Source organism: Paeniglutamicibacter sp. ORCA_105, from assembly GCF_045798545.1.
GTDB classification, from domain to species: Bacteria; Actinomycetota; Actinomycetes; order Actinomycetales; family Micrococcaceae; genus Paeniglutamicibacter; species Paeniglutamicibacter sulfureus.
In genome coordinates, this window is sequence record NZ_JBIXLM010000005.1 from 1 (window position 1) to 57,671 (window position 57,671).

The window sequence follows — 57,671 nt, forward strand, 5'->3', positions numbered from 1 at the left end:
GGGCGTTTGTCACATTGGACGAGGGGCCCTTAGATGCTGTTCGTGGCCATGTCGATGTCCAGGCGCGGCAGGCGGTCGAACCAAGCGTTTTCGCCCGGGGTGCCCACGTTGACGATCAGGAAGGCGTGGTTGGCGGTTTCGGCGTTGATGACGGTGTCCACTCCTGCGGCGTTGAAGCCACCCATGGGTCCGGCATGCAGGCCGGCAGCACGGACGGCCATGATGAAGTAGCCCGCTTGCATCCAGGCGTTGTTCTTGGCGACCTCGGCACGCATGGCGGCATCGTCGTCAAACATTGCCTTCCGTTCCGCCGCGTGGGGGAAGAAGACGGGGAACTGCTCGTGCCAGTTGGCATCGTAGCTCAACACAGCCAGCGCCGGGGCGGCCAGGGACTTGGGCCGGTTTGCTTCCATCATCTGGGCAACAACTGCCTCGCGGGCCTCTGCACTCTTGACCCAAGTGATGCGCAACGGCTGGTTGTTCATCATTGTCGGACCCATTTTGGTGAGCTCGTAGATGGCTTCCAGGGTCTGATCGGAGACGGCGTCGTCGGAGAAGGTGTTGGCAGTTCGCGCTTCAAGGAAAAGCTTGTCAGCGGTATCTGCATCGATCGACAGCTGTTCGTACACGGTCGCGGCGGTTTCAACGCTCATGTGGGGGTGTGCTCCTTGCGGTTCAGCGGTAGTTTCCTACTAAAGCAGAACCACCACTGTTGACCGCCACATTCCACTGGCGTCCGTGATTCACGTCACCCGGAACGGCCAAAGGCTCGAGAACGGGACACTTTCGTGGTTAAACATCAGCACGCCCGACGACGCCGATGGTGGCTACTCTTGGGGTAGTAGCGACCGGGAACCATGTTTATCAAATGCTCCTTGGGGGAAAGCATTTGACGCGGCTCCCGATGCGGACCAACTTGGGGGCTTGGTCTGCGGGGCTGGCGTCGTCTGGCGTGCTGGAAATGAGTTCTCGAAGCGCCACTCGCAAAACGCTCTTCGTACTCATCAATCGGCTATACGGCCGATGTAGTACCTACTGTATCCAGCGCGGCAACCACAGCACATTAGACTTTTGACCATACTTAGTGAGGAAACCTCACTAAGTATCTTGGACCCCGGGGAGTTCCTCGGGCACCCGGTGGGCTCCATCAATAATGTCGGCCGGCAGCTCGGCCCGCACCACCCAGTCACCTCGGACGCGCTGGGCCGAAAGAGTCCCGCCGAAGGCTGCCATGCGGTCGACCATGCCCACGATGCCGGAGCTAGGACCACCACTGTCAAAACCCTGGTCGATCACGCGGCCAGGCAGCTTGTTGGCGACTTCAAGCCAAACCCTGTCGCCGACAATGAGGGCCTCAATTCGGCACGGCGCATCACGCTCGGCATGCTTGACGATGTTCGTCGTGGATTCCTGCAACACCCGATATAACGCGGCTTGGGCCGACTGGGGCAGCCCGGCAAGCTTTGGGTCGGCCATGGTCTTCGTCGGGTGGCCGAGGTCAACCAATCGCTCGGCAAAGATCTCGACACCAATCAGTATTTCCAGGCTGCTGGCCGCGTTCCCCGCCTTGTCTACAATCGATCCGTCCACACGCGTTGCTCGGCCGTCGGATCGAAGCACGTTGAGCAGGACGCGCAGGTCCTGGAGCGCCTCCTTAGACGTAGCACCAATAACCTTGAGCGCGGCCTGGGCAACCGCCGGATCACCGGAAAAGCCTGCAGCCTTGGCTTGCATGGAAATCACGGTGATGTCGTGGGCGACGATATCGTGAAGGTCCCTCGCAATGGCCTTGCGCTCCGCTTCAACAGCTTCCCGTTGCTTGCGCCGCAATTCTTCGATACGTTTCCTGTCAGCCTCGCGCTGCTCCTGGAACTTCCGTACAAATATGGCAATGAAGTACGCAGCGGCAACCAACGGGATGATGATAAACAGGAAGCCCAGATCGTATGACCTGAAAACGATGATTAGCAATGGCCACAAGCCAATAACGCACAAATATCTGAACGAATATTTGCGCGTCTCCGTCAGGGTAACCAGACCAACCAACAGAGGAACAATTAGGAGAGCAAACAAATACGCGCCAGTGAATGCCGTTAATGACATGGCCACGATCGACACGATGACCGCATATCGTGTGCGGACCCACAGAAATCCGAGAGCAAGCGCAAAGGACGCGTTGACAATCGCTTCGATCGCACGAATTCGAAACCTCGCCGGGTCAGACTCGCTGACCAGGCTCACAATGTCGGTAACCAGCAACAATGCCACAACACCGCTCGCAACTAGAAGAATCTTCCTCCCCAAAGAGGAGGAAGATTGCTCACTAGTTGCATCGGAGACAAAAACGAATCGGTTCACCGCTCCATTCTCGCTCAAAGCTGGACCCATTCGCATGAGCCCGGCTCACTACCTAGGGCAAGATGCGCCGAAGTAGCGGCACAGCCAGTCGTTAAAAGCATCGGAGGCCCCCGCGGGCGAAGCGACTGGCAATGAGCTACCACCGGAAAGGGAACCGGGGACGACCGCGGCCTGAGCAGGAATGGCGGCCGGAAGCAACAATGCTGCGGACATGGCGACCGCAGCGAGGATACGAGTTTTATGAGTCATGTTGATCATTCTTGCACCTAATTCATTAAGTCAACAGCTCCTTTCCCAAAATCTTTTGTTGCTCATCAGCGCGGCGCCCTTTCCACCAATGACCACTAGACTCGTAAAGGTGACCGACATTCAAGTTCTTGTGGTTGATAACGAACCACTCATGCGCCAAGCCCTCAAAATCATTCTTGAAGCTGCACCAGGATTCAGTTGGATGGGTGAAGCGACAAACGGTATTGAGGCCGTAGCTTTTTGCGCGGGCAACAGTCCGAATGTAATCCTCATGGACATGCAGATGCCGCGCATGGACGGTGTTGAGGCCACCGAAATCATCATCACGAACTATCCGGACATCGGCGTGCTCGCCATAACCGCATTCTCCTCTGAGGAGTACCTGGTTCCTGCCCTACGCGCGGGTGCCGCTGGGTACCTGGTCAAGGACGCTGAGCCCACGGAAATCCTCGGTGCAATTCGGGCCGTGCACGACGGAAGTGCCGCTATTTCGGCGTCACTATCTCAGGATCTCATCCGCGCGGTTCGCGACGCTCATGACATCAAACCAAGTAGTACGAGCAGACAAAGCCCCATGCCTCTGTCCGAGCGGGAGCTTGAAGTCCTGCAGTTGCTGGCTCATGGCCGCAACAATCCAGAGATGGCTGCGGAGTTGCACATTTCCGAAGCCACCGTCAAAGCGCATCTAAGCCGTGTCATGGCAAAATTCGGTGTCCGGGACAGGGTCCAAACCTTGATCCGGGCTGCACAATTCGGTCTTGTCGAGCTGCACATGGACTAGGCAATGGCCCACGGTTGTTGGTCGGCACATGGTGTTACGCCAACCCGGCGTCTTTGCCTCCAACGGATCGGGACGGGCACCAGTTTTGAACGCTTGATAGGTGCCCATCCGGCCGCCGACGTCGGGCAGCGGGACCGGACCCAAATAAAACTTGTACATTTCACTAATAAGATCTCCATTTCATGGATCGACATTCATTTGCAAATTAGGTGGCAATAACCACCTTTCTTGCTTGGGGCCCCCCTGCATCACCTAGGCTCGAAAAATGACAACTGAACTGACGAAGGAGCGCGCCCAACCACGCGTACACCGATGGGTTTTCTGGCCCGCTGCCATCATCATCATTGTTTTTGCCACGTTTGCCATGACCATGCCAAGCACTGCCGAGGCACTCTTCGCGTCCGTCCAGTCGCAGATCATCGGCTACTTCAATTGGTACTACGTCCTTATCGCCACGGGATTTGTGGTGTTCAGCCTGTGGCTGGGATTCGGCAAATTTGGCGAAATCAAGCTCGGCAAGGACGAAGACGAACCGGAGTTCTCCCTCGGTTCGTGGTTCTCGCTGCTCTTCGCCGCCGGCATGGGCATCGGCCTGGTCTTCTATGGCGTCTCAGAGCCGCTGAGCCACTTTGCCTCTCCCAAGCCCGGCGCCTCGGGATCGCCTGGCGAGCTTGCCCAACAGGCGCAGGCGCAAACCTTCCTTCATTGGGGGGTGCATGCCTGGTCGATCTACGTAGTTATCGGGTTGGCCCTCGCCTACGCCATTCACCGACGTGGCCGGCCCATATCGATTCGGTGGACACTCGAGCCACTGCTGGGGCGCAAGGTCCATGGCGGACTTGGAAACCTCATCGACGTTGTTGCGTTGGTTGGCACGATCTTTGGTGTGGCGACCTCTTTGGGATTGGGCGTCTTGCAAATCAGTGCAGGACTGGAAAGCGCCGGACTGGTTCAGGCTTCCCAATTCATCGATCTCGTCATCATTGCAGTCGTCACCGCGTTGGTGCTCTTCTCCGTTCTTTCGGGCGTCGGCAAGGGCATGAAGTGGCTCTCGAACACCAACTTGATCCTGGCAGGCGTGATGGTCGTCTTCCTCTTGATTGTTGGCCCCACGCAATTCCTGCTCAGAAACTTCGTACAGTCCGTCGGCAATTACCTGCAGAACTTCCTTGCAATGTCGTTCAACGTCAGTGCCTTCACCGGGGCCGAGGGCGAGGTCTGGCAGGGCACTTGGACCACGTTCTACTGGGGCTGGTGGATTTCGTGGGCGCCGTTCGTGGGAATCTTCATTGCCCGGATTTCTCGCGGTCGCACGGTACGCCAATTCGTTGCAGGTGTCATTTTGGTTCCCACCATTGTCACGATGATTTGGTTCTCGGTCCTGGGTGGAATCGCCTTGCACGGACAGCTGGAGGGAACGGGCAACCTCATCGCCCCGGACCGCTCGATTGACACCGAGGGCGCCTTGTTTGCCATGCTCGACCAATTGCCTGCCGGCTCTGTACTAACGGTGGGTGCGATCATCATGATTGTCATCTTCTTCGTTACATCGGCTGACTCGGGCGCGCTGGTCATGGGCATGATTGCCACCGGCGGGGACGTGGAGCCCAAGAACTGGATCCGAATCTTCTTCACGCTGGCAACTTCGATCCTGGCCGCTTCCCTGTTGCTCTCGGGCGGCCTTGAGGCACTCAAGACAGCGGCGATCATCATTGCCCTGCCGTTCAGCATCGTCCTGATCTTGATCTGTTGGTCGACGTATCGGGCATTTTCACGTGAAGTGAAGGTATATGAAAAGGCACGGCGCATGGCGTTCGTCGACCACATCGGCGATTTCTATGGTCTGGAAGTCGAAGCCCCGAACCAGGATTCGCAGTTGATCAATCTCCAGAACTTCACTGCACGGTTGCGGCGGTCAGTTCCGCTGGCACGCCGAGGCCATGTGCCGGCGGCTACGGGCAGGGTTCGCTTGGAGGCTGACAACCATCGAGACGCACCTGAAACCGAAGGCAGCCACTCCGGCCAGCCACCGCAGGCCACGAGCTAGCCGAATCTACATCGCAAAATCGAGGTGTTGGGTTCCCGTCCATGTACGGGAACCCAACACCTCGAATGCGTTTCAACCAATGTTTCCGACAGGCGTGGGCAAATAGCTGCCGGACTCAACGGCGGTATTCTGCTGCCCGGTTGGCGGTCACCGACTCGGATCCAAGTCGTAGAAGACCACGACGTGCGGCGCCATCCGCGTTCCGCATGTGGTGGTCAGTCGGAACCTTGTTCCCAGGCTGGACGATCCATGGTCCACGTTGTATCAGTCAGCCCCGAAGCGCAGGCGAATGGCACGGTAGGCCAGGCCCACGGCGAACATCGCCAGTCCGCCGATGACGGCGCTGGGTGGCAGCGTGGCAACAAGCACGGCGCACCCAATGGCACCTGCGACTCCCAACCACGCGGGGCTCAGGCGCTCGTCCCGCGGCTGTTTGAACGCCGCGATGTTGGCGATTAGGTAGTAGACGAGCACGCCGAACGACGAGAACCCGATGGCGGTCCGCAGGTCGAAGAACATGATCAGCAAGACCACCGCCACGCCAACCGTCAACTCGGCGCGGTGCGGCGTTGAAAAGCGCGGGTGGATGGCGGCCAAGGGATGGGGAAGGTCGTGTTCCCGTGCCATGGCCATGGCCGTGCGTCCAATGCCTGCAATCAAAGCAAGGAGCGCCCCAAGGGATGCCAGGGCCGCGGCTATCTGCACCAGCGGCAATGCCCAGGAATCCCCCAGTGCGGTGACCAAAGGCTTGGCGCTTTGGGCAATGCCTCCGGCACCCAAAACATTCAGGAGCACCACCGCGACCACCGCGTAGAGAACTACGACGATGCCCAGGCCAATCCCAATGGCACGGGGAATGCTCTTGGTCGGGTTTCGTACTTCCTCGCCCAGGGTCGCGATGCGTGCATATCCAGCGAAGGCAAAGAACAGTAGACCGGCCCCCTGCAAGATACCCAGAGCGCCGGTATTCTCCCCTGCCGCGTGGACCGGCGGCGCATGGGTGCCGGTAAGGATCGCGACCAGAACCACGGCAAGGAGCGCCAATACCGCGATGACGATAATGCGTGCTGCGGCCGCTGTTCGTGTGACTCCCAGATAGTTGACGCCGACCAGCAACGCCACCGCCAGAACAGCGACGGGCTTCACCCAGGCTTCGGGAACCGTGTAAGTTGCGAAGGTCAGTGCCATTGCCGCTGCCGAAGCCGTCTTGCCGACCACGAAGCCCCATCCGGCGATAAAGCCCGGCCACGGGCCAAGCACCTCACGCCCATAAGCATAAGTACCTCCGGACGTCGGGTACCGAGCCGCGAGTTGGGCGCTGGAGCGTGCATTTGCATACGCCAACGCGGCCGCCAAAAACAGGGACACCAGAAGTGCGGAACCGGCAGCGGACGCCGCAGGTGTGAACGCGGAAAAAATTCCGGCGCCAATCATGGCACCCAAACCGATCATCACTGCCGCTTGGGTACCCAATTGACGTTTAAGGCCAGGGCCCACTTCTTCTCCGCTCAAGCTTCGCATTCTCAACAGCTACTACATTGAGATTAACGTTTGGTGGCGCACCAACATCGAGGGACGCGCCCTCAGTCGCCTTTTCACTTCGCGCATGCGCTCCCACGCCATAACCCCACAGACCGACATTGGTCTGGGAACGACCTTTGCAGGTTCGCCTAAGCTCAAAGAGGATTGCTGGATACGCGCAAGAATCGGGGACTCGCATGACACTGGGACATTTCGCAGTCATTGATACGGAAACCACGGGACTTTTCCCGGGAAACCACGACCGCATCGCAGAAATTGCCATCATTACCATGGACCGTTCGGGAGCGGTACTGGATCGATGGGAAACGTTGATCAATCCAGAGCGTGATTTGGGCAAGCAATCGATCCATGGCATCCGGGCAAAGGACATCCTCGACGCGCCACGCTTCAGCGACGTCGCAGACGAACTTGATTGGCGCCTGTCCGGAACCATTGTTGTTGCGCATAATCTCGGGTTCGACTCGCGTTTCCTCAGGGCCGAATTTCATCGTGCGGGACTCGAACTTCCCGATTTCTATTTACCACGCGGTTTGTGCACCATGCAGATGGCGCACAAGTATCTGCCTGGGGCGGGGCGCTCCCTGCAGGACTGCTGTGATTCATTCAGCATCGAACTGCGGCATGCTCACAGCGCCGGGGATGACGCCGAGGCAGCGGCGGTCCTTCTATCCCGATATATGGAGCTCGATCCCGATCTGGGAGACTGGGACTTTCTTCTGACAGAGGCGGCGGCAACATCCTGGCGACAAACACCGCTTACGCCCCTTCGCGAACCCGCGCACCGATCATCGGCGGATTCTTTGGAGACGCACTTCGTTGACCGGATTGTGGTCCGGCTGCCAGAAATATCCGGGCCAGCGGAACACCATGAGTATCTGGCACTCCTTGACCGTGCACTGCTTGACCGGCATCTCTCCGCTCACGAAAAATCCGCACTGGTTGCCACCGCCGATGATCTGGGAATCGGCCAAACCACCGTTCGGGAACTGCACGGGAAGTATTTCGCTTCAGTGTCAGCTGTCGCTTGGGCAGATGGCTCGCTCACCGGAGATGAACTAAACGAACTGACAACCATCGCGAGGCTGCTCGGCATCTCTGCCCAACAGCTCGAGGCCGCTTCCCGAGCAACACAGGAAACGGTCCCGCCGGTCCCTGATACGGCTACTTTGACCTCCTCGTTCCTGGTACCCGGCGATCTCGTCGTACTGACCGGGGACATGAGCAGGCCGCGCAACGCCATCGAAGCCGAGTTGGAAGACGCCGGCTTCACGCCTCACGGGGCTGTGACAAAAAAGGTCAAGCTTCTCGTGGCCGCCGATCCGGACAGCCTCTCTGGCAAAGCGCGAAAGGCAAGATCCTACGGCATCCCGGTGGTCGGGGAGGATTACCTGTGGAACCGTCTCCTTGGATCGCCGGGCAACTGACGTCGCTTCAGAATTTTTTGACAACGGTACAATCGATCCCGGCTCACTAGTATGCTCAAGTCATCAGCGGCGGCGCCGGGGTTGTAAGCGCTGCCAAGAGGACCAAACTGTGCGGAAAAAGATGTCTCCCAAAGATCCGAAATCAGCCAACAAGGTCGAATCGCCACCACGCGGCGCAGCCGATCCCTCCGTAGTAAGCATCGACGAGCTTCGGATTCGCCGCGAACTACCTCGCGTCCTCCCCGCTTTCGATGAATGGTGCTCGGAACGTCGATTCGATATCCGCGGTTCGGATCTCCGCGCGAGAATCGTTGCTTTTCTGGAGCACTATGCGCGCGTGAACAGCAGTCGCGAAATCACCTTCCTGAACCTTCCGGCCTTCGCTGCGACGCTCGATGACCTGATGTTTGGCAAGAAAACCAACGACTTCCTGGAAACGACACACGTCCTGGGGGCCTACCTTGAGTTTCTACACACCACGGGAACATGGAGCGGCACCCATGAGGAATTTCAGCGCCTCGAATCTTTTTTCAAATGCTTCGATTTCCCCCGGTTCGAACCGGAATATTCCGCCATTCCCGAACTTCAAAGCGTAATGATCAGGGTTCCGAAACTATCCCACGAAGAAGTCCTTGAAGGGATAGCGGAGTTGGCCGTTACCCGCCGACTGCTGTCGTTTTTGCGTTGGTTCGGCACGAAGCGCGAAATCACTAGCTCGAAGATCTTGAACCGCAAGCATGTACAAGAGGCAGCCGCCGCCCTCGAAGTACCTGCCGTTTACGACGGCTCGCCCACACCCGTCGGCGGACCGCCGAAGAACGGTCCGGTCCGGTTCAAGTCCGCCAAGAATGTGGCTCGCCTGAACTTGTACTGGGATGCGTCGGTGGCCGCCGGACTCGTGGAATTGAGCGCCACCCGCGCCTACCCAAGCAAGGAGGCCATTGGCTTGCTTGAGGATCCCTCCGCCAATCTCGTCAACGTGGTCCGTAGCGTGGCGCAGCAAATGTACCGTGCAGTGTCCGTGGAGGTAGAAGGACTCCGCCAAGTTCCGGAGATGGGTTACCTAACCCGTTATTTCTTGCTGGAGGCGGCCGTCGAGCCGATCAGCGTCGAAGTTCTCAAACACCCGGTCCGGGGCTTGAGCGACTTCGATCCGCGGGGAACCCCGGACACCATTGAAGTAGCTTGGCATTACCTGGAACGGTGGCATGCGGAAGGACTCGTGACCATCAACGCACGGCTTTCCATCCCGCCGGTCTTGTGCAAGCCACTGGTCCTAGAACTCGCGGATGCTTCCGAGGTCGCGTACACCTTCTCGGATCCCAACGACGAGGTCCCCAGCTTCACCGGTCATCCGTTGCTGTGAACCTTGCGATTTCAGGAACGAATACTAGAAAATTCAGGGACTCGGTTGGCGGTCTCTTTGTCCGGCGTTCCCCGTGAAATCTTCTCCTACTTCGACGCGTTGGGTGGAGCACCCACATACCTGACGCGGGATGCGGCGCCTACTGGATGAGCGGGGTTCCAAGCGTTTCCCCGTTGACGCTTCGCACCATCCACAGGCCATCAACGTTGTCCGTAAGCGAGACGGATCCATTGAGAATGCTGTCAAATTGGTTTCCTGCGAGCGCGGAGAGGGTGTAGCGGATGATCGTTCCGTGGCACACCACCGCAACGTTCTTCTCCGGGAAGTCCGCGGCGATCAGCTCGATGGCGGCAAGGCCGCGAGCCACCACGGAGTCCAAGTTCTCTATTCCGCCGCCGACCTTGTTGGGCCAGAGCTTCTCCCATTCGCCGTCCTGCATGCCTTCGGCCTGACCGTAATCTCGCTCAATGAGTTCGTCGTAGCTGCGTCCCAACTCTATCCCCAGGCCACTTGCAATGATTTCCGCAGTTTCGCGTGCCCGGGACAACGGGGAACTGACAATCGCATCCCAGGAGCCGGCGCCAAGCACCGCCACGGCGTCGCGGGCCTGCTGGCGTCCGACCTCGTTGAGAGGGATGTCGCTGGAGCCCTGCAGGCGGCCTTCGGCGTTCCAATCGGTTTGCCCATGGCGAATGAATCCTAGTTTCATGCCTCCATTCTCGCGCTTCCGCACCCCGACTGCCTACCACCGACACTCGTCGGGGAAGTTCAACTGCCAATGCAGATGCGTAAATTCAGTGGCTTCGTCTTTCCCGGCCCCCTGTCCAAAGGAAGTGCTTCCATGCGATCCTCTAAGGGTTGAGGGGTGGGACATATGGCAGTTCATCGGCTGGAGGCCGCGCTTGCTGCATTCGAGGATCCGGCGGCCAAGGCCCGATCGCTCATGCCGCTGCATCGGGCGTGGGCCAACACAGAGATCATCCCCGCACCGGTGCGCCCGGTGGTGGCCCGCTCCTGGCAGCGACAGTCGCTGAAGAACCCGGCCATCCGGCCGCTGGGCACCGAGGATATCGTCGACCGCAGGGAACGTGCAGCCGTGCTTTCCGGCCTGGTTCCCCTGCTTGAGGACCGCTTGTTGCAACTTGCCGCCGATGCGGGCAACGAACTGGTCATCAGCGATGACGAGGGCTATGTCCTGTGGGTTGCCGGGCCGTCCCCTATTCGCCGGCGCAGTGAGGACATCGGATTCGTTGCCGGGGCGCGCTGGCGGGAAACCGATGTCGGCACCAACGGGCTGGGCGCCGCCATGGCCGAACGCACCGCGTTGCAGATCTTCGGCCCGGAACACGCCCGCGAGGAACAACATACCTGGGTGTGCACCAGTGCCCCGATCATCGAGGAACGCACCGGCCAGGTGCTTGGCGCCATCACGCTCTCCGGGTCCTACCGCACCGCGCACCCGCATACCCTGGCGCTGGTCAGCGCCACGGCGCGGGAGGCCGCCGGCCTGCTGTCCGCGCGACATGACCGCGAGCTTCATCTGCTGGCTGCTTCGGTTCCGTCCCCGGCCGGCCGCCATGTGCTGGTCGATGCGCAGGGCTGGGTGGCGCATTCGACGGGATTCGGCGTGGGAACCCGCCTGCGGCTGCCCGGCACACTGTCCCCCGGCGGCGCCTGGTTGCCCGAGCTCGGGGCGGTCGTGGCCGAAGAGGTCCCCGGGGGTTGGCTGCTGCACGGCGGCAACCGCGAGTCGGACGCCCGGCTGGAACTTGCCCTTGCCCCGGTGCCGGTTGCCGTCGTCGTCCAGGATGGGCAGCGAACCGAGATCCGCCTCAGCGAGCGGCACGGGCAGATCCTGGCGCTGCTGGTGGCCAACCCGGCCGGCCTGGACGCCCACGGCCTCATGGAGCAGCTTCCCGGCATCACCACCACCGTCACGGTGCGCGCCGAACTCTCCCGGCTGCGCGCCAGGCTCGGCGGACTGATCGAGTCCCGGCCCTACCGCCTGGGCCTGCCGGCGACGTTCCGCCCCTGAGGCCGGCCGGGCGTTGCAACCTCTTGCAACGCTCGCGGCACTGTGACCCAGCTCATAGCATCGTCTCCATCGCAACATGCTTTCGAAGGAGACGGACATGACCGAAGAGAATGCCAGCACCGCGGCAGGGCAATGGCTCGGCGAGCTGGAACGCGCACTGGAAGCGGGAAACACCGAGGCGGCGGCGGCCCTCTTCGGCGAGGAATCCTACTGGCGGGACTTGTCCGCGCTGACCTGGAACCTGCACACATCCGAGGGCCGCGGGGAAATCAAGGACATGCTGGACGGGGTCGGGCCCGACGCCTGGCCGCGGGACCTCTCCCTGGTCTCGGCCACCGAGGGCGACGGCGTGATCGAAGCCTGGTACACCTTCACCAACAAATCCATCGACGGCAAGGGGCTGCTGCGGCTGCGCGACGGCAAGTGCTGGACGCTGCTGTCCACCGCCCAGGGCCTGCGCGAGTTCCCGGAACCGGCAGGGTCGCTGCGCGAACGCGGGGCCGACCACGGGTCCGAGATGTCATCGGAGAACTGGCTGGACCGGCGCAACCGGCGCGCGGCGGAATTCGGCATCACCGAACAGCCCTACGTGCTGGTCATCGGCGGCGGACAGGGCGGCATCGGGCTCGGTGCCCGGCTCAAGCGCCTGGGCGTCCCTGCCTTGGTCATCGACAAGCACCCGCGCCCGGGCGACCAGTGGCGCTCGCGCTACCACTCGCTGTGCCTGCACGACCCCGTCTGGTACGACCACATGCCCTACATCCCTTTCCCCGACCACTGGCCGGTGTTCACCCCCAAGGACAAGATGGGCGACTGGCTGGAAAACTACACCCGGCTCATGGAGCTGGACTACTGGTCCAGCACCGAGGCCACCTCCGCCGTCCACGACCCGGACACCGGGGCATGGACCGTCCAGGTGATCCGCGAGGGCCGGAAGCACACCCTGACCCCCGCACACGTGGTGATCGCCACCGGAATGTCCGGGATCCCGAACATCCCCTCTTTCGAAGGCCAGGACGTCTTCGGCGGGGAACAGAACCATTCCTCGACCCACCCTGGCGGCGAAGCATACCGGGGCAAGAACGTGGTGGTCGTCGGCGCCAACAATTCCGCCCACGACATCTGCGCGGACCTCCACCAAAACGGCGCCAAGCCCGTCATGGTGCAACGCTCCAGCACCCACATCGTGCGCTCGGAGTCGCTGATGAACACCGTGCTGGGACCGCTGTACTCCGAGGAGGCGCTGGCCAACGGCATCGACCACGAGACCGCGGACCTGATCTTCGCCTCCATCCCCTACAAGGTCCTGCCCGAATTCCACCGCCCGGCGTTCGAGAAGATCCGCGCCGACGATGCGGACTTCTACCAGGGGCTCGCGGATGCCGGCTTCGACCTGGACTTCGGCGACGACGATTCCGGGTTGTTCCTGAAGTACCTGCGCCGCGGCTCGGGCTACTACATCAACATCGGCGCCTCCGAACTGGTGGCCGACGGGTCGATCGCCCTGGCCCACGGGGATGTCGCGCGGCTGACCGAGGATTCGGTGGTGCTCGACGACGGCACGGTGCTGCCAGCCGACGCGGTGGTCTATGCCACCGGCTACGGATCCATGAACGGCTGGGCGGCCAAGCTCATCTCTCAGGACGTGGCCGATGTGGTGGGCAAGTGCTGGGGCCTGGGCTCGGACACCACCAAGGACCCGGGTCCGTGGCAGGGCGAGCTGCGCAACATGTGGAAGCCGACCCGGCAGGAAAACCTGTGGTTCCACGGCGGGAACCTGCACCAGTCGAGGCACTACTCCAAGTACCTGGCGCTGCAGCTCAAGGCACGCTTCGAGGGCATCGACACCCCCATCTACGCGCTGGCCGAGACTCACCACAGCTCCTGATCCGGCGCCATGGTGCCCCGCCGACCCCGGATTGTCGGGGCCGCGGGGCACAATGGTGTGGTGAGTCCCACCCGCCACGATCCGGACCAACCCCAGCTGCCGCTGGACGAGGCATCGGTCCAGCTTCCGGCACCGGCAGACACCCGTGCCCCCGCCCATGCCCCTGCCAACGCCGGCGCGGTCCAACGCGAGCTCGAGGCGCTGCGCATCGACAACGCGCGGCTGCGCAGGCTCTTGTCCCTGGGCACTGCCGAGGCCCGGGCCGCGGCACCCTCCCAGGCCGAGCTCGCGCTGCGCCCCTCGGGCCCGGTGACCGCCAGCTCCCCGGAGGCCGAGAAGATCCGGCTCTACATGGAGCTGTTCCGCGCCCGCACCGATGTCTTTGCGCTGCGCTGGGAAAACGCGGCGGAGGGAAAGGCCGGCTGGGTGCCGGCGGTTCCCGGGGGCTGGCGCAAATGGATGGACCGGGAGAACACGAACTACACCAGGCTCACCCCGGCCGAGGTCGAGGGCCACCTGCGGGGCACGCAGCACATCGGGCTCTACCCGTTGACGGCGCGGGACACCTGCTGCTTTGTGGCCGCGGACTTCGACGGGGACGCCGCGATGCTCGATGCCCTGGCCTATCTCAAGGCCGCGCGCTACCGCGGCATCCCCGCCGCGCTGGAGGTCTCCCAGTCCGGGCGCGGGGCGCACGTGTGGATCTTCTTCGCGCAGGAGGTTCCCGCCGAGTCCGCGCGCTCCCTGGCCAGCTCGCTGCTGCACGAGGCCATGGGCATCAGGGGCTCGATGTCGTTGCGCAGCTACGACCGGCTCTTCCCCTCCCAGGACCGGCACACCGGCAAGGGCATGGGCAACCTGATCGCCGCCCCGCTCTCGGGCAGGCGCCGCAAGCACGGCACCACGCTCTTCCTGGACACCTCGACCCTGGAACCCTACGAGGACCAATGGGCGTACCTCTCGGGCCTCGGGCGGGTGAGCCCCGGGGAACTGAAATCGCTGCTGCGGTTGCTGCCGGCGCCGGTCACCGGGCGCAAGACCCGCCTGGAGGTCCCCGCCTCCTCCAAGATCTCCCCGCGACCCGCCCCGATCGTCAACGCCTCCATCGCCGCACGCATCACCCTGCGCGCCACGGACCTGGGCCCGGCCATGGTCACCGCGCTGAAGCACGCAGCGGCCCTGCCCAACCCCGACTTCTACGAGCGGCAGCGCCAGCGGCGCTCCACCTGGGGCATCCCGCGCTTCCTCACCAGCTACGACGAAACCCTGACCGGCGACCTCATCCTGCCCCGCGGGCTGCTGCCCCGGCTGGAGGAACTCGTTCAAACCGCCGGCAGCAAGCTCAGGCTCACCGACAACCGGGTCGTAGGGGAAGCGGCCGACTTTGCCTTCACCGCGACCCTGCATCCCGAACAGCAGCGGGCGTTCAATGCGCTGGCGGCCCGCACCCACGCGGTGCTGGTCGCCGCGCCGGGCAGCGGCAAGACCGTCATGGCCTGTGCACTGATCGCGGCCAAGTCCGTCTCCACGCTGGTGCTGGTGGACCGCAAGGCACTGGCGGACCAATGGCGCGGCGAGATCCTCACCTTCCTGGGCGAGAAATCCGGGCAGATCGGCGGCGGGAAATCCAAGACCACCGGCCGCATCGACGTGGCGTTGCTGCCCACGCTCGCCCGGCGCAAGAACGTCGCGGAGCTGACCGCCGGATACGGGTTCGTGGTGGTCGATGAATGCCACCATGTGCCGGCTGCCGCCTTCAGCCAGGTCATGAACCAGGTCCCTGCCCGTTCCTGGCTCGGGCTCACCGCCACCCCGTACCGGCGCGACGGGCTGGAGGAGCTGATCTTCCATCAGCTGGGCACCTTCACCCACGAGTTCGCCACGGCCCGCCACGGAGAACTGCCGCAAAGCGCCGCCGAGTTCCCCGCTCCTGCCCTGCAGCTGCGCCTCCACGACACGGCGTTCGACTACGACGGGGACATCGACCCGAGCGAGCCGGGCGGGATCACCCGGATCTACAAGATCCTCATCGAGGACCGGAACCGCCTGGCCCAGGTCGCCGGCGACGTCATCGAAGCGCACGGACAGGGCCGGCAAATCCTGGTGCTCTCGACCTGGAAGCGGCACCTGCAGCTGATCGCCGAGGAGTTGCGCGGCGCCGGGCTCGACCCGATCGAGCTCACGGGATCGCTGAAGACCTCCGAGCGGCGGGCCGCGATGGAGCGGATCAACTCCACCCCCGAGGACGAAGCGCTGCTGGTCTTGGGCACCGGGTCGCTGATCGGCGAGGGCTTCGACTGCCCGCGCCTGGACACGCTCTTCCTGGCCGCACCCGTTTCCTTCAAGGGACGGCTCGTCCAATACGCCGGCCGGGTCACCCGGCCGCACCCGGGCAAGGCCACCGCCGTGGTGCATGACTACGTCGATGTGCTCACCCCGGTGATCGCCCGCGCCTACGACAAGCGCGCCGGCGGGTACCGGGACCTGGGGTTCTCCCCCGCGCCCGGCTCCGACACCGGTGTTCAATAGGTGGGCGGCGTGGCCGCCCGTCCCCGTCACCAAGGGTTGGGAGGCCACGGGCGCCGCCGTCGTTGCGCCGGGCGGCGATCTAGCGCAACGGGTTGAAGTGCCGCATGACCGCCGGGGTCGATTCCCCGGTGATGGAGGCGGCAAGCATCTTGCCGGTCAGCGGCCCCAGGGCCACTCCCCACATGCCGTGGCCGCCGGCGACATGCACGCGCGAGGATCGGGTGGCCCCGATCAGCGGCAGCCCGTCGGTGGTGCAGGGACGAGATCCGACCCATTCCTCCTGGCGGTCCTCCCAGTTGATGCCGGTGAACAGCGGGGAGGCCGCGGCGACGATGGCCTCGATGCGCTTGGGCTCCAGCGGGTGGTCGGCGTCGCGGAACTCCATGGTCCCGGCCACCCGGAACCTGTCCCCCAGCGGGGTGCAGGCCACACGCTGGGCGGGGAAGTAGATCGGGTGCGTCGGCATGACCTCGGGGACCACGGTGAAGGAGTAGCCGCGCCCTGCCTGGACCACGCGCTTGACGCCGAACTTCCGCGCCAGCTTGCCCAGCCAGGCCCCGGTGGCGATGACCACCGTGTCTGCGCCCTGGGTGCGCCCGTGCCCGTCGATGATCTCGACGCCATGGGCGTGTTCAATCACGTCGGCGACCTCGAAGTCGGTGACGATCTCCCCGCCGCGGGCAATCACCGAATCGGCCAGCGAGTCCATGAACTTGGGCGGGTTGATGAAGCGCTGGTGGTGGATCGCGACACCCGCCTGGACACCGTCCCCCAGGGTGGGTTCGATGTCACGGATTTCCGCCGCGCTCATCAGGTCGAATTCGACCTCACCGCCGGCGGCGCGGATGCCCTCGAATTCGTGGAGCAGCCCGTCACGGTCCTTGAGGTTCTTGAAACCGGTCAGGAAGGGTTCGGCCGAGCGGGTGGGTTCCACGACGCCGGTCCCCAGCGTCGCGGTGCCCCCGTCGTTGCCGCGGGTGCCGGACCCGTTGACGGAGCCCGCCTGCCCGATCCTGCTGATGGTGCTGCCCTCTGAGATCTCGTCGAAGGCGTCCAGCCCGGTGGCGCCGATCTCGCTGAAGACCGCCATGGCCTCGCGCCACTTGCCCGGGGTGCAGTGCCGGGCGAAGCCCAGCAGGAAGCGGATCAGCGAGGGCTTGGCGGAGAGGGGGATGTAGAGCGGGGAGGCCGGGTCGAACATGGTCTTCAGCCCGTAGGTGAGCACCGAGGGCTCGCTCAGCGGCAGGGTCAGTGCCGGGGTGAGCCACCCTGCGTTGCCCCAGGAGGAACCCGCGGCCACGCCGTCCCGGTCCAGGATGGTGACCTTGACGCCGCGCTCCTGCAGGTACCAGGCCGTGGACAGGCCCACCATGCCCGCACCGATGACGACCACGTGTTCCGGACTCGTTGTGCTCATTTCACGCTCCACTCTCTTGCTTGCCGCTCACCGTCGGCGGACGTCGCTGTCCGCGGGCGGTGCCCGGCCGAATTGCCGATGTTCAATGTTTGGGGGGGTGGTGCGGGGAAGATCGCCGGAGGGTGCGTGCACCCTCCGGCCGTGCTCCCCCGCCACGGGGTCGTGCGGAAAGGACTGCGGTTTAGACGTAGTCCTTGTACTTCTCCAGGTGGCGGACCGGGGTGGAGAGCGCGTCGCGGCGGAACGGGTCGCCCAGTTCGCGGGTGCACATGATCTCGATGACGGTGGTCTTGCCGTCGACCATCTGGTTGTTCAGGGCTTCCTTGAGTGCCGACCCGACGTTTTCCAGCTTGTCCACGACGATGCCCTCGGCGCCCATGCTGCGGGCCATCTCGGCGAAGGATTCGCCGTTGTCCAGCTCGCCGGCGATGAAGCGGCGGTTGTAGAACTCGACCTGGTTCTTCTTCTCGGCGCCCCACTGGCGGTTGCGGAAGACGATCGCGGTGACCGGGAGGTCATGGCGGACCGCGGTGAGGACCTCGCCCATGCTCATGGCCCAGGCGCCGTCACCCGCGTAGGCGATGGCCGGGCGGTGCGGGGCCGCGGCCTTGGCACCGATCATGGTCGGCAGTGCGTAGCCGCAGTTGCCGAAGGACATGGGTGCGAAGAAGCTGCGTGGCTTCTCGAAGCGCAGGTAGCTGTGCGCCACGGAGTTGATGTTGCCGATGTCGGTGGAGATCATGACGTCTTCCGGCATGGCCTTTTCCAGTTCGCGCAGCACCTGGCGCGGGTGCAGCCAGTTACCCTCCTCGCCCTTGGCCTCCTCGATCACGTCGAGCGAGTACTCATCCTGCTCGTGGGTCCACTCGGAGAGCTCCTGCTCCCAGGCTTCCTTTTCGGCCTTGATGTTCGCTGCGCGTTCGGCCTTGGTCGCATCCGATGCCAGTTCGATGCCCTCGAGGCGCTTGGAGAGCTCAATGGCAACCGCCTTGGCATCTCCGGTGATTCCCACTGCGATCTTCTTCACCAGACCGAGCTTGGTGTGGTCCGCATCGATCTGGATGATCTTGGCCTCGGTGGGCCAGTAGGCCTGGCCGTACTGCGGCAGGGTGCCGAACGGGCCGAGCCGGGTGCCCAGCGCGATCACGACGTCCGCCTGGGAAATCAGCTTCATGCCGGCCTTGGATCCCTGGTAACCCAGCGGGCCGGCCCAAAGCGGGTGGCTGGCGGGGAAGGAGTCGTTGTGCTGGTAGCTGTTGACCACCGGTGCGCCGAGGCGCTCGGCCAGGGCCTTGGCTTCCTCGACACCGTCTGCCATGACCACGCCGCCGCCGGAGACGATGACCGGGTTCTTGGCGGTCTTGAGCAACTCAATGGCCTCGTCCAGGGACTTGGTGCCACCTGCACCGCGGTCAACGCGGCGCGGGGCGGGGATCTCGGTGATGGATTCGCCGTAGAAGTAGTCGCGCGGGATGTTCAGCTGGGTCGGGCCGTTTTCGCTCATGGCGCGGTCGAAGCAGCGGGCGGTGAATTCGGCCATGCGGTTCGGGTGGGTCACGTGGCCCTGGTACTTGGTGAACTCCTGGAACATCGGGAGCTGGTTGGCTTCCTGGAAGCCGCCCAGGCCGATGGTGTTGGTTCCGGCCTCCGGGGTGATGATGACGACCGGGCTGTGTGCCCAGTAGGCGGCGGCGATGCCGGTGACGCAGTTGGAGATGCCCGGGCCGTTCTGCCCGATGACCACGCCGTGGCGGCCGGAAGCACGCGCATAGCCGTCGGCCATGTGGGCGGCGCCCTGTTCGTGCACGACGGGTACCAGGCGGATGCCGGCCGGGGCGAAGATATCCATGGCGTCCATGAAGGCGGAGCCCATGATGCCGAAGATGTCGGTGACATCGTTGGACACCAGCGTCTCAACGAAGGCTTCCGACGACGTCATCTTCTGCGCGCCCTGGACGACCTCGCGGGATGTGGCCTTTTCAGTCATTACAAGTCTCCTTCGGGGATCAAGACCTCGCAATCTCGCAAAGTCTCAAAAAATGGTTCGAACTGCTCCCAAAAACGGGATTGATGACAAAGCTATGCGACTCACGTCACATCGGTCAAGCCCCTGTTCCATTTATTCTTCGTCCTGATACGATTTATTGAAACTTCGTTCATCGGCAGATTGGATCGATCATGGAAAATCTCACGGAACCGGAGCTCGGGCCCGCGGGCGCTGTCCAGGGAGAAACACCGGCGCTGCGCCTGTTCGCGCTGCTGGAGTTGATCACCACACGCGACCAGCTCTTCACCTTGCAGTCGCTGGTAGACCAAACGGGACTTCCGAAGCCCACGCTGCACCGCATGCTGCAACAACTCGAAGGCGCCAACCTGCTGACCCGGCAGTCCGACGGCAGGCATTACGGCACCGGCTCGCGCATGCGCCGCATGGCCGAGGACGTGTTGCTCAATGACACCCGGCACGGCACGCGGCACGCCATCCTGCGGGGCCTGGTCGATGAAATCGGCGAGAGCTGCAACATCACCGCCCTGTCCGGAAACGAGGTCATCTACCTCGACCGCGTCGAAACCAACGAGCCCTTGCGCGTGCACTTGGGCCCCGGATCCCGGGTGCCGGTGCATTGCTCCGCCAGCGGAAAGCTGATCCTTGCCCAGTTCGGGCCGACGCAGCGCGAACGCGTGTTGGCCACCGGGCCGCTGCAGCGATTCACGGTCCACACGCTCACCGACAAGGCGGAAATCGAGGCCGAGCTGGCCCGGATACGGATCGACGGATACGCCGAGGACCGCCAGGAATACCTGGACGGGCTGGTTTGCCTGGCGGTGCTGGTTCCCAACCCGGCCGGGCGCTCGAACCTCTGCATCGCGGTGCAGGCCCCCATGATGCGCAAGAGCTCGGAGGACCTGCTCAAGTTGCTGCCCGCACTTCGCCGAGCGGCCGAGAGCATCTCGCGCATCGAAGACCACGCGGACCTGGGTTCCCCGGAGTCCGAACCCCTCGCGGCGGGATGGTGAGGGAAATGAACCCGGAAGCCACCCCCCTCGCGCAGCAGGAATTGGTCCCGGTCCGCGAGACCTTCGGCATCGACAGCGACCTGCGGGTCCCCAAGTTCACCGAAACCTCGGACCACGTCCCGGCCCTCGACCCCGCCTACAGGTTCAACCCGGATGTCACCTTGGCCATCCTCGCCGGATTCACCCACAACAGCCGGGTCATGATCCAGGGTTTGCACGGCACGGGAAAATCCACGCACATCGAGCAGGTTGCGGCGCGGCTGAATTGGCCCCTCATGAGGGTGAACCTCGATGGGCACATCAGCCGGCTCGACCTGGTCGGCAAGGACACCGTGGTGATCCAGGACGGCCAGCCGGCCACCAAGTTCCAGGAAGGCGTGGTTCCCTGGGCCATGGTCCAGCCCATGGCCCTGGTCTTTGACGAATACGATGCGGGACGACCCGACGTCATGTTCGTGATCCAGCGGCTGCTGGAACGCGACGGCGGATTCACGCTACCCGACCAGAACCGCGTGATCCGCCCGCATCCATATTTTCGGCTCTTTGCCACGGCGAACACCGTTGGACTCGGAAACCTCAACGGCCTCTACCACGGGGTGCAGCGGCTGAACCACGCCCAGCTGGACCGGTGGAACATCGTTGCCGCCCTCGACTACCTTCCGGTGGACGAAGAGGTCCGGATCGTTGCCTCCCGTGTTCCCGAGCTGGCCCGAACCCCTGCCGGACTGAAGCTGGTTCGGTCCATGGTGGACGTTGCGAACCTCACCCGCGACGGCTTCGCCGCCGGGGACATCTCCACCCTGATGTCACCACGCACGGTGATCACCTGGGCCCAGAACGTTTCCATCTTCCGCGATCCGGCACTGGCCTTCAGGCTCTCCTTCGTCAACAAGTGCGACGAGGCCGAGCGCTTCATCGTGTCCGAGTACTACCAGCGCGCCATGGCCACCGAACTCGACGAGTCCTACGCACTCGTTCCCGTCGGGGCCTAGGGCAGCCCGGCGCGCCATGAGTGCAGCCCAGGCCCCCGAGCGTCGCGCCCAGGAAATCAGGGAACTGTGCGCCGCGTCCCTACGCGCCCTCGGCGCCGATCCGCGGCTCGAACTGCTCGGTACCCGCCCCTACCGCGGCACCGACGTGCTCCCGTTCAATGCCCCGCACCTCTATCCGCCGGAGGCAGGGGCCGGCTTCGAGTCGTTTCGCGGTGCCGCCGATGGGATGGCCCTGCGCGTGCGGCATTCGGACACCGCCGCGCATCTGGCGCTGCTCCCGCATTCCCCCAGCGCCAGGCTGGTCTTTGAGGTGCTTGAGCAATTCCGCTGCGAATCCCTGGCGACCCTGCCCGGGGTCATCGAGAATCTCCGGGCTCGACATGTTGCCTGGTCCAAGGAATACATCGCCTCGGGGCTGACCGAAACGTCCCTGGGCATGCTGCTCTACACGATCTTCCAGGTGACCCGCTCGCGGATCAGCTCGGAGCCGGTGGTCCATGAATCCGAGGACATGATCGAGGCGACCCGAGCGAACCTGTCCGCGACGCTCGGCCCGTTGCTCCCGGGCCTACGCCGGCACAAGCACAACCAGACCGACTTCGCCCAGCATGCGCTGTTGGTCGCCGAACTCGTCGCGGAGGCCGTCAGCGCCCTGGAATCCCGGGCACCCGCCCGCAAGGGTGCCAAGGACAAGCAAGCCAAGGCACCGGAGTTTTCCCTGCTGGTGGATGTCGAACACGATGCAGCCGCCATCGGGACATCCGGCAGCGCAACCAGCGGCGCCCTTGATTCCTCGCCCGAGGGATACACCGTGTTTACCCGCGCCTACGACACGATCTCCCCGGCCACCACACTGGTGCGCGAGGACCTGCTTCGCAGCTACCGCGAGCGCATCGCCGCCCGGGTGCACACCGAGGCGGTGAACGTGCAGCTGCTGGCCAAGTCCCTGCAGTCGCTGCTCTGCGTTCCCGAGCGCTCTGACTACGATTCGGGCATGGAGGAGGGCCTGCTCGACGGAACCCGGCTGGGCCAATTGGTGGCCTCGCCCACCGAGCGCCGGCTGTTCAAGACCGAGCGCTTCGAACCTTCCGCGGCCGCGACCCTCACATTCCTGGTGGACTGTTCCGGCTCCATGAAGGAGCATGCGGAAGGACTCGCGGCATTCCTTGACGTGCTGGCTCGGGCACTGGAACGCATCCAGGTGCCCTGCGAGGTGCTGGGCTACACCACCGGTGCCTGGAACGGCGGCCGGGCGCTGAAGGACTGGCGCCGCGCAGGCACCCCGCCGGCCCCGGGGCGGCTGAACGAACTGAGCCACGTGGTTTTCAAGGATGCGGCGACCTCGTGGCGCACCGGGCGCCTGGGGCTTGCAGCGATGCTCAAGTCGACGCTCTACCGCGAGGGAATCGACGGGGAGGCCGTGCGCTGGGCATTGGGCCGGCTCGGGCAGCGGGACGAGGAACGCAAGATCCTGGTGGTGCTCTCCGACGGCAGCCCCGCGGACGGCGCCACGGCAAACGCCAACGACGAGAACTACCTGCAGCACGACCTCGCCAATGTGCTGCGGGAGGCCGAGGCGGCCGGCGGCACCACGATTCTGGGGCTTGGCCTGGGACTGGACATGAGTCCGTATTTCAGGCGCAACGCCATCCTGGACGCGGGCCGGCTGGGCGGTTCGGAAACCGTGCGCGACCTGTTGGGCCTGTTGGAGCGCTCGTTGCGTTCAGTGCGCTGAACGGGAGGCGTACCGCTCCGAGCAAAGAGATAGCGTGAAAAAGGGAACGGAGCGTGGCCGAAAGATTCTTTCGGCCACGCTCCGTTCCCCTCACGACTTGTGGCGGTCACTGTCTCCCGCCGTAGTACTACATCTGCAGCAGGAGCACCCCCGCGTAGCCAAGTCCGGCAATCAATGCCCAGGAACACATGGCCATCAGGATCGAGGCCCCCTTCGAGGCAAAAAGCTGGCGGATCCGCACGGCCGAGCCCAGTCCGAAGAGCGCGGCGGCCAACACCACGTCCTGCACGATCGTCACGGCCTCCAGGACCTCGGTGGGAACGTTGAAGATCGAGCGCACCGCCACCAGCACCACGAATCCAATGATGAATCCCGGAACAATCGGCGGAAGCTTCAGGCCTTTGTCACCGTCACCAGCCCGGCCGTTGCGCCGGCTGATGATGCCGGCTGCGGCTACCATCGGGGCCAGGGTCAGCACGCGGGTGAGCTTGATGACGATGGCAATGGCCAGCGCGGAGGCCCCGGCGGTCTGCGCGGTGGCAACGACCTGGCCGACGTCGTGGACCGAGGCGCCGACCCACTGGCCGAAGGCCTCCGGGCCCAGCCCCAGCGGACGCATCAGCAGCGGCAGCACGGCAATGGCCAGGGTGCCGCACAGAGTCACCAGCGCCACGGGGATCACGGTGTCCTCGTCCCTTGACCTGCGCACCGCGCTCATCGCACCGATGGCGGAGGCACCGCAGATGGAGAAGCCGGTGGCGATCAACAGCGGCTGGTCTCCCGGCAAGCGGAACGCCTTGCCCAGCAGGTAGGTGCCGCCGAAGGCCAGCAGCACGACCAGCACCACCACCCCGAAGGTCGCCCAACCCAGCTCAAGCACATCGACGATGCTCAGTTTCAGGCCCAGCAGCACAATGCCGGCCCGCATGAGTTTCTTCCCCGCGAAGCCCAGCCCCCTCTGCCAGGGCCCTTCCACCAGCCGGCCCGTCCCCGGGAGGTTTGCGGACAGGATGCCCAGCACCACGGCCGTGGTCATGACCGGGATCGAGGGGACGAGCAGGTGGACCAGGAAGGACAGCGGGACCACCACGGCGCAGACCGCCAGCCCGGCCCAATGCCCGGCGACCCAGGCGCGCGCGCGGGCCCGCCGGGTAGGCGTCACGGGAGCGACGGGCGTCTGCGCGCTGCTCCCGGCCGGAGGCTGCACTGCCGGCTCATGTGTTTGGTGCACCATGAAGGTGGCTCCTTCGAAGAATGACATTGCCGTGGTGCGGCCGCACGCACCCGGGGGTATTCTCCCGTCGGGGGCTGCGGACGCACCACGATCAATGTGGTGGGTACGTGGACAATTCTGCCCGCTAATCAGGCTCCGGGTGTCACGGCCGGGGTGCCGGACTTCAGTTTGGTGCCTTCCGGGCGCGGGGCACCCAGCACCAGGATGTCGACCTGTTCGTCGGTGAGGGTTTTGTTGTGCCTGCGGCGCATCAGGAAGAATACGACGCCCAGCAGGGTCCAGACGACCAGAGCCGTCATGGATTCCTTGCCCAGCACGCCCGGGGAACCCGGGATCAGCAGCAGCCCCATGAAGACGAGGGCCGTCACGGCGCCCAGCGCGCTGAGCACCTTCTTGGAGGTGGAGCGGGTGCCCTCGAGGTCTCCGGGGCACTCGATGGAGTTGGTCGGGCGGAAGATCTTGAACGCGCACAGGCAGGTGTAGAGGTAGGCCACCGTCACGCCTACCGCGGACATGTCCACAACCCAGGTCAGTGCCGCGCGGCCGAACCACGGGCTGATTAGGCAGACGGCCCCGACGAAGATGACGCCGACGTACGGAGTCTTGTACTTGGGGTGCAGGCGGGCGAAAATCTTCGGGACCATCTGGGCCCGGCCCATGCCCAGCAGGATGCGGCTGGCCGAGACGTAGAAGCCGTTCAAGCCGGTGCTCACGCCCATGGTGATGCCGATGGTCAGCAGCAGCAGGCCGGATCCGCCCAGCACGCCGGTCAATGCGTCCGCGGTTCCCCAAGCCGAGTCGCCGGCCACGAGGGCCTCCCACGGGGCGGCCATGGCGACGGCGGCGATCATGGCCGCGTAGAGCAGGGCTGCGGCCAGAAGTGCCAGCACGATCAGCTTCATGGCCTTGGCCGGCGGGAAATCGAATTCCTCTGCCGCCTGCGGCACGTTGTCGAACCCGATGAAGGCCCAGGGTGCGATGGCGACAATCGCGGCGATCGCGGCGACCGGGTTCACGCCCTCCGGGAAGGCCGGAAGCGCGTTGGAGAAGAGGACCTGCGGGCTGGCGATGACCGCCACCAGGATGCAGGCTACGGCGACGAGCATGATGACGCAGGCGATGAACTGAATGCGGCCGGACAGGGCTGTACCGCGGATGTTCAGGTAGGCGAAAACCGCCAGGGCGGTCATCGAGATCAGGATCTCGACGATGTACACGTCGAAACCTGCCACGGTGTATAGGTATCCCTGTTGCACCACGTCGGGCATGAGCTTGCGGAAGAGCAGGGCCAGCGCCGAAGCGTTAAGGGCCACGATGCAGGTGTAGCCCAGGGTCAGGAACCAGCCGCAGAAGAAGGCGTGGGTCCGCCCGAAGCCGACCAGGGCAAAGGCCAACTCGCCGCCGGAGACGGGAAACGACTTGATCAGGAACCCGTAGCTGACGGCAATGAGCACCATCAGTGCGCCACCGATCAGGAAGCCGGAGACCGCTCCGAGCGGTCCTCCCATGGCCAGCCAGTCGGTGGGGAGGATGAACGCACCCCAACCCACGGCGGAGCCCAGGGCAATGGCCCAGACCCAGTGGGCCTTGAGTGTTTTTTCCATGCGCTCGGGCTGGCCGTTGTCTGGACCTGCCGATGCCGATGCCATGGGAGTAACCACCGTCTTGTCTGTTGTGGCTTTCATTTTAACCTCGTTCTCGGGTGGTGGCGGCGATGCCACCGCTTGCGAAGACCGGCCGCCCCGGCAGGGGCGGGACCGGTGGATCAAGATTTCTGGGATTGCAGCATGCTGATGAGTGAAACGTTGACGATGTCTGCGACGCTTGCGCCGCGGGAGAGGTCGTTGACCGGCGCGGCCAGCCCCTGCAGGATTGGCCCGTAGGCCTGGGCCCCGGCGAGCCTTTGGGTGATCTTGTAACCGATGTTTCCGGCCGCCAGGTTGGGAAAGATGAAGACATTTGCGTGTCCGGCCACCGTTGAGCCCGGGGCCTTGGACACGGCCACCGATTCGAGCAATGCGGCGTCGAATTGCAGTTCCCCGTCGATGCTCAGTGTTGGCTCGGCCGCCCGGGCCAGGGCGGTTGCCGCGCGGACCGTGGAAATGCTTTCGTGCTCCGCGGATCCGGCGGTGGAAAAGGAGAGCATGGCGACGGCCGGCTCTTCGCCGGTGAGGATGGCGAAGGTCCGTGCCGTGGCGCGGGCGATGTGCGCCAATTGGGTGGCATCGGGCGTCGGGATGACGGCGCAGTCGCCGTATCCCACATAGCGCCCGTCGGCCAGCCGCATCAGGAAGGAGGAGGAGATGCTTCCGGTGCCCGGGTCCGTGCCCACCACGCGCAGTGCCGCTCGCAGCACGTCGGCGGTGGGCCGGGTGGCCCCGGCGACGGCGGCCGAGGCCAGCCCCGCGGGAACCGCCGCGACCGCCAGGAACAATGGGTCATCCATCCACCCGGCGGTCCTGGCTGGGCCGAGGTCCGCGACCTTGCCCGCCAGGAGCGTCCCGGCGGCACTGTCGCGCAGCTCGGCCACGCACAGGACGGTGGTGGCATCGGTGAACGTGACCCCTTCGGCGAGCGCAATCGCTTTGATGCAATCGCGCTCCCCCACCAGGATGGTCTCCACGCCGATCTCGCCCAGCACCCCGGCGGCGGCAATGGCCCGCGGATCGTGCCCGTCGGCAAGGATGACCGGTCCGCGGGAGCCTTGGTCCGGGCCTGCCAGGAATCGGGCCAGGATGTTTTCATCGACACCCGCGGGTCTCACCGTTGCGATGGCCATGAGACGGTTTCCTCCCCTTGTCCGCTAGACCGCGGCCAGGGTGACGGCCGGCGACTTGAGGTAGCTGTCGGCGGCGCTCATCACGTGGTCGACCTTGTCCAGCAGGTCATCGAGAACGTCCTGGTCGGCGACCAGCGGCGGGGAGAGCACCAGCATGGTGGCGCCGCGGTTGTCCGGGCGGGTGATCAGGTTGACCTCGCGCATGGCCTTGGGCATCACCTTGGTCAGCAGGTCCTTGGATTCCTCGGCCGTGAGCTCGCGTCCGGTTTCCCGGTTGCCGGTGAGCTCGATGGCGTAGAAGAATCCGGTCCCGCGGTATTCCTTGATGCTGGTGTGCGCCGAGACGATCTTGTCCAGTCCGTTCTGGAAGTACGGTTCCAGGCTCCGGACGTTGCCCACGATGTCTTCTTCCTTGAGCGCGGTCATGTTGGCCACCGCCACCGCGGTGGAGACCGGGTGGCCGCCCCACGTGGCGCCGTGGGTAAAGATGCCCGCCAAGGGCGAGGAGAGCATGGCGTCGGCCAGCGGCTTGCGGATGATGACCCCGCCCAGCGGCGCGTAGCCGGAGGTGGAGCCCTTGGCGAAGGTGATCAGGTCCGGGACCACGTCGTACTTGATGCTGCCGAACCATTCGCCGAGGCGGCCGAAGCCGGTGATGACCTCGTCGGCGACCAGCAGGATGCCGTGCTCGTCGCAGATGGAGCGCAGTTCCTGCCAATAGCCGGCCGGCGGGACCAGTGCGCCGCGGGAGTTCTGCACCGGCTCGGCGAAGAGCGCGGCGATGGTGTGGGCGCCTTCGCGGGCAATGACCTCGCGGATGGCCTGGATCGAGGGCAGGTCCGCGGCGGAGCCGCCCTCCGGGACGACCTCTCCCAGGGTGTTCGGGACGTGGAAGACGCCGGGCATCAGGGTGCCAAAGGCCTCCTTGTAGGCGGGGATCCCGGTGACGGCCAGGGCCCCGAGGGTGGTGCCGTGGTAGGCCATGTTGCGGGCGATGATCTTGGTGCGCTCGGGCTCGCCCTGGCCGCGGTGGTACTGCCGGGCAAACTTGATGGCCGACTCGACGGCCTCGGAACCGGAGTTCACGAAGAAGACGACGTCAAGGTCCCCCGGGGCCAGCCCGGCGATGAGCGTGGCGGCATCCACGGCCGCCGGGTGGGCCGAGCCCCAGTTGGTCCAGTAGGCCAAGCGCGACATCTGCTCGTACGCGGCCTTGGGAATGTCCTGGCGGCCGTGGCCGATGTTGGCGCAGAAGAGCCCTGCCAGTCCGTCGAGGAACTTGTTGCCGTCCTCGTCAAAAAGGTAGCTTCCCTCGCCCCGGGTGATGATGGGCAGGTTCGGGTCGTTCCACACCTGGCCTGCGGTGAAGTGCGGGTAGAGATGCCGCTGAGCACGATTGCGGATATCTGAGTTGGTCACGAGACCCCTCCATTCAAGGTTTTCCTGTCGGGGCCGCGGGCGCTTCCTTGCCCCGGGGATCCCCGCGCCACCCGACGTTGCCGTGTGGTGTGTATCACTCTGCCCCCATGCTGGGTCCTTTCCCAGACCCAAATCGGCTTCCCTTTTTAGGTACCAGGGGTGGAGCTACACGTAGATCCGCGGCACTCTGGTCCCCACGCGGGTCAGGATCTCGTACGGAATGGTGCCGGAGGCCTCCGCCCACTTCTCGACGTGCGGCTCCCCGACGTCCCCGGGGCCAAAGAGCAGCGCCGCGTCCCCGGCCGAGACGTCGTCGTCGCCCACGTCGATGACGAATTGGTCCATGCAGACCCGGCCCAGGACGCGGTATCGCACGCCACCGACCTGGACGGGACCGACGGAGCTGGCGCTGCGGAAGACGCCGTCGGCGTAGCCCAGCGGAACGACTGCCAGCGTGGTCTCCCCTTGCGTGGATTCGGTGTGGCCGTAGGAGATTCCCGCGCCGGCCGGGGCGCGCTTGGTCTGCACGACGGCAGCGCCCAGGGACATGGCCGGCCGCAGCCGGGGGCAGTGGGTGCGTTCGGATTCGGGGAGCGGGTTCACCCCGTAGACGGCGATCCCGGTGCGGACCATGTCGAAGTGCGCCTCCGGGGTGGCGAGGGTCGCCGCGGAGTTGGCGATGTGGCACAGCGCCGGGTCCAGCCCCAGGGACCTGGCCGTGCCGATGGCGTGCCTGAAGACCTGCAGTTGTGCCGCCACCGAGGGGTGCCCCGGCTCATCGGCGCAGGCCAAATGGGACCAGACTCCCACCACCCGGATCCGTCCGGCGGCTTCCAGCTCCCGGGCCACCGCGCACAATGCCGGCCAGTCGGCGGGCGTTGCCCCGCCGCGCCACATCCCGGTGTCGATCTTCAGGTGGATCCGGGGAACGCCGCCGGCCCCGGTTCCGGCGTCAGCGATCTCCCGCAATTGCTCCACCGAATACGCGGCAAGTTCGATGTCCTCGGCGATGGCCCGGGCGTAGGGTGCGCCGGGCGCCGCCAGCCAGGAGAAGAGCGGGGCGGTGATCCCGGCTTCCCGCACCGCGAAGGCCTCCTCGAGCACGGCGGTGCCCAGGTAGTCGGCTCCGCCTTCGAGGGCTGCGCGGGCGGCGGGCACGATGCCGTGTCCGTAGCCGTCGGCCTTGAGCACCGCCAGCAGCCGGACGCCGGCGGCGACCTTCCGCAGCGCCCGCACGTTGGCGGTGATGGCCGCCGTTTCGATGAAGGCTGCCCGCTGCGGCACCGCGCCGAGGGCTGTCTGCGGCCCGGGGGCCTGGTTGTTTTCGCGCGTGCTGGAGGGATTCATTGCGACATCCTTGTCGTTGGTGGGGTGCGCCGGTGCGCGGGCAGGGGGCGGCGGGCGGCAAAATGCCCGCGCTACCTACAACTGTTCTGCAGGTGCGCCGTTCGGCACAGATCCAGATCGGGCAGGGTTCAATGGGTCCACAGGATGTGAAGGAGCCTCGCCCTGCCGCCCGGTGAGCCCGGAGAGCCCGGCAATGACGCGGCCCAGTTCCCTGATGCCCGGTCGGATGGCCTCGAGCTTGATGGCGGCGAATCCCAGGCGGAAGTGGTTCCGGTTGGCGCCTGGATCATCGTAAAAGACATCCCCGCGCTCGATGACGATTCCTGCCTTCAGCGCCTCGGCCGCCAACTCCACGCAGTCCAGGTCCGCGGGGCCGGTGATCCAGACGCTGACCCCGCCCGGGGGCGCAACGACCTTGAAGGGCACGAATTCCTCCAGCGCCTCGGTGAGCACCTGCCACTTGCGCTGCAATTGGGTGCGGCGCCGCGAAATGGTGCGGTGGTACTGGCCCGATTCGATCAGCAGCGCCATGGCGCGCTGGGGATGGCCGGGGATGTGCCGGATCTTGTAGCGCCGCTGGTTCCGCAATTCGGTGATCAGCTCCGCCTCGGCCACCAGGTAGCCCATGCGCAGCCCCGGGGCCAGGAACTTGGTGAAGGATCCGAGGTAGATGACGTGCCCGGAATTCGGCAGCGCCTTCAGCGCAGGTGTGGGTTTGCCGCGGTAGCGAAACTCGGAATCATAGTCGTCCTCGATGATCAGTGCCCCGGCGTCGCGGGTGCCGGCGAGGATTTGCTGGCGGCGGCTGCCCGAGAGCGTGACGTTGGTGGGGCTGTGGTGGCTGGGGGTGAGATAGAGCAGGTCAAGGTCCCCGAAGGCCTCGGGCGGCACCAGGCCGTGTTCGTCGACTTCCAACGGACGCAGCGTGGCACCGGTGCGCGCGAAGGTGTGCCGGGCATCGACATACCCGGGGTTCTCCACCCCGACCACGGTGTCGCGGCCCATCATGGTCTGCGCCAGAAGGTCCAGCCCCTGTTGGGAGCCGGCGGTGATGAGGATGTTTTCCGGCCGGGCCTGGATGCCGCGGGCCGGGAGGACCCGCTTGCACAGCACCTCGACCAGGAACGGGTCGTCCTCGTCCACCGAGTCGCGCAGCGAGTAGAAGAGGTGCGGTGCGTCCATGGCGTCGCGCAGCGCCCGGGACCAGGCCAGGCGCGGGAAGTCGCGCTCGTCGACCTGCCCGGCCACGAACGGGTACGGGTGGCTCGACCAGTTGCGGACCTTGGTGATCTCCGGCATCCCGGCATCCTCGCGCGGGCGGATGTGCCGGGACCAGTCGACCGCCGACCCCTCAGCCGTGGCGGCGGCGGCGCCGAGCTCGCGGTTGCGCAGCATCTGGGTGTTGATGAAGTAGCCGCGGCGCGACCGGGACTCGATCATGCCCGAGGCCAGCAGCTCCTGGTAGGCAGCGTTGACGGTGTTGCGCGAAAGACCGAGCTCCCGGGCCATCTCGCGCGACGAGGGCAGGGGCTGCTCCGGCACCAGGGTGCCCACGAGGATCTGGTGCTCCAGCGCCTGCCGCAGCTGCCGGTACAGCGGCTCCCCTGACTGGGCCGACACCGCGATCGGAGCCCTGACCCCTTCGCGGGGTTCCGGCAGGTCTGCGCGGTTGGCGGGGCGCGGGTTCCTAGACGTAGCCATGGTTGGCGCCCGCAGGGACCGGGACGTAGAAGCGCGGGATGACCACGATGGGCACCGGCAGTGCACGCAGCATCTTGTTCGCGGTGGACCCCAGGAAGATCCGGCTCCGTTCGGCCAGGCGGCTGGAGCCGAGCAGGACGATTTCTGACTCGTCCCAGTCAAGGGCGTCCACCGCGGCCTCTGTCGAGCGGCCCTGGGCGACGTCGGCGGTGACAATCGTCCGGTTCCGCACCCCCGCGATGGCCGTCTCGAGGGTCTGCCGGGCGTGCTCGCGCGCCGCATCGATCCGGTCGCCGTGGTGCTTTTCGCCGTCCATGGCCACCAGCGAGATCAGCCGCAGCGGAACGTGGCGGACTGCGGCGGAATCCACCGCGGCCTCCAGGACCGAATCGGCCCCGGTGCGGGTGCCCAGCGCACAGGTGATGCGGGTGATTTCCCGCGGAGGGAGGTAGCCCGAGGGTGCCAGCGCCACCGGGACCGGCGAGGAATGCAGCAGGGCGTTGGCCACGGAGCCCACGGTGAACCGGCGCAGCGGCCCGGTGCTGGCCGCTCCCACCACCACCAGGTCCGCCTTGAACGCCGACACCGCCTCGAGCAGCCCTTCGGCCATCGATGCGGCAAAACGAATGTGGGTCCGCGCAACCATGCTTGAGGGCACCAGCGCCAGCGCCCGGTCCATCCATTTTTGGGCTGCCTGCTCCAGGAACTCCTGGTAGACGCGTTCGCTGCGGGTGGCTGCAGCGGCCGGCGGGACGCCGGGAAGGATGTGGACCAGCTCGATCTCGGCATGAGTGGGAGCCGCCAACGACCTGGCCAGCGCCAGTGCCAGGGAGATTGCCTCGCGGCCGCGCTTGTCCTCGGTGCATCCAACGACATACCTCATGGCGTGGGCTTCCCCCCTTCATTGGGAGTCGATTCGGGCTTACCCCCTTATGCCTACCAGTTCGCGGTGCAGGGCGGAAAGAATGACGCACCTGTGACGCGGCGCACTATTTGTCCATCGAGTGCTGCGCCAGGAAGGAATACACCTCGGTCTCGTCCACGCCAGGGAAGGCACCCTGTGGCATGGCCGCCAACAGATGCGTCTGGGCACGCGCGCTGGGCCAGGCCTGGCCCGCCCACTGCTGCTGCAGCTCCAGTGGCGGGCGGCGGCAGCACGACTCGTCCGGGCAGGTGGATACGGAGCGCTCGGTGGTGTCGCGGCCACGGAACCACTTCACGTGTACGTAGGGCACCCCGATGCTCAGCGAGAACTTCCCGGTGTTGGAACGCTCGGTCCGCGCGGTGCACCAGAAGGTGCCGACCGTCGTGTCGGTGTACTGGTTGTAGGCGCTGAACTGGTCGGCCACGTCGAAGACCTCGCGGCTGGTCCAGTGCCTGCACACCGACTGGCCCTCGATGGCACCGATGTGGTCCATCGGGAAGTTCACGCCGTCGTTCTCGTAGGCCTTGTGGATGATGCCGGACTCGTGCACCTTCTGGAAGTGCACGGTGATGCCCAGGTGCTCGGTGGCAAGGTTGGTGAAGCGGTGCGCAGCCGTCTCGTAGGAGACCGCGAAGGCGTCCCGGATGTCCTCGACGGCGAGCTCCCGCGCACTCTTGGCGTGTTGCAGGAAATCCACGGTTGCCTTTTCCGGCATCATCAGGGAGGCCGCAAAGTAGTTGGTCGCCACACGCTGGCGCAGGAACTCGGCGTAGTCGGACGGGGTGGCGTGGCCCAGCACGTGATGTCCGAAGGCCTGCAACAGCACCGAGCGCGTGGAATGCTCGGAGCGCTGGGACTGGGTGAGGTAGACCCGCATGTTCTTCAGGTCGGTGACCGAGCGGGTGGAGTGCGGCAGGTCCGAGACGTTGTGCAGGGAGAAGCCCAGGTGCGCGGCGATGTCGGCTACCTGGTGGTGCGAGAGCGGACCGGTGGTGTGGCCGATGGCCTTGAGCACGGCCGCGGCTTCCTTCTCGATCGCCGGGAAGTAGTTGTTGCGTGCCTTCATCTCGCCGCGCAGCTCCGCGTTGGCGCGGCGCGCCTCCTCGGGGGTGGCCGATTGCTCGTTGAGCCGCCGCTCCAGCTCCCCCTGCAGCCCGACCAGGGATTCGAGCACGTCCATGGGCGTGCGCGAGGAGATGCGCACCTTGGGCAGCCCGAGCGATTGGTAGAGCGGTCCGCGCTGGGCGCGTTCGAGCTCGATTTCCAGGGCTGCGCGCCGCGTGGGAGGTGCGGCGCCGAGCAGCTCGTCCAGCCCGACCCCGAAGATGGCGGCCAGGGACTTGAGCATGCTGAGCTTGGGTTCGCGCTTGCCGTTTTCCATCAGTGACAGTTGGCTGGGTGCGGTGCCCACGGCCTCTGACAGGTCGTCGAGGGTCATGGCCTTGGTCTTGCGCAGGTGCCGGATCCGCCGGCCAAGGGAAATGATGTCCAGCTGCTCGGCATCTTCCGGCGACAGGACACTCTTCTCCGGTGTTGCAGGCCGGTTCCATGTGGGGGTGCTCACGTTTTCAGGGTACGCGAAGAAGTGAAGATCTTCCCAGCACTTGACCAAAAAAGCTGCATTGGAAACACCAAACATTCGTTTCAGGGAAGTTGCATGCCAAATCCGCCAGTCCGCACAGCCGTCCACGAACCAGCAGGATTCCATGTGGAGCTATTCGCGTCGTGCTTTCCCGCCGCCCAGCGGGGGTTGTGCCGGACCAACCGCCCTGACAGCATGAAACCGGTGACTGACCATGCGAAATACCTCGAGGCCTACGACGACCAGCTCCGCACGGACGCCGAAACGCCCAGCGCGATCCGGGTTGATCTGCTGGACACACTGCGCCTGGTGACGTTCGCCGGAGGGCGTGGCTTCGTTACGTACCGGGATCTGGGATCCGTTGACGAAGTCGGAATCGCCACACTCGTTGGCAGGGCGCTCGACCATTTCCGCAAGGATCCGACGATCGCCGGCATCGAGTGGAAAAGCCGGGGGTACGATCGTGCACCGGGGCTGCACGGGGCGCTGCTGGCCCACGGCTTCCGGCCCGGGGAACCCGAGTCGATCATGATCGGTGCCCTCGAAGGATTATGTGCCGATGTCCCGACCCCGGACGGGGTGGTCCTGCGTCGCATCGCCAGCGATTCCGATGTACGCATCATGAGCGAGATGGTCGAGCAGGCCTTCGGCAACCCCTCCAACGCCCGTCTTGCCGATGCACTCATCAACCGACTGGCGCGCAACGACGGCATGGAACTGTGGGTGGCCGAGACCGACGGGCGCATGGTCGGCGCAGGCCGGCTCGAGCCCGTGCCCGACACCGACTTTGTCGGCATCTGGGGCGGCTCCACCCTCCGGGCCTACCGCGGACGCGGTATCTACCGCGCGCTGACGGCTGCGCGGGCGCGGTCTGCGCTGGCCCAGGGCAAGAAGCTGGTCCACAGCGACTCGACGGAGTACTCGCGTCCCATCCTGGAACGCTCCGGCCTGCTCAAGGTCTCCACGACCACGCCCTATTACTGGTCGCGCTGAGCCCGAAGGCCGCGCCGCCCGGCTACGCCCTTTTTGACGCGCCAATGGCCCAGACCCGCGGCAGGGCAGCGCCGTTGACGGAGTGGTCCCCCACCAGGCGGGCCTTGTAGACCCAGGGGTTGTGGTTTCCCGCGGTGCGGGCGTTGCGCCAATGGCGGTCCAGGTTCTTGGTGGTGCTGGTGGCCGAGGCAGCCAGCGCATCGAAGGCGTGGGTCACGGCATTGAGGACCAGCGGGGTCAGTGCCACCTGCGCCTGGGCCGAGGCGAGTTCCGCGGCGTCGTTGGCCGCCTCGTCTTCCTGCTCCGTGGCGTCCCCGGCATGCAGCGCGACGGCGGTTTCGTAGGCGCGTTCCAGGGAAGTGGCCACGCGTTCCACCGCGCCGGCGGCGACGAATGCGGCCGCGGAAACCTCTCCGACGATTTGCAGCAGCTGCGGGTCTTCACCGGCGACGTTGGCCGCGGCGTGGCTGAAGGTGCGCTTGCGCGCGGCCAGCTCGGCGGCGAACTCGCGCTCGACGGCGCGCGCCGTTCCCGCCAACACCGCCAGCAGCACCTCCTGGTAGAAGGCAGTCTGGTACTTGAACCTGGTGTCGAATTCGATGAGGTTCTGCGCCGTGACGACGGCGTCGGTGTAGGTGGAGGTCCCGGTGCCGGTGGTGCGCTGGCCGAATCCGTCCCAGTCGTCCCCCAGCTGCACCCCGGGCTGGTGGGCGCTGACTACCGCAATGACCCGGCTGCCGGTGTCGGTGCGCTGGGCGTAGGTGTCGATCCAGTCGGCGTAAATCGACCCGGTCGAGTAGTACTTGGTCCCGTTGACCACGAATCCGCCGTTGCCGTCGGGGCTGACCTTGGTATTCACCTCGCCCACGGTCACGGTCCCGATCTCGGTCCAGGCACCGCCTACCAGCTCGCCGGCGACAAAGCGCGCCAGCCACGCGTCGCGTTCGGCGCCGGGGACGGCGACGAGCCGGTCCTCCACGAAGGCGAAGTGGCTGCGCAGCGCCTGGGTGATGTTGGGGTCTGCCGCGGCTAGCTCGGTGAGCAGCTCGAAAAGCTCGGGCAGCGTGGCCCCGGCACCTCCGTGGGATTCGGGAACGCGAACCGCGCCGAACCCGGCGTCGGCCAATGCCGCGACTTGTTCGCGGGGAAGTGACCCCGTGCGGTCGCGCTCCGAGGCACCGGCGGCGATGTCGGCGAAGAGCGGGGCGAAGCGTGCCGAAAGCTGCTCGAGCCGGCTGCGGTTCAGGGATGTGGTGGTCATGGTTGGACTCCTTTGTGTGGGAAGGAAAGCGGGACGGGGCTTAGGTGTAGAGCGAGAGCGGTTGCAGCTCTCCATGCAGGAAGTGGGCGCCGACCTCGATTTTCTTGTAGTCGACCGGGTCGTGCAGGGTGTGGGTGCGCACATTGCGCCAGAAGAGGTCGAGGCCCACGGAATTGGCCGTCGAGCTGGCGCCGGTGACCTCATAAATGCGGTTGGCGACCTCGATGCCGGTCTCGGTGGCCACCACCTTCAGCTCGGCGATGGCGATGGCGTAGTCCCCGCGCTGCTCGGCCGTCAGCTCGTTGGACCGGGCGACCTCGGTATCGAAGCGTCGGTTCAGCTTCTCGGCGAGCGCCTCAACCGCTGCTGTGCGGGCCTTCAGTTCCCCGATGGCGCGCTGGAAGACCACGTCGTGCGCATAGCTTTCGGCGTTTGAGAGGAACCAGGCGTTCTTGCGCGCCAGCAGCAGTTCCCTGCCCTTGGCCAGCGCGCCCTGGGCGACGCCGAGGTAGAAGTTGCCGAAGCCCAACTGCACCCCCGGCGTCAGCAGCGAGGCGATGGGCTCGTCGGTGACCGGCCCGAGGATGTCCTCGGGCAACACCGCGACATCGGTGTACCGCACCGAGCCCGAGGCCGTCAGCCGCTGGCCGAGGTGGTCCCAGTCTCCCACCAGCTCCAGGCCCTCCCGCCCGGTGTCCAGCACGAAGGCCAGCACCTTGCCGTCGTTGGTTCCGCCTTGGATGACGGCGTTGACGATGATGACCTCGCCCACCCCGGAGCCGGTGGAGAAGCGTTTGAACCCGTTCAGCCGGTAGCCCTCGCCATCTTCGGTGAGCACCAGGGTGGGGTCCACGGGGTTCACCGAGTCGCCCCAGAGCCAGCCGCCCTCCACAGTGCGGCGCCACCAAGCCGGCTGGTCCTCCGGGGCCGCGTAGAAGCCGATGCCCGCCTGGTTGAAGTAGTGATAGGCCAGTAGCTGGGAGATCGAGCCGTCGGCGGTGGCCAGGATACGCACGGCGTGGAAGGAGGACTCGAAGTGTCCCCCGCCACCGCCGAACTCCGCCGGGACCAGCAGATCCAGCAGACCCGAGGAGCGCAGCAATTCCGCCTCCGCATGGGGTGTCGCGTTGGCGCGGTCCCGGGCCAGGGCATCGGTGGCAAGGGTGTCGGCCACCGATTGGGCGATGGCGCTCCAGTGGGCGATCTCCGCCTCGTCGGCGTTCCCGGTCCAGGGGGTGCGGCGCAGGGTCTCGGTGCTTGTGCTCATGTGCTTGCCTCTTTCCTAGGAGTGGTTCGAGGCCAGGACGGCCTCGGGGGTGTCGCTTGCCGCGGCCTCGGCTGCGGAGGGCTTGTCCGCATAGGCGCCGCGGTAGGCTGCCGCCGGGTGGGTGTCGGCGACCTTGGTGTTGCCCTGCCCGGCCACGTATTCGCGCAGCGTGGATCCCTCGTAGCCACCCCAGGCGCGTCCGCGCTTGCGCAGTTCCGGGACCACCAGGTCGGAAAATTGCTCGAAGGACCCGGGGGTCACGGCGTAGGCCAGGTTGATGCCATCGAGTCCCGATTCGTCCACCCAGCGCTCCACCTCATCGGCAACGGTCTCGGCTGAACCGACAAAGACCGGGCCGATGCCGCCGATGCCCAGGTAGTCGGCGATCGCATTCGGCGTCCACGACTTGGTGGCATCCGCGGTGGTGAAGATCGACAGTGCGGAGCGCGCAGCATTGGTGTCGATGTACTTCAGTTCGTCCTCGCCCGCGTACTTGCTCAAATCCAGGCCCGACCAGCCTCCGTAGAAGGTCATGGCTCCCTCGCGGGAGGAATAGGACTGGTATTCGCGGTACAGCGCCTCGGCCTTGGCATCCGAGTCGGCGACCACGGTGGTGACCAGCGCGTAGAGCTTGGCCGCATCGCGCGGGCGGCCGACCAGCTCGAGTTCGTCGCGGATTGCCTCGGTTTGCCGGCTGGTGACGGTGGTGTTGATCGAGTTCAGGAAGATCCCTTCGGCGTGCGTGGCGCCGAAGCGCCGGCCGCGTGAGGATGCCCCCGCTTGGAAGATGGCAGGGGTGCGCTGCACCGAGGGCTCGGAGAGGTGGATTCCGGGCACCTTGTAGTACGTGCCGTCGTGGTTGATCGGGTGCACCTTGGAGGGGTCGGTGTAGATCCCGCGCTCCCTGTCCTTGACGACGGCGCCGTCCTCCCACGAACCCTCCCAGAGCTTGTAGACGACCTCCATGAATTCGTCGGCGAGGTCGTAGCGCTCGTCGTGTCCCAGCTGGCGCGTGTAGCCCAGGTTCCGCGCGGCCGATTCGAGGTAGCTGGTGACAACGTTCCAGCCGATGCGCCCGCGTGTGAGGTGGTCAAGCGAGGAGAACTTGCGGGCCAGCGCGTAGGGCTGTTCGTAGGTCAGCGCGCTGGTCACCGCGAACCCGAGGTTCTTGGTCACCGCCGCCATCGCGGAGACCTGCATGAACGGGTCGTTCAGCGGGACCTGGTCGGCGTCCAGCAGTGCCGGGGCGCTGGAGTTTTGGTAGACGTCGTAGATTCCCAGCACGTCGGCCAGGAACAGGGCGTCGAAGCCGCCGGCCTCAAGGGTCTTTGCCAGGGACGTCCAGTATTCGAGTGTGTTGTAGGTATCCGCCCGGTTTTCCGGGTGGCGCCAGAGCCCGGGGCTCTGGTGGGTCGGGGTGGTCATGTCGAAGGCATTGAGGGAAATGCGTTGTGCCATGGCGTGTGGGGCCTCTTCCTAGTCGGTGCTCTGGGTTGCGTTGCGGTGTGCCGGCCTGGTCAATAGCCGGGCCAGGATCCCGCTTCCGGCCGGGACGCTGCGGGAAAGCAGCACACCGAGCAGGAGGATGGCCAGCAGCACGACGCCGCGGCCCAGTCCCTGCCAGAAGAAGGAGAGCCCCACGAGGTTCATCCCGTTGCTCAGCAGAGCGAAGATCAACACGCCGATGAGCGTTCCGGGCACCGAGACGCGTGAGAAGCGGGAAAGCGTCGCCCCGATGAAGACCGCGCCGATGGCATCCATCAGGTATGCCTGTCCGGACCCGGGCACGAACCCATTGGTCCGTGAGGCAAGGATGACTCCGGCGAACCCCGCGACCAGGGAGCAGAGCAGGTAGGCCGAGACCGTGATGCGGTTGATCCGCAGCCCCGAGATACGCGCCGCGGTGGGCTGCTCGCCGGTGACCGTCACGGTGCGGCCCCAGCGGGTCGCCCCGAGCAGCACGCCGATGACCAGGGTAACGAGCGCGGCGCTGACGATCACCCCGTCCACGTCCACCAGGTAGCCGCGGCCAAGCAGTGCGAACTCGATCGGCACGCGGGGCTTGGACAGGTAGATGGGGGCGCCACCGCCGGTGAGCAGTTGCTGGACGCTGGTGCCAATGAACCAGACGCTCAGCGTGGCCAGGAACGGCGGGATGCGCAGGCCAACGATCAGTGCTGCATTGACGGCGCCGACCAGCAGTCCAAAGAGCAATCCGGCCGCGATGGCGACCCAGGCACGGTATCCGTCGGCGATCAACGCCGCGGACGCAAGCGCGGCCAGGTCCACGGCGACTCCGATGGACAGGTCGATGCCGCCGGCACGGACCACGATGGTCATCCCGATGGCCACCAGCGACAGGATGGCCATCTGGCCCAGCACGCCGGCCAGGTTCCCTGCAGTCAGGAAGACCGGGGACAGCATGCCGAAGCCGAGCAGGATCGCGGCCAGGGCCACCGGGGCAATCAGCCGCGGTGCGATGGCTCCGACCCGGCGCCGCTCTCGGCCGGGAGCGGGCCCGGGGTTGCGCTGCGGTGCCGGCGGCGTGGGCAGCAACGGTGGGGATTGTTGAATGAGGGTCATGATGCGGTGTTCCTTCCTCGGACAACGACGACGGCGAGCACCAGCAGGATCAACAGGCCCTTGGCTGCGCCGACCCACTGGCTGGCAACCCCCAGCAGGGTTAGCCCGTTGGCCAGCCCGGCCACGAAGATCGCAGCGACGACGGTGCCGGGGATGTTGACCACGAGCCGGCGGGAGAAGACGGTGGACATGTAGGCCACCAGGATGATGTCCAGCAGGATCTGCCCGCCGATGCCGGGGACGGCGGCGGATAGCCGCGAGGCCAGCAATACCCCGGCGATGCCGCCCAACACGCCACTGATGACGTAGCTGGAGAAGCGGTAGCGTGCCGGGGACAGCCCGGCGATCGAGGCAGCCGTGGCGTTTTGCCCCACCGCGTAGCTGTTGACGCCCCAGGCGGTCTTGCCCAGCGCCCACCAGGCAAGCAGGGTGCCCGCAACCAGCACCACGACGGCAGCCGGCAGGCCGGCGAAGGTTCCCTGGCGCAGCCACAGGAAGGCTCCCCCATCAAGGGCGACCTTGAGGTTGTCGCTGACCACCAGTTCCAGGGACGTGGCAATGCCCATGGTCGCCAGCGTGGCCAGCAGCGGCCTCAGGCCCAAGACGACGGCAGCTCCATTGACAGCGCCCAACGCCGCGGCAACCGCCAGACCCGTGAGCACGGCGGCCGTGGCTCCGGTGCCGGCCGCGACGGAAACGGCCGTGACGGTCCCGGCAAGCCCGGCGGTGGCCCCGATGGAAAGGTCGATGCCGCCCTCAAGGACGTCGTCGCCACCGGTGACGATCACGATGGCCAAGCCGATGCCGGCGATCCCGAAGACGGCTGCCTGGTTCAGCACCGAGGACACGTTCTCCCATTGCAGGAAGTGCGGCGATCCAAGTGCAAAGAAGCCCAGGATGAGGACCACTGCGGCATAGCCGGCCCAGGTGATTAGTGCGGGGCGCCTGCGCGGGGCGGCGGCCCTGGTGCCCGGACGGATGGGGTCCAGCGTGGTGACGCTCATGCGTACTGCCTCGCATTCGGGGTTTCGGGGGTGGATTGGGCCTGGCCCGGGGCCGAGACGGCGCCCGAGGCGATCGCCAGTATCCGGTCGGTGGTGACCTCGGGTCCGGAAAGTTCCGCGGCGACCTTTCCGCGGTAAAGGACCAAGGTCCGGTCGGCGATGCCGATGAGTTCCTCCAGGTCGACAGTCACCACCAGCACGGCGGCTCCGGCCTCGACGAGCTCATTGATTTGGGCGTAGATCTGGGCACGGCTGCCGACGTCGACACCGGAGGTGGGCTGGTCAAGCACCAGCACCGACGCGTCGGCGGCCAGCCACTTGCCCAGCACCGCTTTTTGCTGGTTTCCCCCGGAAAGGTTCCCGGCGATGGCCGAACCGCTGGCCGGGCGAATGTCGAGCTGCTCGATGTATTTCCTTGCAAGCTTCCTCTCCAGCGCGGGGGCGATGAATCCCAGGAGTTTCGAAACGTTGCCCAAGCGCGCCACTGACAGGTTTTCCGCCACGGTGTTTCTCACGAAGATGCCGTCGCGGCGGCGATTCGAGGGAACATAGGCCCCGCCGTTGGCAACGAATCCGGCCACGTCGCGCACCGGTTGGCCGCTCAGCTGAACGCTTCCGTGGCGCTTGGCGGTGCCGGTGACGGCGTCGGCGACGACATCCACTCCGGAGCCGACCAGCCCGGTGATGGCCAGCACCTCTCCGGGAAGCACTTGGAGGTCAAGCCCCTGCAGGGTGCCGGGAACACTGAGCCCACGGACCTGAAGTGCCGGTATCTTGCTGTCGGGGCGGCGCGGGGTCCGCCCGTGGTCGAACTCGACGACCTTGCGACCCACCATCAGCTCGACCACGTCTTCAAGGCTGGCACCGGCGCGCAGCGACACATTCCCGGCGTTCCCGCCGTTGCGCAGCACGGTGATTTTTTCGGTGATCTCGTTGAGTTCCTGCAGGTAGTGGGAGATGTAGATGATGCCGACGCCGGCGCCCTGAAGGCGGCGCAGGGTGCCGAAGAGCTGGTCGACCTCGCCGGAGGCCAGCGGCGCGGTTGGCTCGTCCAGGATCAACACCCGCGGTTCGGAAAGCACCGCCCGGGTGATCTGGAGCAGTTGCTGCTGTGCAACAGTGAGCCGTTCCACCAGCAGGGAGGCATCGATGTGCTGGCCGGTGACGCGCAGAATGTCGGAGGCGGCTTTCTGTTCCAGGTTGCCGCGGCGGATCCAGCCGCGGCCGAGGTCCCGGTGTCCGAGGTACAGCTGTTCCGCGCCGGAGAGCCGGGGGGCCAGGTGCCGGTCCTGGTGGATCACGTGGATACCCAGCTCCTCGGCGTCGGCCGGCCTGGCGATGGACACGGGGTTTCCGTCCAGCCGGATCTCGCCCGAGTCGGCGGCATAGAGGCCGGTGAGGATCTTGATCAGTGTCGACTTGCCGGCCCCGTTCTCGCCAACGAGCCCCAGGATCTGCCCGGAACCGAGCTCGAGGTCGACGTCGGTGAGGACCTGCGCGGAACCGAACGACTTGTTGATTCCGGTCATTTTCAGCAGCGGGACGTTAGATGCCGAGGTCAAGGCGCACCTGATTCACGTTGGACTTGTCGATGAACACCGGGGCCAGGTAGCTGGTGTTGGGGACCTCGTCGGCTCGGTCGCCGAGCAAGAGGGCAACGTTGGCAGCCGACTTGGCTGCCATCGCCTTGGTCTGCTGCGCAACGGTTACGGTGTAGGAGCTTTCCGGGTCCGCGATGAGGTCAAGTGCCCCGGGTTCGGCGTCGACGCCGTAGAGCTTGATTTCGTCCCTGCCTGCCGAATCGACGGCCTGGGCCGCACCGATCAGCGGGATGTCCCAGCAGCTCCAGATGGCGTCGATCTCCCCGGCGGGGAGTCTGCGAAGCTGGTCCTGGACCTGCTTCTTGGCATCCTCGATGGTGCCTTCGTATTTGTCCTGAAGCTCGGGCTTCAGGATTTCGATTCCCGGGTAGTCTTCGAGCACCACCTTGAGTTCGCTGTAGCGGATGCGGCACGGGGCCACTCCAGGGAACCCGTTGAAGGCCAGGATCTTGCCCTTGCCCCCGATGTCCTCGGCCAGGGTGCGGGCAACGGTGGAGCCGACCCACCAGTTGTCGCCGGTGACGTTGTTGCTGCTGTACTCGGACTGGAAATCGATGGTGAACAGTGCGATCCCGGCCTCATCGACCTTCTTCAGGGCGGGACTGAGCGTTTGGGCATCACCGAGGATCACGATGATCGCATCAGGCTGCTGCGTGACGAGGTTTTCCACGTTGCTGACGTGCTTGTCGTCCTTTGCCTCGGCCTGGGTTGCAATCACCGTGCCCCCGAGTTCCTCAATTCGGGATTGGAGCTCCTCATAAATGACGCGGCTGTAGTCGTGGACAATGTCCTTTGCGGCGATTCCAACCGTCTTGCCTTCCAGCGAGGGGACGCCGGCGAGGGGGTCGGCTTCTGCAACGGGAGCGCCCGCTGCCCCCGTACCTGGTTGGTTGGCGACCGGAGCGGCAGTGGCCACCGGTTCCTTCAGCGAGCATCCGGTGACCATCAATGTAAGCGCGGCTGCCAGGCTCGTGCTCTTAAGAATCGCTCCGCGCAGCGCACGGCCGGACGATGCCGAATGGGATTGGGTGTTTTCCATGAAACGCATTCCTTCAACAATCTCGGTGGCGAAGAAATCGACAAACAATCCGACCCATGGCCAGCAGGTCCTGGCCGCGGGAGGAATCGCGAGATCTCCATCGGTCCTGGCCGAAGCACTATCCACGGATTGCTCCGTAAACTTGCTGCGGCGTCAACAAGCCAGGTCTCTCGGCCGCTCTGGATGGGTACTCATCGATTCAAACAGCCTGATTCCGCCGAATAAACACGACCGTAATATGTCGGTTGCCTCAGGCCTCATGACGTCGTCTGGCGACTTTCACGTCGTCACCCCGGCCCGAATTCCGCCCTTCATCGACCTCGAGATGTCATATGGCGCAAGGAACCGTCACCTTTCGACTTCAATTTGGAACTAGCCGCCCTCCGCTACATCCGCTACGGCTTCTCCCGCTGGGGCCGGTGACACATTCACCAGACTCGGCTTCGCAATTCACTTTGTGTCCGGCAGGAATAAAACCGCCCAGTGCTGACGACTGATGCAGTGCCCCAACGGCCAGCGATGCCGATGGCAAAAGATGTTGTCGGAATTCATGCTCCGACACGGACAAAAAAATCTAGAATTAGGGTACGGATAAAGGACCCGGTGATGAACATGAAAAACAAACGTCCCCGCTCGGCAGGCAATGCAGGCAGTACCTCCAGGATGGGTCCTGCCGCGCTGCACGGTTCGGCGTCAAGCCCCGGACTCCCAAATTTGGCAGGTGCCCAGATCCCGGGCCCGGGTACCAAGCATGTCCTCTACGGCGCGGACGGTACGCTTTCCGACGCGGCTGCCGATCCGTGGGAGCTTGAGGGCCATTTGGGTTCCCGCGGCGGGCTTCGCTCTTTCCTGGGCAGGATCTTTAGACGCTGAGGTGTCGCAAGGAATCCAATCTGTTGAACTCCACGGAGTAGTACGTCTACCTGAGGCGCAGGCAACCATCTTCATGGTTTCCTGCGCTTCTGTTCCCACTCGAAGTCTTAGCGTTGGCCCCGGGCAGCCGGGATCGAGCTCGGGAACCGATCCAACAAGACACCCTGTCTCTGAGCCTCGACCACAAGTTACCGGTGCTCGGCCGGTGAGACCCGAACGCGGAGGTTGCCACTATAGGAACGCTCGGAGAACGGTGCAGGCCCGTCTTCGCCATTGAATTCAAGGTCAGGTACGACTTCTTCGACGAGACTCTCCAATGCGCGAAGGGATGCGTGCTGGTCGTCGTCGAGCCATGGCAGTGAGGGAAATTCCGCAACGGTCGCAACAAATTACTCCTCTTCAGGCGACCATTCCGCTAAATGGCGGTAATGGGAAATGCGCGGACTAGCGACGACTTGCATCCTTCGACTCCTGTTGTCGATCGCTGCTGACACTTGGGCAACCTGATATGGCCTGGCCGTCCCGCCGCGCCCACACGAAAGGTACCGCAGGCCGTCACAAACCTCCCTTCTTCCAAACGAACTGGTTTCATATAGCGAGGAAAGAGCTTGGAAAGGGCGAGCAACCATATGTCCGAGGACTCCACCGAATCGGTGGGCGCAATACCCGATCCGGTACTTCGCTCCATCGGCTTCCTGGCATTCTTTGACCGTTTCGCCACCCCGCCCATGCTCGTCGCCTTGGCTACTTTCACGGATCTCTCCTTGGCCCAGGCCGTTCAGCTGGTCGCCGTCTATGCGCTTTTCTACGCCTTCGGGCAACCTTTGTGGGGATTTCTCAGCGACCGCTTTGGTCGCCTGACAGTGCTGCGTCTGGCACTCATCGGGGCCGTTCTCGGCGCCGTTGCGAGCACCCTGTTCATTTCATACGTGCCGTTGCTGGTGGCCAGGGCTTTCTCTGGTTTCATGTTCGGCGCCCTGTATCCGACCTTGCTCACGCTGCTGGGTGATACCCGGACGGGGATCGACCGTGCCCGGGGGCTTTCGGACCTGCAGATCTATTCCTCGCTGGGAGCGACACTGGCCACCTTGGGGGCAGGAGCCGTCGCGACCTTCCTGGATTGGCGGCTGGTCTTTGGAATTCCTGCACTGGGAGCTGCGGCAATCCTGTTTGCGTTGGCCAGGGTTTCGGCTGTTCCGGTGGTTCGTGGACGCTTCCAGCTTCGCCGCGCCTTTACCGTAGCCGCGGTTGGCGTCTACGTGATTGCCCTGGCGGAGGGCATGGTGTTGCTCGGCGCGCTGACCTACATCGTCCCGGCGCTTCAGCACGCCGGCGTGGGGATTGGGGTGGCCGGGCTGTTGGCCACCGGCTACGCCGTGGGGGTGATATCCGGTGCCCGCGCGATGAAGAAACTGGTGCACCGTTTCTCCCGGACCCGGCTGATCTGCGCCGGCGGCTCGGTATTGACGGTGGCTTGCGGGATCTCCATGCTGTGGCCGGTACCTGCGGTGGTCACCGTGACGGCGACCTTGATCGGCGTCGCCAACGCGGTCATGCACTCGTCAATGCAGGGTTGGGCCACCGATGTCGCACCGCAGGCCCGTGCGACGACCGTCTCGTTGTTCGCCGCATCGCTGTTCCTGGGCGGCTCGCTGGGAAACTTCGCCACGGCCGCCCTGGCCGAAACGGGCGACTACGCCGCCATCTTCGGATACGGCCTGCTGCTCAGCGCGCTGTTGACAACGGCCGCGACATTCGGCCACACAGCATGGAACCGTCGCCATGCCGAACCTGCCAACCTCGGCTAGCAACACGCACTAAATTCCGCGCGTCCCGCCCATGAACGTTGACGCCATGGAACCATGGCAAAAACTTCGCACGAACATTGCCCGCCCCAGTGTTCACGAATTCGTGGGCGAGTCTTTGCCGGCAGGCCCCCTTCCCGGACCACGAACCCCGTTCCCCATTCACCCGCACTTGGAATGTTGGAGGTGCCGACGAATAAGTCGGCAGGTTTTCCCCCAACCCGGAGGTCCCTCGTGCAGTCGTTCACCCAACCGTCCAAGAAGGCCCATGCCCGTCCCCTCGGCATTGCCGCCGGAACCCTGGCGCTCATGTTCGCCGGATCCGTTCTCTCCCCCGCCGCCAACGCGGCCCCCGTCAAGGCCGACTGGGACGCAGCCGCATTCCGCGGCACCGTCGATGTCGTCAAGCCAACCGGCGACGCAGGCCAGGAATCCATCGATGGAATCGTCTTCGACGACCAGAACAAGAACTCCAAGCAGGACGCCAATGAGCGTGGCCTGAACGGCGTGACCGTGTCGAACGGACGTGACGTCACAAAGACCGATTCGAAGGGCCGCTACGAGCTGCCGGCCTTTGACAACATGACCGTGTTCGTTACGCAGCCGCGCGGCTATCAGGTACCGGTCGACGAAAACAATGTCGCCCAGTTCTCCTACCACCACCTGCCCGCCGGCTCCCCGGAACTGCAGTTCGGCGGCATCGCCCCGACCGGCGCACTGCCGGAGGCAGTGAACTTCCCGCTGGCCAAGAGCCAGCTGACCCAGTCCCCCGAGCAGCACTGCCTCATCGGTGGCGACATCCAGACCTACAACCAGGACGAGGTCGAATACGCCCGCAACGGCGCCTTCGCCGACCTGGCCCAGCGCACCGACTACGAGGGCTGCGGCGCCCTGTTTATTGGGGACGTGGTCGGCGACGACCTTTCCTTCTACCCGCAGACCCGCGAGCTGGCCAGTGTGCTTAACGGCCCGGCGCGCTTCCTGCCCGGCAACCACGACCTGGACTTCGATTCGACCACCAGCGAGCACGCGTTCGACACCTTCAAGGCCAACCTCGGCCCGGAGTACTACTCCTACGACGCCGGCAAGGCCCACGTGGTCGCGCTGAACACCGTCGAGTACCCGACCAAGCAGCCCGCAGCCAAGGGCGACTACACCGGCGCCCTGGACGAGCAGCAGCTTCAGTGGCTGCGCAACGACATTGCCCAGATTCCTATGAACAAGGTCATCGTGCTGGCCGCACACATCCCGCTGCTCGACTTCGCCGACCAGGGAAGCGCCAAGCACCAGGTCAAGCAGGTCGCCGAGATCTACGAACTGCTGAAGGGCCGCGAGGTCGTGGCGCTGGGCGGGCACACCCACAGCATCGAGAACATGCGCGAAGGCGACCGGCTCGCCGGCTGGAACGATATCTTCGGCATCGACGGACTGCCCTTCACCCACATCACCGCCGGCGCCATCTCCGGCGACTGGTACTCCGGACGCGACGCCGAGGGCGGCTACCCGCTCGCCCTGCAGCGCGACGGCGGACGCCCGGGCGTGCTGACCCTTGACATCAAGAACACCGATGTCGTCGAACGCTTCACCGTCCGCGGCGAAGACGACTCCGTGCAGATGGCCCTGGGCCTGAACACCCCGGCCTACCGCAACTGGTACGCCGCGAACCTTTCCAACAAGGGCAAGGCCCCCGAGTTCGAGAACCCGCTGTCCGTGCCGAAGTCCGATCTGGCCAACGACACCTGGCTGACCACCAACTTCTGGATGGGTTCCACCGGCTCCACCGTCAAGGTGAGCATCGACGGCGCGGCTTCCACCGAGGCCACCCGCACCCAGGCAATGCAGGGCGAAGCCCCGCTGGTCGGTGCCGAGTACTCCGACCCGGTGGCCGCTCAGGAGCAGCTGGTCAACGGCGGCAGCCTCGCCGACCGCTCCATGCACCTGTGGCGCCTGGAACTTCCTTCCGGCCTCGCCGTCGGCGAGCACACCGCGGAGGTCACCGCGACCGACGTGCAAGGACGCGAATTCACGCAGAAGCTGACCTTCGAGGTCACCGAGTAACACCCGGTTTCACACTCACTGAACGCGCCGGCGGTGCGTCGCGGCCTTCGGGCTGCGGCGCACCGCCGCCGTTTTCGGAAATATCCCCGTCGGCGAGTCGCCTCGTCCATGCCACCCGGCGCTCCCCCAATCACTGCCTGCCGTTCACCTGCCGTTGAAACGCTGGACAAGGCCGGTTCCCCGATCGGCCCAAAATCCAATCGCACCGGAAGGCACGTCTTGAAGCCGTTCATCAATCCGTCCAAGAAACCACCAGGCCGGCCGCTGGGCATCGCGGCAGGCGCCCTGGTCCTGGCCACCGCGGGCACCCTGCTTTCCTCCAGCGCGGGGGCGGCCCCCACCCAGGCCGACTGGGATGCAACTGCCTACCGCGGTGCCGTCGAGGTCGTTGCGCCGACCGGCACCAACAACCAGGAAAAGCTCAACGGGGTCGTCTTTGACGACAAGAACGAGAATTCCCGGCACGACGGCAACGAGCCCGGCCTGAACGGCGTGAGCGTGTCCAACGGACGCGAGATCGCCACAACCGATTCAAACGGCCGCTACGAACTTCCGGCATTCGACAACATGACGGTGTTCGTCACCCAGCCGCGCGGCTACCAGGTCCCTGTCGACGAGGACAACATCGCCCAGTTCTTCTACAACCACCTGCCCGAAGGCTCCCCGGCGCTGAAGTTCGGCGGCATCGCCCCGACCGGCGCCCTGCCGGACGCGGTCAACTTCCCGCTGGCCCAAAGCACGCTGACCCAGTCGCCCGAGCAGCACTGCGCCATTGGCGCAGACATCCAGACCTACAACCAGAAGGAGGTCGAGTACGCCCGCAACGGCGTATTCGCGGATCTCGCCGCGCGCGAGGACTACGCCGGTTGCGGCGCCCTGTTCATCGGCGACGTGGTGGGCGACGACCTCTCTGTCTTCACCCAGACCCGCGAGCTGACCTCCATGCTCAACGGGCCGGCACGATTCCTGCCCGGCAACCACGACCTGGACTTCGACGCGCTTGACGGCGAACACGAGTTCGACTCCTTCCGCGCCCAGTTCGGGCCGGAGTACTACTCCTACGACTCCGGCAAGGCGCACGTCGTGGCGCTGAGCAACATCGAGTACCCGACGAAGGTGCCGGCAAAGAAGAGCAACTACACCTACGGCCTCGGCGAGCGCCAGCTCGACTGGCTGCGCGCCGACATCGCACAGGTCCCGAAGAACAAGGTCATCGTGTTGGCGGGCCACAGCCCGCTGCTCGAGTTCTACTACAGCGACTCGCACACCGTGAAGCAGCTGAAGGAGATCTACGAGATCCTCGAGGACCGCGAGGTCGTCTCGCTGGGCGGGCACACGCACATGGCGGAGAACCTGCGCGAGGGTGACTTGATGGCCGGGTGGCGCGACGAGGTCGGCGAGGCGGGCCTGCCGTTCACGCACTTGACCGTTCCCGCGGTGTCGGGCCACTGGTACGGCGGCCGGGTCCTCGACGGAGGCTATCCGACGTCCGTCCAGCGCGACGGCACCCCACCAGGCGTGCTGACCCTCGACATCAAGAACACGGAGGTCACCGAGCGTTTCACTATCCGAGGCGGCGATGGGGCCCGGCAGATGTCCGTGGGCCTGAACACGGCGAAGTACCGCGCTTGGTACGAGGAGAACATCGACCTGCCGCGCGGTTCCGCTCCCGAGCTGGAGGAACCGCTGTTGGTGTCGCAGGACGATCTTGCCGGCCAGGCCTGGCTGACCGCCAATTTCTGGATGGGCAGCACCGGCTCCTCCGTCGAGGTCAAGGTCGACGGCGGCCAACCCGTCGCGGCCGTGCGCACCCAGCAGATGAGTGGAGAGACCCCGCGCATCGGCGCCGAGTATTCCGACCCCGCGGCCATCCAGGAGCAGTTCGTCCACGGCGGCGGACTCGCCGACCGCTCCATGCACCTGTGGCGTCTCGAGCTGCCCGCGGATCTCGCGCCCGGGGAGCACACCGCGGAGTTCACCGCCACCGACATGCACGGCCGTGAATTCACCGAAACCCTGGCCTTCCAGGTCACCGAGTAACACCCGGTTTCACTGATTGAACGCACCGGCGGTGCGTCGCGGCTTTCGGGCAGCGGCGCACCGCCGTCGTTTTTGCCACTTAGTCCTTGGTGCACCGGGCCGCCGGATGCCGCTTCGACGCTTGCTGCAAGAACAGGCCTTAGTTGGCTTGCGTATTTGCCAGCATGAATTCGCGGGCTTCGCGAACCTGTTCTTCGGTGGGCGTCAGGCCGGTGTAGAGAACAAACTGCTCCACGGCCTGCAGCGTTGCAACGTCGGCTCCGGTCACTACCGGCTTCCCCGCAATGCGTGCCGCGCGGATGAGAGGCGTCTGAACCGGCATGGCAACGACGTCGAACACCACCTGCGAAGCCGTGACCTGTTCCAGCGAGAACGGCATCCGGTCCGCGTCCCCGCCACCGGCCATGCCGATAGGGGTGGCGTTGACCAGCAGTTCCGCACCGTCCTCGGCTTCCGGCGCCCACTTGAAGCCATACGCCTGAGCCAAAATGCGGCCGGCCGATTCATTGCGGGCAACCACCACGACGTCGTCGAACCCCGCGTCCCGCAGTGCTGCCACCACTGCCTTGGCCATTCCCCCGGACCCACGGACCGCGGTTCGCAGCGAAGGGGAAACGTTGCGGGTTTTCAGCAATTCAAGCACTGCCGCATAGTCGGTGTTGTGGGCCGTGAGGACACCGTTGTCATTGACGATGGTGTTCACTGAATCGATGGCCGCGGCGGAAGCGGCCACATGGTCGACGAGGGGAATCACCGCTTCCTTGTAGGGCATGGAAACAGCGGCACCACGTATGCCAAGACCGCGGACGCCGGCGATGGCCTGGGCCAAGTCGGTGGGGGCGAACGCCTTGTAGATCCAGTTCAGGCCCAGCTGCCCGTATAGGTGGTTGTGGAACAGGGTCCCGTTGTTGCTGGGCCGCGCTGCGAGCGAAATGCACAGCGTCATGTCCTTGTTCAATATCGGCATGCTTCAGTCTAATCCGGCGGCCGCGGCCCAATATCGCTGCGCACGACTCGTCGGCCAACGTGGCGCCATTGGGGTCGGCGTTGCCGCCGAGGGAAACGAACCCGCCGGATCTAGGCTTCCCTCCCGGCAAGTCCTATACTCATTCCAAGTTGCGGGCCATCCTCGGGAACGGTTGCCCTGCCCATCGATTGGGGAATGTCGTGCGTACTTGGGAAAAACGGCTCATAGCACTGGCCGCCACAGTACTTTTGGCGGGTTGTTCACAACCGACCGCGCCCTCTCCCTCTCCCTCGCTCTCTCCCGGGCCGGACCCGACGGTCCCCGGTGGTCCTCTCATTCCATCTGCCGATTATGACCTCACGGACCACGAAATCGGATTCATAATGGAGGATTTGAAGCTTTGGTGCACTCTAAGCACCCGGGGCAGAGAAGTCCCTGATGCAGTACAGCAGCAAGTGCAAAAGGACATTGGTGAAACCGCCTTTGTCCAAGGCTCCGGCATTTCCTGCGACCACATCCCCGCCGTTGGCGCGCGTGAACTCTCGAAGGGAGAGGAAACGGCTTTCATCGCATCCAATCCCAAATGCGAACAGGATGCGATTCCGGGGTTCGTGACGCTACGCGGGGAAACCACCTACGGCGACTGCGTGGGCGATGTGCCGATCCGCCTCCTCATCGACATTGGCAAGGCCGAACCCCCAAAGTACAAAGCCCTTGCCGCCGGATCGGCCATCGAACACGGTGGCATTATCTGCGTTGGGGGTTCGTCTGGACTAACCTGCGCCAATATTGCAACGGGGCACGGCTTCTTCATCTCACCCAATACCCGACACATCTGGTAGAGGCGAGGCAGTCGGGCGCGACGGGTGGCCAAGGAGGGCTACCGCCCGGGCATCCAGCCCATGCAGTAGTCCAGGTTCGCAATCACGGTGCGCACGGCGGCCTCGCCGTCACCGGCCTCGATCGCGTCCAGCAGGTCTTCGTGGCCGGTCGCCAGACAGCCGTCAAAGCCGGCTTCGAGCCGCTGGACCATCTTGGTCCCATGGAAGACATCCCCGAAGCTTTCGTAAAGTTCGTGCAGCAGAGTATTGCCGGAGGCCTCGGCCACGCGCAGGTGGAATTCCCAATCCGCCGTCGACCAGGCCTCGTAGTCGGCGGCTTCCCAGGCCTCGCGCCGTCGGACCAGCAATGCGCTAAGCACGGCGATTACGGCGGGGTCGGCCGAGCCGGCGGCGAGACGGGCGGCCTGCGTGTCCAGGGCAAAGCGCACCTGGAGTACGTCCTCGTCCGCGTGTTCGCGGTAAACCCGCTGCGCTGTGCCGCTGATTTCACTGGTGGCACGCACATAGGTCCCGTCCCCGCGGAGGACCTCGAACAGGCCGGCGTGCGCGAGCGCCTTGACCGCCTCGCGCAGGGTGCCACGGGACACTCCCAGCTCGGCCACGAGTTCGGGTTCGGACGGGATCTTCTCGCCCACGCCCCAGCGCCCCGAAGCGACGGCCTCGCGCAGCCTTGCAACAACCTCGTCTGCCAACGGCGGCCGCAAACCGGGCACGCTCACGCCTGCACCTCCGCCGGGACGACCTTCTTTCGGCCGATTCCGCCCAGCCGGTAGCCCAGGACGAACTGCACCAGGGCGACACCGACGAGGATCACCAGGGGAACCGTCCAGGAATCAAGAACGCCCTGCAACAGGCCGAGGCCGAACGGGCCGGCGGCGGCGACCAGGTATCCGACGGACTGGGCCAGGGTCGACAGCGCCGTGGTTTCGGCGGCGCTTTCGCCGCTGCGGCTGATCATCAGCATCAACAGCGGGAAGATGCCCAGGCCCAGGCCGGTGAGCACCGCGGGAATGGCCGCGAGCCCGGCCGGGAGCAGCAGCAGGGTCGTGAAGCCGGCGACGGCGCACCCACAGGTCAGGATGAAGGCTGCGCGCAGCAGTCTCGGCTTCGAGGCCATCCACAAGAGGAACAGCACCGTCGGGATGCTCACCGCCTGCACGAGTCCGAGCATGAAGCCCGCGGTGGCCGGGTCCGATCCGCGCGAGATGAGGATGCTCGGCAACCAGCTCAGCAGCGTATAGACCAGCAGCGCCTGCACTGCGAAGATCGAGGTGAACAACAGGCCCTTGCGGGTGGCCAACATGGGCCACGGGGAGACGTGGGGTCCGGCGGGTCCGGAAGCGCGGCTTCCCCTGATGGCCAGCGGCAGGAAGACCAGCAGCGCGAGTGCCGCCGGGATCGCCCAGGCGGCCAGCCCCAGCGTTGGCGAACCCAATTGCGCTGCCACCGGGACGCTCAGTGCCGCGGCGGTGGTCGCGCCCACCGACATGGTCACGCTGTAGGTGGCGGTCATGGCCGCGGTCCTGTGCGCGTGGTACTCGCGGATGAAGGAAGGCATGGCCACGTTGCAGATGGCCAGCCCGCTCATGCCGAAGACCGTGCCGGCCAGCACCAGCCAAGTGGATTCGAAGGCGCGCACGGCCAGTCCCAGGGTGAGCAGCAGCAGCGCGATTCCGATGGCCCTTTCAAGTCCCGTGTGCTTGACCAGCCAGGCGGTCCCCGCACCGGCAAAAGCGAAACACAACACCGGGATGGTCGGCAGCAGCGAAGCCACAAGCGTGCCGTAACCCAGCAGTTCCTCAAGGTCGTGGAAGAGCGGTCCCGCTGAGGAAATTCCCGCCCGCAAGTTCAAGCCCACCAGGACCACTGCCGCCACGGTCAACGCTCCGATGACCCAGCGATTTCGCCTCGCGGGGACAGCTCCGGCCACCGGCGCACCAACGGCCGACTCGATGTCCGCCATTTCGCCGGCGATTTCGCCGATCGCTTGCGGATGGCGGGGTGGTTGCCGGGTCGTCTCTGAGCTCATAGTTAAACATTAGACGTCTGATGTTTGTTACGGTGAATTTCGTGGCCTTTCCCACGACCCGGCACCGACTGCCGGGGCTCCGATAGGCTGGTTCCAGGACCCGGGCGCCAATCGGCCACCACGTCCAAAGAGCCCGAAGGAGTCCACCACGCACCGCAGCCCAGCATCGCGCACGGCACTCCCGTGGGTCATCGCCGGCATCGTGGTCGTGGCATTGAGCCTGCGGGCGCCGATCATCGCGCCCACTGCGGTGATCCCCGACATCACGGCCGACACCGGGCTCAGCGCGGTCGGGGCCGGGTTGCTCACCGGACTGCCGGTCCTGCTCTTCGCGCTCGCCACCCCGCTGGCGACGCGCAGCATCCGCCGCTTCGGCCCGGAGGCAACCATCATCCTGTGCCTGGCCGGCGTGCTGGCCGGGACCGTCATCCGCTCGCTCGGACCGGCCTGGGTGGTCCTGGCCGGAACCATACTGATCGGTGCGGCCATGACCCTGGGGAACATCGCCGTCCCCGTGCTGATCCGCCGGGATGTGCCCTGGAACCGCATTTCCGCCGCCACCGGCGCCTACTCGGCCACCATGAACATCGGTTCCATGGCCACGTTGCTGGGCACCGCACCGCTGGCGGCCGTTGTTGGCTGGCGCTGGGCGATCGCGGCGTGGGGCGTGGTGACCGCCGCCGGTCTCGCCTATTGGCTACTGCGGCAACGGCATGCGCGCAACTCGACATTGGAATCCACGGTGGAGCCGGTCCGCGCACCGGCGGTACCGGCGATTTCGGATGGTCCCGGCGCCGTGGCCGCCACGGCTCGCGCAGCCATTGATCGGACCCGCTTCCGCAGGGTCGTAGCCCTGCTGGTTCTCGCCTTTTGCGGACAGTCCGCCGCCTATTACGCCACGACCGCCTGGCTGCCCCTGATGCTTTCCGACACGCGCGGACTTGCGCCGGCCACCTCCGGCGCAACGGCTTCGCTGTTCCAGATCGCCGCGGTCATCGGCGCTTTCGGTGTGCCCCTGTTGGCTGCGCGAACGAAGCTCTGGATCGCGACGGGAGTCATCGCGCTGTTCTGGGTCTCCCTCCCGATCGGCCTGTTGGCGGCCCCGGAGGCGTTCGTGCTCTGGTCCATCATCGGCGGGATCGCCCAGGGCGGCGGGTTCACGGCCATCTTCTCGATCATCCCCCGCGTGGCCCACAACAACGCCGACACTGCCACCGCTTCCGCCCGCATCCAGGCCGGCGGCTATCTCGCCGCCACCTTTGCCCCGCCACTTGCCGGCTGGCTCAACGGTTCCACCGGCAGCTGGACCTTGCCCCTGTTCCTGGTTCTTGCGGCAACCCTGGCCTTCACTATCGGGTCGCTGCTGGCCGCGCGGCTTGCCGAACGGCGCTGACCCCAAGGCGCATGTCGCCACACCACACCGCGTCCAATCGCTTCCGAGATCACTGCTGACGGGCGTTCAGTCGAAACCCAGAATGCTACCGGTAGATTCAAGGAATAATTCTCATTGCCAGGACTAGTTCCCGCCCGCGGCGTTGGATTCCAGCACGACGGCGGTGAAGCGACGCTCCAGCTCCACGCCCGAAACCACTTCGCGCTCCACGCGGAAGGACGTTTCCGGAATGTCAAGGACCAAAGCGATCAGGCTGCGGGTGTAGCCGGAGATCTTGCGGGACTTCCTCGTGGCGGTGACTTGGTCGATCTCTGGAACCCAGATGTTCCACCAACCACCTTGTTTTCCGACGACGGACTGGAACACTCGCGGATCAGGCATATGCTGTTCTACTTTCATGGGTGCGTCTGCCACGCATCCAGCTGGGTTTCCGACCCGGTGAGCCGCAATAGACGGTTCACCGCTTGTTTCAATGTTCCTTCATCGATGGCGGTTGGGACAAGGCCGGCGCTGAACCCGCCCCCCGTCGCCGCCCTGAGGAATAGGAAGCACCGCCTACATGTTGGCAACGGGTGTGAAGAACATCGGATTCCTGTCATTCGGCCATTGGACCGACCACCCGCAGTCCGGCACGCGCAGCGCGTCGGACTCGCTGCTGCAGGCCATCGATCTCGCGGTCGCGGCCGAAGAGCTCGGCGCGGACGGCGCGTACTTCCGCGTCCACCACTTCGCCCAGCAACACGCCTCCCCGTTCCCGCTGCTCGCCGCAATCGGCGCGCGGACCAGCCGCATCGAGATCGGCACCGGCGTGATCGACATGCGCTACGAGAACCCGCTCTACATGGCCGAGGATGCCGGCGCGGCCGATCTCATCTCCGGTGGCCGGTTGCAGCTGGGCATCAGCCGTGGTTCACCCGAGCAGGTCATCGACGGGTGGCGTCACTTCGGCTTCTCCCCTGCAGAGGGCGAGTCTGACTCCGAGATGGGCCGCCGGCACACCGAGCGCCTGCTCGAGGTGCTCACCGGCGACGGCTTCGCGGAGCCGAGCCCGAACCCGATGTTCCCCAATCCGCCGGGCCTGCTGCGCGTGGAGCCGCACTCCGAGGGCCTGCGCGAGCGCATCTGGTGGGGCTCCGGCTCCAACGCCACGGCCGTCTGGGCGGCAAAGCTCGGCATGAACCTGCAAAGTTCCACGCTCAAGGACGACGAGTCCGGCAAGCCCTTCCACGTCCAGCAGGCCGAGCAGATCGAGCTCTACCGGCAGACCTGGAAGGAAGCCGGGCACCCGCGGGAGCCGCGCGTCTCGGTCAGCCGCAGCATCTTTGCGCTGACTGACGAACGCGACTGGCAGTACTTCGGCCGCGACCGCTACAGCTCCGACCAGGTGGGCAACATCGATGCCAAGACCCGCGCGGTCTTCGGCAAGTCCTACGCCGGGGAACCCGACGAGCTGGCCAAGAAGCTGGCCGAGGACGAGGCGATCGCCGCCTCAGACACCCTGCTGCTCACTGTCCCGAACCAGCTCGGCGTCGAGTACAACGCGCACGT

General features: G+C 65.3%; 42 protein-coding genes (1 of these 42 running past the window's edge). 17 read left to right on the top strand and 25 right to left on the bottom strand.

Going from position 1 to position 57,671, the window contains the following annotated elements; genetic code table 11:
• Positions 1–29 precede the first annotated feature (29 nt).
• Both ACIPUB_RS03585 and ACIPUB_RS03590 read right to left on the bottom strand, forming a co-directional pair.
• The gene (locus ACIPUB_RS03585; RefSeq protein ID WP_407606106.1) at positions 30–653 is read right to left on the bottom strand and encodes a malonic semialdehyde reductase; all 624 of its coding nucleotides are present in this window, start codon (positions 651–653) and stop codon (positions 30–32) included.
• A gap of 445 nt (positions 654–1,098) precedes the next feature.
• Positions 1,099–2,358 carry a sensor histidine kinase gene (locus ACIPUB_RS03590; RefSeq protein ID WP_407606107.1) on the bottom strand — a complete coding sequence of 420 codons (1,260 nt, stop codon included), beginning with the start codon at positions 2,356–2,358 and terminating at the stop codon, positions 1,099–1,101.
• A gap of 247 nt (positions 2,359–2,605) precedes the next feature.
• On the opposite strand from ACIPUB_RS03590, the gene ACIPUB_RS03595 reads away from it, so the two are divergent.
• Together ACIPUB_RS03595 and ACIPUB_RS03600 are read left to right on the top strand one after the other, a co-directional pair.
• Positions 2,606–3,388: a response regulator gene (locus ACIPUB_RS03595; RefSeq protein WP_407606108.1), complete on the top strand. Its 783-nt coding sequence runs from the start codon at positions 2,606–2,608 to the stop codon at positions 3,386–3,388.
• Positions 3,389–3,653: 265 nt separating this feature from the next.
• Positions 3,654–5,435 (top strand): BCCT family transporter, encoded by a 1,782-nt coding sequence (locus ACIPUB_RS03600; protein ID WP_407606109.1) that lies wholly within the window; start codon positions 3,654–3,656, stop codon positions 5,433–5,435.
• Between the two features lie 264 nt (positions 5,436–5,699).
• Here the strand turns inward: ACIPUB_RS03600 and ACIPUB_RS03605 are convergent, their stop codons facing one another.
• A complete protein-coding gene (locus ACIPUB_RS03605) occupies positions 5,700–6,956 on the bottom strand; it encodes an APC family permease (protein WP_407606110.1) in 1,257 nt (418 codons plus the stop codon).
• Between the two features lie 197 nt (positions 6,957–7,153).
• On the opposite strand from ACIPUB_RS03605, the gene ACIPUB_RS03610 reads away from it, so the two are divergent.
• Both ACIPUB_RS03610 and ACIPUB_RS03615 read left to right on the top strand, forming a co-directional pair.
• Positions 7,154–8,401, top strand: coding sequence for an exonuclease domain-containing protein (locus ACIPUB_RS03610; protein ID WP_407606111.1), 1,248 nt, complete (start codon positions 7,154–7,156; stop codon positions 8,399–8,401).
• Positions 8,402–8,522: 121 nt separating this feature from the next.
• A complete protein-coding gene (locus ACIPUB_RS03615; RefSeq protein WP_407606112.1) occupies positions 8,523–9,767 on the top strand; it encodes a hypothetical protein in 1,245 nt (414 codons plus the stop codon).
• A gap of 139 nt (positions 9,768–9,906) precedes the next feature.
• Here ACIPUB_RS03615 and ACIPUB_RS03620 read toward each other — a convergent pair whose 3' ends face one another.
• A complete protein-coding gene (locus tag ACIPUB_RS03620; RefSeq protein ID WP_264269917.1) occupies positions 9,907–10,476 on the bottom strand; it encodes a histidine phosphatase family protein in 570 nt (189 codons plus the stop codon).
• Positions 10,477–10,641: 165 nt separating this feature from the next.
• Here ACIPUB_RS03620 and ACIPUB_RS03625 point away from each other — a divergent pair, with 165 nt between their 5' ends.
• The 3 genes from ACIPUB_RS03625 to ACIPUB_RS03635 all read left to right on the top strand — a co-directional run bounded on the left by ACIPUB_RS03625 (position 10,642) and on the right by ACIPUB_RS03635 (position 16,219).
• The gene (locus ACIPUB_RS03625; protein WP_407606113.1) at positions 10,642–11,802 is read left to right on the top strand and encodes a GAF domain-containing protein; all 1,161 of its coding nucleotides are present in this window, start codon (positions 10,642–10,644) and stop codon (positions 11,800–11,802) included.
• A 97-nt stretch (positions 11,803–11,899) separates the two neighbouring features.
• Positions 11,900–13,690, top strand: a complete 1,791-nt coding sequence (locus ACIPUB_RS03630; protein ID WP_407606114.1) for an NAD(P)-binding domain-containing protein — start codon at positions 11,900–11,902, stop codon at positions 13,688–13,690.
• Between the two features lie 60 nt (positions 13,691–13,750).
• Positions 13,751–16,219, top strand: coding sequence for a TOTE conflict system archaeo-eukaryotic primase domain-containing protein (locus ACIPUB_RS03635; RefSeq protein ID WP_407606115.1), 2,469 nt, complete (start codon positions 13,751–13,753; stop codon positions 16,217–16,219).
• Between the two features lie 79 nt (positions 16,220–16,298).
• Here the strand turns inward: ACIPUB_RS03635 and ACIPUB_RS03640 are convergent, their stop codons facing one another.
• Both ACIPUB_RS03640 and xsc read right to left on the bottom strand, forming a co-directional pair.
• On the bottom strand, positions 16,299–17,636 hold the full coding sequence (locus ACIPUB_RS03640) for an NAD(P)/FAD-dependent oxidoreductase (RefSeq protein WP_407606116.1): 1,338 nt from the start codon (positions 17,634–17,636) through the stop codon (positions 16,299–16,301).
• A 181-nt stretch (positions 17,637–17,817) separates the two neighbouring features.
• Positions 17,818–19,623 (bottom strand): sulfoacetaldehyde acetyltransferase, encoded by a 1,806-nt coding sequence (xsc, locus tag ACIPUB_RS03645; protein WP_407606117.1) that lies wholly within the window; start codon positions 19,621–19,623, stop codon positions 17,818–17,820.
• Between the two features lie 191 nt (positions 19,624–19,814).
• Here xsc and ACIPUB_RS03650 point away from each other — a divergent pair, with 191 nt between their 5' ends.
• Genes ACIPUB_RS03650 through ACIPUB_RS03660 form a run of 3 tightly spaced genes read left to right on the top strand, consistent with a single transcriptional unit; the run spans position 19,815 to position 23,381 of the window.
• Positions 19,815–20,654, top strand: a complete 840-nt coding sequence (locus ACIPUB_RS03650) for an IclR family transcriptional regulator (RefSeq protein WP_407606118.1) — start codon at positions 19,815–19,817, stop codon at positions 20,652–20,654.
• A gap of 5 nt (positions 20,655–20,659) precedes the next feature.
• Complete coding sequence (locus ACIPUB_RS03655; protein WP_407606119.1) at positions 20,660–21,646, top strand: AAA family ATPase; 987 nt, start codon at positions 20,660–20,662, stop codon at positions 21,644–21,646.
• A gap of 16 nt (positions 21,647–21,662) precedes the next feature.
• On the top strand, positions 21,663–23,381 hold the full coding sequence (locus tag ACIPUB_RS03660; RefSeq protein ID WP_407606120.1) for a cobaltochelatase CobT-related protein: 1,719 nt from the start codon (positions 21,663–21,665) through the stop codon (positions 23,379–23,381).
• Positions 23,382–23,508: 127 nt separating this feature from the next.
• Here ACIPUB_RS03660 and ACIPUB_RS03665 read toward each other — a convergent pair whose 3' ends face one another.
• The 8 genes from ACIPUB_RS03665 to ACIPUB_RS03700 all read right to left on the bottom strand — a co-directional run bounded on the left by ACIPUB_RS03665 (position 23,509) and on the right by ACIPUB_RS03700 (position 34,425).
• Positions 23,509–24,615 (bottom strand): YeiH family protein, encoded by a 1,107-nt coding sequence (locus ACIPUB_RS03665; protein ID WP_407606121.1) that lies wholly within the window; start codon positions 24,613–24,615, stop codon positions 23,509–23,511.
• A 128-nt stretch (positions 24,616–24,743) separates the two neighbouring features.
• On the bottom strand, positions 24,744–26,300 hold the full coding sequence (locus tag ACIPUB_RS03670) for an APC family permease (RefSeq protein WP_407606122.1): 1,557 nt from the start codon (positions 26,298–26,300) through the stop codon (positions 24,744–24,746).
• 80 nt (positions 26,301–26,380) lie between these two features.
• Positions 26,381–27,394: a phosphotransacetylase gene (locus ACIPUB_RS03675; protein ID WP_407606123.1), complete on the bottom strand. Its 1,014-nt coding sequence runs from the start codon at positions 27,392–27,394 to the stop codon at positions 26,381–26,383.
• Between the two features lie 24 nt (positions 27,395–27,418).
• The gene (locus tag ACIPUB_RS03680) at positions 27,419–28,813 is read right to left on the bottom strand and encodes an aspartate aminotransferase family protein (protein WP_407606124.1); all 1,395 of its coding nucleotides are present in this window, start codon (positions 28,811–28,813) and stop codon (positions 27,419–27,421) included.
• Positions 28,814–28,978: 165 nt separating this feature from the next.
• A complete protein-coding gene (gene alr, locus ACIPUB_RS03685) occupies positions 28,979–30,160 on the bottom strand; it encodes an alanine racemase (RefSeq protein WP_407606125.1) in 1,182 nt (393 codons plus the stop codon).
• Positions 30,161–30,235: 75 nt separating this feature from the next.
• Entirely contained in the window at positions 30,236–31,861 is a 1,626-nt protein-coding gene (locus ACIPUB_RS03690; RefSeq protein WP_407606126.1) for a PLP-dependent aminotransferase family protein, read from the bottom strand.
• Positions 31,848–32,744 (bottom strand): universal stress protein, encoded by an 897-nt coding sequence (locus ACIPUB_RS03695; protein WP_407606127.1) that lies wholly within the window; start codon positions 32,742–32,744, stop codon positions 31,848–31,850. Before ACIPUB_RS03695 ends, ACIPUB_RS03690 begins: the two co-directional genes overlap by 14 nt.
• A 106-nt stretch (positions 32,745–32,850) precedes the next feature.
• Positions 32,851–34,425, bottom strand: coding sequence for a helix-turn-helix transcriptional regulator (locus ACIPUB_RS03700; protein ID WP_302263104.1), 1,575 nt, complete (start codon positions 34,423–34,425; stop codon positions 32,851–32,853).
• A 138-nt stretch (positions 34,426–34,563) separates the two neighbouring features.
• Between ACIPUB_RS03700 and ACIPUB_RS03705 the strand changes: the two genes are divergently transcribed.
• Positions 34,564–35,361 carry a GNAT family N-acetyltransferase gene (locus ACIPUB_RS03705; protein WP_407606128.1) on the top strand — a complete coding sequence of 266 codons (798 nt, stop codon included), beginning with the start codon at positions 34,564–34,566 and terminating at the stop codon, positions 35,359–35,361.
• A gap of 22 nt (positions 35,362–35,383) precedes the next feature.
• Here the strand turns inward: ACIPUB_RS03705 and ACIPUB_RS03710 are convergent, their stop codons facing one another.
• The 7 genes from ACIPUB_RS03710 to ACIPUB_RS03740 are packed head-to-tail and all read right to left on the bottom strand — an operon-like array spanning position 35,384 to position 44,116.
• Positions 35,384–36,622, bottom strand: a complete 1,239-nt coding sequence (locus ACIPUB_RS03710; protein WP_407606129.1) for an acyl-CoA dehydrogenase family protein — start codon at positions 36,620–36,622, stop codon at positions 35,384–35,386.
• 40 nt (positions 36,623–36,662) lie between these two features.
• On the bottom strand, positions 36,663–37,889 hold the full coding sequence (locus tag ACIPUB_RS03715; protein WP_407606130.1) for an acyl-CoA dehydrogenase family protein: 1,227 nt from the start codon (positions 37,887–37,889) through the stop codon (positions 36,663–36,665).
• A gap of 15 nt (positions 37,890–37,904) precedes the next feature.
• Complete coding sequence (locus ACIPUB_RS03720; protein WP_407606131.1) at positions 37,905–39,347, bottom strand: LLM class flavin-dependent oxidoreductase; 1,443 nt, start codon at positions 39,345–39,347, stop codon at positions 37,905–37,907.
• An 18-nt stretch (positions 39,348–39,365) separates the two neighbouring features.
• The gene (locus ACIPUB_RS03725) at positions 39,366–40,472 is read right to left on the bottom strand and encodes an ABC transporter permease (RefSeq protein WP_407606132.1); all 1,107 of its coding nucleotides are present in this window, start codon (positions 40,470–40,472) and stop codon (positions 39,366–39,368) included.
• Entirely contained in the window at positions 40,469–41,476 is a 1,008-nt protein-coding gene (locus ACIPUB_RS03730) for an ABC transporter permease (RefSeq protein WP_407606133.1), read from the bottom strand. The genes ACIPUB_RS03725 and ACIPUB_RS03730 overlap by 4 nt, the downstream gene beginning before the upstream one ends.
• A complete protein-coding gene (locus ACIPUB_RS03735; RefSeq protein ID WP_407606134.1) occupies positions 41,473–43,038 on the bottom strand; it encodes a sugar ABC transporter ATP-binding protein in 1,566 nt (521 codons plus the stop codon). Before ACIPUB_RS03735 ends, ACIPUB_RS03730 begins: the two co-directional genes overlap by 4 nt.
• Positions 43,022–44,116, bottom strand: a complete 1,095-nt coding sequence (locus tag ACIPUB_RS03740) for a substrate-binding domain-containing protein (protein WP_407606135.1) — start codon at positions 44,114–44,116, stop codon at positions 43,022–43,024. Before ACIPUB_RS03740 ends, ACIPUB_RS03735 begins: the two co-directional genes overlap by 17 nt.
• A gap of 1,502 nt (positions 44,117–45,618) precedes the next feature.
• On the opposite strand from ACIPUB_RS03740, the gene ACIPUB_RS03745 reads away from it, so the two are divergent.
• The 3 genes from ACIPUB_RS03745 (at position 45,619) to ACIPUB_RS03755 (ending at position 50,892) form a co-directional block, all read left to right on the top strand.
• Entirely contained in the window at positions 45,619–46,797 is a 1,179-nt protein-coding gene (locus ACIPUB_RS03745; RefSeq protein WP_407606136.1) for an MFS transporter, read from the top strand.
• 231 nt (positions 46,798–47,028) lie between these two features.
• Entirely contained in the window at positions 47,029–48,852 is a 1,824-nt protein-coding gene (locus ACIPUB_RS03750) for a calcineurin-like phosphoesterase C-terminal domain-containing protein (protein WP_407606137.1), read from the top strand.
• A gap of 219 nt (positions 48,853–49,071) precedes the next feature.
• A complete protein-coding gene (locus ACIPUB_RS03755; protein ID WP_407606138.1) occupies positions 49,072–50,892 on the top strand; it encodes a calcineurin-like phosphoesterase C-terminal domain-containing protein in 1,821 nt (606 codons plus the stop codon).
• A gap of 139 nt (positions 50,893–51,031) precedes the next feature.
• Here ACIPUB_RS03755 and ACIPUB_RS03760 read toward each other — a convergent pair whose 3' ends face one another.
• Entirely contained in the window at positions 51,032–51,859 is an 828-nt protein-coding gene (locus ACIPUB_RS03760; RefSeq protein WP_407606139.1) for a shikimate 5-dehydrogenase, read from the bottom strand.
• A gap of 383 nt (positions 51,860–52,242) precedes the next feature.
• Between ACIPUB_RS03760 and ACIPUB_RS03765 the strand changes: the two genes are divergently transcribed.
• Entirely contained in the window at positions 52,243–52,701 is a 459-nt protein-coding gene (locus ACIPUB_RS03765) for a hypothetical protein (protein WP_407606140.1), read from the top strand.
• Positions 52,702–52,739: 38 nt separating this feature from the next.
• Here ACIPUB_RS03765 and ACIPUB_RS03770 read toward each other — a convergent pair whose 3' ends face one another.
• Together ACIPUB_RS03770 and ACIPUB_RS03775 are read right to left on the bottom strand one after the other, a co-directional pair.
• Positions 52,740–53,420 carry a FadR/GntR family transcriptional regulator gene (locus ACIPUB_RS03770; protein WP_407606141.1) on the bottom strand — a complete coding sequence of 227 codons (681 nt, stop codon included), beginning with the start codon at positions 53,418–53,420 and terminating at the stop codon, positions 52,740–52,742.
• Entirely contained in the window at positions 53,417–54,730 is a 1,314-nt protein-coding gene (locus tag ACIPUB_RS03775) for a CynX/NimT family MFS transporter (RefSeq protein WP_407606142.1), read from the bottom strand. Before ACIPUB_RS03775 ends, ACIPUB_RS03770 begins: the two co-directional genes overlap by 4 nt.
• A 208-nt stretch (positions 54,731–54,938) precedes the next feature.
• Between ACIPUB_RS03775 and ACIPUB_RS03780 the strand changes: the two genes are divergently transcribed.
• A complete protein-coding gene (locus ACIPUB_RS03780; protein ID WP_407606143.1) occupies positions 54,939–56,123 on the top strand; it encodes a CynX/NimT family MFS transporter in 1,185 nt (394 codons plus the stop codon).
• A gap of 123 nt (positions 56,124–56,246) precedes the next feature.
• Here ACIPUB_RS03780 and ACIPUB_RS03785 read toward each other — a convergent pair whose 3' ends face one another.
• The gene (locus tag ACIPUB_RS03785; protein ID WP_407606144.1) at positions 56,247–56,504 is read right to left on the bottom strand and encodes a hypothetical protein; all 258 of its coding nucleotides are present in this window, start codon (positions 56,502–56,504) and stop codon (positions 56,247–56,249) included.
• Between the two features lie 178 nt (positions 56,505–56,682).
• Between ACIPUB_RS03785 and ACIPUB_RS03790 the strand changes: the two genes are divergently transcribed.
• On the top strand, positions 56,683–57,671 hold the 5' portion of the coding sequence (locus ACIPUB_RS03790) for an LLM class flavin-dependent oxidoreductase (protein WP_407606145.1). The gene runs 49 nt beyond the window's last position; 989 of the gene's 1,038 nt are visible here — the first part of the coding sequence; it begins with the start codon at positions 56,683–56,685; the stop codon falls past the right edge of the window.

What these genes read in the sequence shown, in the direction of transcription:
- ACIPUB_RS03765 (WP_407606140.1), top strand. Translation starts at nt 52,243, where the DNA reads ATGGAGGATTTGAAGCTTTGGTGCACTCTAAGCACCCGGGGCAGAGAA.
- ACIPUB_RS03675 (WP_407606123.1), bottom strand. Translation starts at nt 27,394, where the DNA reads ATGGCCATCGCAACGGTGAGACCCGCGGGTGTCGATGAAAACATCCTG.
- xsc (WP_407606117.1), bottom strand. Translation starts at nt 19,623, where the DNA reads ATGACTGAAAAGGCCACATCCCGCGAGGTCGTCCAGGGCGCGCAGAAG.
- ACIPUB_RS03610 (WP_407606111.1), top strand. Translation starts at nt 7,154, where the DNA reads ATGACACTGGGACATTTCGCAGTCATTGATACGGAAACCACGGGACTT.
- ACIPUB_RS03725 (WP_407606132.1), bottom strand. Translation starts at nt 40,472, where the DNA reads ATGACCCTCATTCAACAATCCCCACCGTTGCTGCCCACGCCGCCGGCA.
- ACIPUB_RS03605 (WP_407606110.1), bottom strand. Translation starts at nt 6,956, where the DNA reads ATGCGAAGCTTGAGCGGAGAAGAAGTGGGCCCTGGCCTTAAACGTCAA.
- ACIPUB_RS03600 (WP_407606109.1), top strand. Translation starts at nt 3,654, where the DNA reads ATGACAACTGAACTGACGAAGGAGCGCGCCCAACCACGCGTACACCGA.
- ACIPUB_RS03640 (WP_407606116.1), bottom strand. Translation starts at nt 17,636, where the DNA reads ATGAGCACAACGAGTCCGGAACACGTGGTCGTCATCGGTGCGGGCATG.
- ACIPUB_RS03660 (WP_407606120.1), top strand. Translation starts at nt 21,663, where the DNA reads ATGAGTGCAGCCCAGGCCCCCGAGCGTCGCGCCCAGGAAATCAGGGAA.
- ACIPUB_RS03730 (WP_407606133.1), bottom strand. Translation starts at nt 41,476, where the DNA reads ATGAGCGTCACCACGCTGGACCCCATCCGTCCGGGCACCAGGGCCGCC.
- ACIPUB_RS03720 (WP_407606131.1), bottom strand. Translation starts at nt 39,347, where the DNA reads ATGGCACAACGCATTTCCCTCAATGCCTTCGACATGACCACCCCGACC.
- ACIPUB_RS03760 (WP_407606139.1), bottom strand. Translation starts at nt 51,859, where the DNA reads ATGCCGATATTGAACAAGGACATGACGCTGTGCATTTCGCTCGCAGCG.
- ACIPUB_RS03620 (WP_264269917.1), bottom strand. Translation starts at nt 10,476, where the DNA reads ATGAAACTAGGATTCATTCGCCATGGGCAAACCGATTGGAACGCCGAA.
- ACIPUB_RS03785 (WP_407606144.1), bottom strand. Translation starts at nt 56,504, where the DNA reads ATGCCTGATCCGCGAGTGTTCCAGTCCGTCGTCGGAAAACAAGGTGGT.
- ACIPUB_RS03585 (WP_407606106.1), bottom strand. Translation starts at nt 653, where the DNA reads ATGAGCGTTGAAACCGCCGCGACCGTGTACGAACAGCTGTCGATCGAT.
- ACIPUB_RS03710 (WP_407606129.1), bottom strand. Translation starts at nt 36,622, where the DNA reads ATGACCACCACATCCCTGAACCGCAGCCGGCTCGAGCAGCTTTCGGCA.
- ACIPUB_RS03715 (WP_407606130.1), bottom strand. Translation starts at nt 37,889, where the DNA reads ATGAGCACAAGCACCGAGACCCTGCGCCGCACCCCCTGGACCGGGAAC.
- ACIPUB_RS03745 (WP_407606136.1), top strand. Translation starts at nt 45,619, where the DNA reads ATGTCCGAGGACTCCACCGAATCGGTGGGCGCAATACCCGATCCGGTA.
- ACIPUB_RS03670 (WP_407606122.1), bottom strand. Translation starts at nt 26,300, where the DNA reads ATGAAAGCCACAACAGACAAGACGGTGGTTACTCCCATGGCATCGGCA.
- ACIPUB_RS03705 (WP_407606128.1), top strand. Translation starts at nt 34,564, where the DNA reads ATGAAACCGGTGACTGACCATGCGAAATACCTCGAGGCCTACGACGAC.
- ACIPUB_RS03695 (WP_407606127.1), bottom strand. Translation starts at nt 32,744, where the DNA reads ATGAGGTATGTCGTTGGATGCACCGAGGACAAGCGCGGCCGCGAGGCA.
- ACIPUB_RS03665 (WP_407606121.1), bottom strand. Translation starts at nt 24,615, where the DNA reads ATGGTGCACCAAACACATGAGCCGGCAGTGCAGCCTCCGGCCGGGAGC.
- ACIPUB_RS03595 (WP_407606108.1), top strand. Translation starts at nt 2,606, where the DNA reads ATGTTGATCATTCTTGCACCTAATTCATTAAGTCAACAGCTCCTTTCC.
- ACIPUB_RS03690 (WP_407606126.1), bottom strand. Translation starts at nt 31,861, where the DNA reads ATGGCTACGTCTAGGAACCCGCGCCCCGCCAACCGCGCAGACCTGCCG.
- ACIPUB_RS03740 (WP_407606135.1), bottom strand. Translation starts at nt 44,116, where the DNA reads ATGGAAAACACCCAATCCCATTCGGCATCGTCCGGCCGTGCGCTGCGC.
- ACIPUB_RS03625 (WP_407606113.1), top strand. Translation starts at nt 10,642, where the DNA reads ATGGCAGTTCATCGGCTGGAGGCCGCGCTTGCTGCATTCGAGGATCCG.
- ACIPUB_RS03650 (WP_407606118.1), top strand. Translation starts at nt 19,815, where the DNA reads ATGGAAAATCTCACGGAACCGGAGCTCGGGCCCGCGGGCGCTGTCCAG.
- alr (WP_407606125.1), bottom strand. Translation starts at nt 30,160, where the DNA reads ATGAATCCCTCCAGCACGCGCGAAAACAACCAGGCCCCCGGGCCGCAG.
- ACIPUB_RS03655 (WP_407606119.1), top strand. Translation starts at nt 20,660, where the DNA reads ATGAACCCGGAAGCCACCCCCCTCGCGCAGCAGGAATTGGTCCCGGTC.
- ACIPUB_RS03775 (WP_407606142.1), bottom strand. Translation starts at nt 54,730, where the DNA reads ATGAGCTCAGAGACGACCCGGCAACCACCCCGCCATCCGCAAGCGATC.
- ACIPUB_RS03615 (WP_407606112.1), top strand. Translation starts at nt 8,523, where the DNA reads ATGTCTCCCAAAGATCCGAAATCAGCCAACAAGGTCGAATCGCCACCA.
- ACIPUB_RS03700 (WP_302263104.1), bottom strand. Translation starts at nt 34,425, where the DNA reads ATGTTTGGTGTTTCCAATGCAGCTTTTTTGGTCAAGTGCTGGGAAGAT.
- ACIPUB_RS03630 (WP_407606114.1), top strand. Translation starts at nt 11,900, where the DNA reads ATGACCGAAGAGAATGCCAGCACCGCGGCAGGGCAATGGCTCGGCGAG.